This window comes from Sphaerisporangium fuscum, assembly GCF_018531465.1.
Lineage (GTDB): Bacteria > Actinomycetota > Actinomycetes > Streptosporangiales > Streptosporangiaceae > Sphaerisporangium > Sphaerisporangium fuscum.
In genome coordinates this window covers 115,343-172,180 of the sequence record NZ_JAHDTF010000014.1, presented here as the reverse complement: position 1 = coordinate 172,180, position 56,838 = coordinate 115,343, and the positions used below count along the sequence as shown (strand labels likewise).

At 71.7% G+C, this 56,838-nt stretch carries 53 protein-coding genes (2 of these 53 only partly in view); 18 read left to right on the top strand and 35 right to left on the bottom strand.

The window, feature by feature from the left end; genetic code table 11:
- The 6 genes from KIK05_RS18535 to KIK05_RS18505 form a co-directional block, all read right to left on the bottom strand.
- Positions 1–7,305, bottom strand: partial view of a WXG100-like domain-containing protein gene (locus tag KIK05_RS18535; protein ID WP_214411985.1) — the 5' portion only. Its footprint begins 3,456 nt before the window's first position; only the first 7,305 of its 10,761 coding nucleotides appear in the window; the start codon lies at positions 7,303–7,305; its stop codon lies beyond the left edge, outside the window.
- A 138-nt stretch (positions 7,306–7,443) separates the two neighbouring features.
- Positions 7,444–7,791, bottom strand: coding sequence for an aldo-keto reductase family protein (locus tag KIK05_RS18530; RefSeq protein ID WP_214411984.1), 348 nt, complete (start codon positions 7,789–7,791; stop codon positions 7,444–7,446).
- A gap of 4 nt (positions 7,792–7,795) precedes the next feature.
- A complete protein-coding gene (locus tag KIK05_RS18525; RefSeq protein WP_214411983.1) occupies positions 7,796–8,200 on the bottom strand; it encodes a YbaB/EbfC family nucleoid-associated protein in 405 nt (134 codons plus the stop codon).
- A 254-nt stretch (positions 8,201–8,454) separates the two neighbouring features.
- Positions 8,455–9,762 carry an SseB family protein gene (locus KIK05_RS18515; protein ID WP_250562998.1) on the bottom strand — a complete coding sequence of 436 codons (1,308 nt, stop codon included), beginning with the start codon at positions 9,760–9,762 and terminating at the stop codon, positions 8,455–8,457.
- 150 nt (positions 9,763–9,912) lie between these two features.
- The gene (locus tag KIK05_RS18510) at positions 9,913–12,378 is read right to left on the bottom strand and encodes a serine/threonine protein kinase (RefSeq protein WP_214411982.1); all 2,466 of its coding nucleotides are present in this window, start codon (positions 12,376–12,378) and stop codon (positions 9,913–9,915) included.
- 149 nt (positions 12,379–12,527) lie between these two features.
- Positions 12,528–13,715: a S8 family serine peptidase gene (locus KIK05_RS18505; RefSeq protein ID WP_214411981.1), complete on the bottom strand. Its 1,188-nt coding sequence runs from the start codon at positions 13,713–13,715 to the stop codon at positions 12,528–12,530.
- 167 nt (positions 13,716–13,882) lie between these two features.
- Here KIK05_RS18505 and KIK05_RS18500 point away from each other — a divergent pair, with 167 nt between their 5' ends.
- The 3 genes from KIK05_RS18500 (at position 13,883) to era (ending at position 15,983) form a co-directional block, all read left to right on the top strand.
- A complete protein-coding gene (locus tag KIK05_RS18500; RefSeq protein WP_214411980.1) occupies positions 13,883–14,536 on the top strand; it encodes a hypothetical protein in 654 nt (217 codons plus the stop codon).
- 10 nt (positions 14,537–14,546) lie between these two features.
- Complete coding sequence (locus KIK05_RS18495; RefSeq protein ID WP_214411979.1) at positions 14,547–14,885, top strand: cytidine deaminase-like protein; 339 nt, start codon at positions 14,547–14,549, stop codon at positions 14,883–14,885.
- A gap of 186 nt (positions 14,886–15,071) precedes the next feature.
- Complete coding sequence (gene era, locus KIK05_RS18490; RefSeq protein ID WP_308249986.1) at positions 15,072–15,983, top strand: GTPase Era; 912 nt, start codon at positions 15,072–15,074, stop codon at positions 15,981–15,983.
- On the opposite strand, the gene KIK05_RS18485 is transcribed toward era, so the two are convergent.
- A complete protein-coding gene (locus KIK05_RS18485; RefSeq protein WP_214411977.1) occupies positions 15,974–16,957 on the bottom strand; it encodes a DUF5937 family protein in 984 nt (327 codons plus the stop codon). The genes era and KIK05_RS18485 overlap by 10 nt on opposite strands.
- Before the next feature lie 79 nt (positions 16,958–17,036).
- On the opposite strand from KIK05_RS18485, the gene KIK05_RS18480 reads away from it, so the two are divergent.
- Positions 17,037–18,323, top strand: coding sequence for an MFS transporter (locus KIK05_RS18480; protein ID WP_214411976.1), 1,287 nt, complete (start codon positions 17,037–17,039; stop codon positions 18,321–18,323).
- Between the two features lie 21 nt (positions 18,324–18,344).
- Here KIK05_RS18480 and KIK05_RS18475 read toward each other — a convergent pair whose 3' ends face one another.
- The 8 genes from KIK05_RS18475 to KIK05_RS18440 all read right to left on the bottom strand — a co-directional run bounded on the left by KIK05_RS18475 (position 18,345) and on the right by KIK05_RS18440 (position 25,127).
- On the bottom strand, positions 18,345–19,106 hold the full coding sequence (locus KIK05_RS18475) for an urease accessory protein UreD (RefSeq protein ID WP_308249985.1): 762 nt from the start codon (positions 19,104–19,106) through the stop codon (positions 18,345–18,347).
- On the bottom strand, positions 19,103–19,801 hold the full coding sequence (ureG, locus tag KIK05_RS18470) for an urease accessory protein UreG (protein ID WP_214411975.1): 699 nt from the start codon (positions 19,799–19,801) through the stop codon (positions 19,103–19,105). The genes KIK05_RS18475 and ureG overlap by 4 nt, the downstream gene beginning before the upstream one ends.
- The gene (locus tag KIK05_RS18465) at positions 19,791–20,480 is read right to left on the bottom strand and encodes an urease accessory protein UreF (RefSeq protein WP_214411974.1); all 690 of its coding nucleotides are present in this window, start codon (positions 20,478–20,480) and stop codon (positions 19,791–19,793) included. Before KIK05_RS18465 ends, ureG begins: the two co-directional genes overlap by 11 nt.
- 2 nt (positions 20,481–20,482) lie before the next feature.
- The gene (locus KIK05_RS18460) at positions 20,483–22,207 is read right to left on the bottom strand and encodes an urease subunit alpha (protein ID WP_308249984.1); all 1,725 of its coding nucleotides are present in this window, start codon (positions 22,205–22,207) and stop codon (positions 20,483–20,485) included.
- Positions 22,204–22,596: an urease subunit beta gene (locus tag KIK05_RS18455; RefSeq protein ID WP_250562997.1), complete on the bottom strand. Its 393-nt coding sequence runs from the start codon at positions 22,594–22,596 to the stop codon at positions 22,204–22,206. The genes KIK05_RS18460 and KIK05_RS18455 overlap by 4 nt, the downstream gene beginning before the upstream one ends.
- The gene (locus tag KIK05_RS18450) at positions 22,593–22,895 is read right to left on the bottom strand and encodes an urease subunit gamma (RefSeq protein ID WP_214411973.1); all 303 of its coding nucleotides are present in this window, start codon (positions 22,893–22,895) and stop codon (positions 22,593–22,595) included. The genes KIK05_RS18455 and KIK05_RS18450 overlap by 4 nt, the downstream gene beginning before the upstream one ends.
- An 88-nt stretch (positions 22,896–22,983) precedes the next feature.
- A complete protein-coding gene (gene ctaD / locus KIK05_RS18445; RefSeq protein WP_372455599.1) occupies positions 22,984–24,594 on the bottom strand; it encodes an aa3-type cytochrome oxidase subunit I in 1,611 nt (536 codons plus the stop codon).
- A gap of 287 nt (positions 24,595–24,881) precedes the next feature.
- Positions 24,882–25,127: a DUF2630 family protein gene (locus KIK05_RS18440; protein ID WP_214411972.1), complete on the bottom strand. Its 246-nt coding sequence runs from the start codon at positions 25,125–25,127 to the stop codon at positions 24,882–24,884.
- A 336-nt stretch (positions 25,128–25,463) separates the two neighbouring features.
- On the opposite strand from KIK05_RS18440, the gene leuA reads away from it, so the two are divergent.
- On the top strand, positions 25,464–27,176 hold the full coding sequence (leuA, locus tag KIK05_RS18435; RefSeq protein ID WP_214411971.1) for a 2-isopropylmalate synthase: 1,713 nt from the start codon (positions 25,464–25,466) through the stop codon (positions 27,174–27,176).
- 164 nt (positions 27,177–27,340) lie between these two features.
- On the opposite strand, the gene bla is transcribed toward leuA, so the two are convergent.
- Entirely contained in the window at positions 27,341–28,321 is a 981-nt protein-coding gene (gene bla, locus KIK05_RS18430; protein WP_214411970.1) for a class A beta-lactamase, read from the bottom strand.
- A gap of 142 nt (positions 28,322–28,463) precedes the next feature.
- Complete coding sequence (locus KIK05_RS18425) at positions 28,464–29,183, bottom strand: TetR/AcrR family transcriptional regulator (RefSeq protein WP_214411969.1); 720 nt, start codon at positions 29,181–29,183, stop codon at positions 28,464–28,466.
- 257 nt (positions 29,184–29,440) lie between these two features.
- Between KIK05_RS18425 and KIK05_RS18420 the strand changes: the two genes are divergently transcribed.
- The 4 genes from KIK05_RS18420 to KIK05_RS18405 all read left to right on the top strand — a co-directional run bounded on the left by KIK05_RS18420 (position 29,441) and on the right by KIK05_RS18405 (position 32,513).
- A complete protein-coding gene (locus KIK05_RS18420; protein WP_308249983.1) occupies positions 29,441–29,791 on the top strand; it encodes a YrdB family protein in 351 nt (116 codons plus the stop codon).
- Between the two features lie 28 nt (positions 29,792–29,819).
- Positions 29,820–30,752, top strand: a complete 933-nt coding sequence (locus KIK05_RS18415) for an NAD-dependent epimerase/dehydratase family protein (protein ID WP_214411968.1) — start codon at positions 29,820–29,822, stop codon at positions 30,750–30,752.
- A 137-nt stretch (positions 30,753–30,889) separates the two neighbouring features.
- Positions 30,890–31,459 carry a permease gene (locus tag KIK05_RS18410; protein WP_214411967.1) on the top strand — a complete coding sequence of 190 codons (570 nt, stop codon included), beginning with the start codon at positions 30,890–30,892 and terminating at the stop codon, positions 31,457–31,459.
- Positions 31,460–31,586: 127 nt separating this feature from the next.
- On the top strand, positions 31,587–32,513 hold the full coding sequence (locus KIK05_RS18405; RefSeq protein WP_214411966.1) for a TolB family protein: 927 nt from the start codon (positions 31,587–31,589) through the stop codon (positions 32,511–32,513).
- A gap of 212 nt (positions 32,514–32,725) precedes the next feature.
- Here the strand turns inward: KIK05_RS18405 and KIK05_RS18400 are convergent, their stop codons facing one another.
- From KIK05_RS18400 to KIK05_RS18385, 4 genes are all read right to left on the bottom strand, one after another.
- Positions 32,726–33,550, bottom strand: coding sequence for a MerR family transcriptional regulator (locus KIK05_RS18400; protein WP_214411965.1), 825 nt, complete (start codon positions 33,548–33,550; stop codon positions 32,726–32,728).
- Between the two features lie 211 nt (positions 33,551–33,761).
- Entirely contained in the window at positions 33,762–34,772 is a 1,011-nt protein-coding gene (locus KIK05_RS18395) for an acetamidase/formamidase family protein (protein WP_214411964.1), read from the bottom strand.
- A complete protein-coding gene (locus KIK05_RS18390) occupies positions 34,769–36,196 on the bottom strand; it encodes an APC family permease (RefSeq protein ID WP_214411963.1) in 1,428 nt (475 codons plus the stop codon). Before KIK05_RS18390 ends, KIK05_RS18395 begins: the two co-directional genes overlap by 4 nt.
- Before the next feature lie 90 nt (positions 36,197–36,286).
- Positions 36,287–37,381, bottom strand: a complete 1,095-nt coding sequence (locus KIK05_RS18385) for a substrate-binding domain-containing protein (RefSeq protein WP_214411962.1) — start codon at positions 37,379–37,381, stop codon at positions 36,287–36,289.
- Between the two features lie 50 nt (positions 37,382–37,431).
- On the opposite strand from KIK05_RS18385, the gene KIK05_RS18380 reads away from it, so the two are divergent.
- Entirely contained in the window at positions 37,432–37,956 is a 525-nt protein-coding gene (locus KIK05_RS18380) for a MarR family winged helix-turn-helix transcriptional regulator (protein ID WP_308249982.1), read from the top strand.
- Between the two features lie 86 nt (positions 37,957–38,042).
- Positions 38,043–39,623 carry an alkaline phosphatase D family protein gene (locus KIK05_RS18375; protein WP_214411961.1) on the top strand — a complete coding sequence of 527 codons (1,581 nt, stop codon included), beginning with the start codon at positions 38,043–38,045 and terminating at the stop codon, positions 39,621–39,623.
- A gap of 30 nt (positions 39,624–39,653) precedes the next feature.
- Here the strand turns inward: KIK05_RS18375 and rocD are convergent, their stop codons facing one another.
- The 3 genes from rocD to KIK05_RS18360 all read right to left on the bottom strand — a co-directional run bounded on the left by rocD (position 39,654) and on the right by KIK05_RS18360 (position 42,335).
- Positions 39,654–40,871, bottom strand: a complete 1,218-nt coding sequence (gene rocD / locus KIK05_RS18370) for an ornithine--oxo-acid transaminase (RefSeq protein ID WP_214411960.1) — start codon at positions 40,869–40,871, stop codon at positions 39,654–39,656.
- Entirely contained in the window at positions 40,868–41,668 is an 801-nt protein-coding gene (ddaH, locus tag KIK05_RS18365) for a dimethylargininase (RefSeq protein WP_214411959.1), read from the bottom strand. Before ddaH ends, rocD begins: the two co-directional genes overlap by 4 nt.
- A 196-nt stretch (positions 41,669–41,864) precedes the next feature.
- Entirely contained in the window at positions 41,865–42,335 is a 471-nt protein-coding gene (locus tag KIK05_RS18360) for an Lrp/AsnC family transcriptional regulator (protein WP_214411958.1), read from the bottom strand.
- A 93-nt stretch (positions 42,336–42,428) separates the two neighbouring features.
- On the opposite strand from KIK05_RS18360, the gene KIK05_RS18355 reads away from it, so the two are divergent.
- Both KIK05_RS18355 and KIK05_RS18350 read left to right on the top strand, forming a co-directional pair.
- On the top strand, positions 42,429–43,187 hold the full coding sequence (locus KIK05_RS18355) for an ABC transporter ATP-binding protein (RefSeq protein ID WP_214411957.1): 759 nt from the start codon (positions 42,429–42,431) through the stop codon (positions 43,185–43,187).
- A gap of 73 nt (positions 43,188–43,260) precedes the next feature.
- Positions 43,261–43,986: an ABC transporter permease gene (locus tag KIK05_RS18350; RefSeq protein ID WP_308249981.1), complete on the top strand. Its 726-nt coding sequence runs from the start codon at positions 43,261–43,263 to the stop codon at positions 43,984–43,986.
- A gap of 67 nt (positions 43,987–44,053) precedes the next feature.
- Here the strand turns inward: KIK05_RS18350 and KIK05_RS18345 are convergent, their stop codons facing one another.
- Both KIK05_RS18345 and KIK05_RS18340 read right to left on the bottom strand, forming a co-directional pair.
- Positions 44,054–44,773 (bottom strand): DUF5941 domain-containing protein, encoded by a 720-nt coding sequence (locus KIK05_RS18345; protein ID WP_214411956.1) that lies wholly within the window; start codon positions 44,771–44,773, stop codon positions 44,054–44,056.
- Positions 44,770–46,338 carry a CDP-alcohol phosphatidyltransferase family protein gene (locus KIK05_RS18340; protein ID WP_214411955.1) on the bottom strand — a complete coding sequence of 523 codons (1,569 nt, stop codon included), beginning with the start codon at positions 46,336–46,338 and terminating at the stop codon, positions 44,770–44,772. Before KIK05_RS18340 ends, KIK05_RS18345 begins: the two co-directional genes overlap by 4 nt.
- 249 nt (positions 46,339–46,587) lie before the next feature.
- On the opposite strand from KIK05_RS18340, the gene recO reads away from it, so the two are divergent.
- Both recO and KIK05_RS18330 read left to right on the top strand, forming a co-directional pair.
- Entirely contained in the window at positions 46,588–47,316 is a 729-nt protein-coding gene (gene recO / locus KIK05_RS18335; RefSeq protein ID WP_214411954.1) for a DNA repair protein RecO, read from the top strand.
- A gap of 40 nt (positions 47,317–47,356) precedes the next feature.
- Positions 47,357–48,148 (top strand): isoprenyl transferase, encoded by a 792-nt coding sequence (locus tag KIK05_RS18330; protein ID WP_214411953.1) that lies wholly within the window; start codon positions 47,357–47,359, stop codon positions 48,146–48,148.
- Between the two features lie 20 nt (positions 48,149–48,168).
- Here KIK05_RS18330 and KIK05_RS18325 read toward each other — a convergent pair whose 3' ends face one another.
- On the bottom strand, positions 48,169–48,717 hold the full coding sequence (locus KIK05_RS18325) for a CGNR zinc finger domain-containing protein (protein ID WP_214411952.1): 549 nt from the start codon (positions 48,715–48,717) through the stop codon (positions 48,169–48,171).
- Positions 48,718–48,976: 259 nt separating this feature from the next.
- On the opposite strand from KIK05_RS18325, the gene KIK05_RS18320 reads away from it, so the two are divergent.
- On the top strand, positions 48,977–49,972 hold the full coding sequence (locus KIK05_RS18320; protein ID WP_214411951.1) for a TerC/Alx family metal homeostasis membrane protein: 996 nt from the start codon (positions 48,977–48,979) through the stop codon (positions 49,970–49,972).
- Positions 49,973–50,011: 39 nt separating this feature from the next.
- On the opposite strand, the gene KIK05_RS18315 is transcribed toward KIK05_RS18320, so the two are convergent.
- From KIK05_RS18315 to KIK05_RS18280, 8 genes are all read right to left on the bottom strand, one after another.
- Entirely contained in the window at positions 50,012–50,401 is a 390-nt protein-coding gene (locus KIK05_RS18315) for a Fur family transcriptional regulator (RefSeq protein ID WP_214411950.1), read from the bottom strand.
- Positions 50,402–50,435: 34 nt separating this feature from the next.
- Positions 50,436–51,269, bottom strand: a complete 834-nt coding sequence (locus KIK05_RS18310; protein WP_214411949.1) for a metal ABC transporter permease — start codon at positions 51,267–51,269, stop codon at positions 50,436–50,438.
- Complete coding sequence (locus KIK05_RS18305; protein ID WP_214411948.1) at positions 51,266–52,090, bottom strand: metal ABC transporter ATP-binding protein; 825 nt, start codon at positions 52,088–52,090, stop codon at positions 51,266–51,268. Before KIK05_RS18305 ends, KIK05_RS18310 begins: the two co-directional genes overlap by 4 nt.
- Positions 52,087–53,046, bottom strand: coding sequence for a metal ABC transporter substrate-binding protein (locus tag KIK05_RS18300; protein ID WP_214412086.1), 960 nt, complete (start codon positions 53,044–53,046; stop codon positions 52,087–52,089). Before KIK05_RS18300 ends, KIK05_RS18305 begins: the two co-directional genes overlap by 4 nt.
- Positions 53,047–53,169: 123 nt before the next feature.
- Entirely contained in the window at positions 53,170–53,778 is a 609-nt protein-coding gene (locus tag KIK05_RS18295) for a response regulator transcription factor (protein ID WP_214411947.1), read from the bottom strand.
- Positions 53,775–54,908, bottom strand: a complete 1,134-nt coding sequence (locus KIK05_RS18290) for a sensor histidine kinase (protein ID WP_214411946.1) — start codon at positions 54,906–54,908, stop codon at positions 53,775–53,777. Before KIK05_RS18290 ends, KIK05_RS18295 begins: the two co-directional genes overlap by 4 nt.
- Before the next feature lie 98 nt (positions 54,909–55,006).
- Positions 55,007–55,438 carry a hypothetical protein gene (locus KIK05_RS18285; protein WP_214411945.1) on the bottom strand — a complete coding sequence of 144 codons (432 nt, stop codon included), beginning with the start codon at positions 55,436–55,438 and terminating at the stop codon, positions 55,007–55,009.
- Positions 55,439–55,539: 101 nt separating this feature from the next.
- Positions 55,540–55,995, bottom strand: coding sequence for a DUF6703 family protein (locus KIK05_RS18280; protein ID WP_214411944.1), 456 nt, complete (start codon positions 55,993–55,995; stop codon positions 55,540–55,542).
- Between the two features lie 104 nt (positions 55,996–56,099).
- Between KIK05_RS18280 and KIK05_RS18275 the strand changes: the two genes are divergently transcribed.
- On the top strand, positions 56,100–56,381 hold the full coding sequence (locus KIK05_RS18275; protein WP_214411943.1) for an antibiotic biosynthesis monooxygenase family protein: 282 nt from the start codon (positions 56,100–56,102) through the stop codon (positions 56,379–56,381).
- 135 nt (positions 56,382–56,516) lie between these two features.
- Positions 56,517–56,838, top strand: partial view of a glycine--tRNA ligase gene (locus tag KIK05_RS18270; RefSeq protein WP_214411942.1) — the 5' end (the start) only. Its footprint extends 1,067 nt past the window's final position; the window shows 322 of its 1,389 coding nt (coding positions 1–322); it begins with the start codon at positions 56,517–56,519; its stop codon lies beyond the right edge, outside the window.

Below are 56,838 nucleotides of genomic sequence, written 5' to 3'. Positions count from 1 at the left end.
CGCCCGTTGCTGGACGTACCGCCGCACCACCCGCATGGCGAGGGTGGGTTCGAGCCGCAGGTGGCCGTTCAGGTACCGCTCCACGGCGTCGGCGGCCAGGTGCAGCGGCAGCGGGAACGCCCCATCCGCGTACCGCGTGAGGACGTTCAGTTCCGGCAGGGCGTAGAGGACGGTGCGGTCGGACACCACGTCCTGCCGTGAGTTCGAACGGCCGTGCTCGCCGGTCACCGTGTAGTTGACAGGGGCGGTGAAGATGTACGTTTTTCCGGTCTGCACGGTGATCGGCTCGCGGCCCACGATCGAGGCCTGGGAGGAGGAACGGCCCCCACTGCGGGACGCCGAGCCGTTCCACTTCGGGCCCCACCGGCCCCAGCCCCAGCCGACGTTGGCGCTCCCCTCGTTGCTGCGGGAGGCGTCCATGTTGGTCGAGTTGCTCAGCAGTGCCAGGGCGATGTCCGCGTTCACCAGATTGCCCACCCCGACCAGCGTCGACTCCCCGAGCGAGACGTCGACCCCGACCCGCGCGCTAGTGGGGTGCAGGCCCTGCGCACGGAGGATCACGTCGATGCGGTGCTGGGTGTACAGCCAGGCGGTGTCGGCCATGAAGGTACGGACGTTGCCGAACGCCCCCAGAACGTGATGGGCCTCGGAGTCGGCCCGCGCGTGGCGGGGCAGCACGTTGTAGAACGCGTCCTGCATGCCGGTCACGTTCATGCCCAGCAGCGTCATGTGGCGCAGGTCGTCCGTGCTCATGTTGACGGTGACCGGGGCGTGCGCCGGGGCGTTCGCGTCCGGGAGCAGGCTGGCGGGCATGAACAGCGTTCCCGACACCAGCTTCCCCATCACCTCTGGGGACAGGAGGGACTGTCTGGACCCGTCCCCGTGCACCTGGTGCATGGTGACCCTGTACTTCTGGCCGAACATGGCGGTCGGCGCACCCTCGGTGAGGGTCACCTCGTTCAGCGTGTAGCCCATGCCCCAGCCGGCGCTTCTGGACAGGCCGAAGTTGTAGCCGAATCCGAAGCCCGACCAGTGGAAGCCGAGCTTCTTGGCGATCCGCTCGAGACCCAGGTTGAAGGAGATCGCCACTTTTCTGGCGAAGTTCCTCACGCGCAAGGCGGTGTTGGACATGATGTTCAGCTCGACATGGCCTTCGGCCTCCGACAGACCCTGGTAGGCGGGTTCGCCGACCGGCTTGAGGCCGACGAGCACGGTGACGTGCTGAATGGGGCCGCCCGTGGTCACGCGCTTCAGGTGGAGGAGGATCCCGTCCTGCGCGCCCTGGCTGATCCGCGTCTGCAGCGCGTTGTCGCTCAGTTGCTTGCGCACCTCGGCCAGGTTGTCGAGCTGGGCCCGCGCCCGCTGCGGGTCCAGCGACGGCTTGGGCAGCCCGTTCTCGTCGACTTCGGGCAGATGCCCCTGCTCACGCAGCGTCGTCAACGCATGATCGCGCATCTCGGCGAGCTCGTCCGGGTTCAGGAAGAGGGTCGCGGGGCCGCCGCCCGGAATCTGGTTCATCCACGCCGGCGCCTCCGGCTTGCGGCCGGGCGGCGGTTTCTGGACGGGGTCGTCGCGGAAACGCACCGTCCCGTCGGGATTGCGGATCAGGGTGCCGTTCTTCGTCCTCCGCACGGCGGCCGCGTCCACCTCCCAGCCGGCGCGTCCGGCGTCCGGCTCGGGCGTCTGCAGGAACATCCGGCTGTTGGCGCTGCGGGTGACGGTGGACGGCCCGCGCCCGGGGAGGTGGTTGGTGACGTGGTTGCGCAGCTCGTTGGGGAAGTGGAGGGTGACGTCGTGCCGCAGTGTGGTGTCGTAGGTGTTGGTGCGCCCCATCCAGCGCCGCACCTGAGGGAAGATCCCGACGCGGGACGATATCGCGCCGTCCGACCGGGACGACCCGCGCGTCAAGGAGAGCGACAGCTTCCCCTTCAGCCCGAACCAGGCGGCCAGGATGTCCCTCACCTTGGCGAAGAAGCCCGTGGAGCCGTCGCTGGGCGCGCGTTCGCCGCCGATGGTCACACCGGAGGAGCGGCCGGCGGACGTGGCGGCGGTGGTGCCGGAGAAGCTGACGCCGAGCCACTCCTGGAACTGCTTCCAGCCCGGACGGGAGGCCATTTTCGCCGATACGACCGTGGTTCTCACCCGCAGGACGCCCCTGCGCCCCCCGGCGATGACGACCTCCTCGTACACGTCGTCGACGGATTCCTTGAGGTGGGCCGGGAGGTCCGTGGTCAGGATCTTGCGGATCTGCTCGCGCAGGTCGTCGTTCATCGGTTCGCCGGCTGTCAGGACCTCGTCGGCCAGTGCGTCCAGCCCTTCGACGTGCAGAGGAACGTACCTGGGGAAACGTCCCCTCGGCTCACCGTCCGGAAGCGTGAACTTCTGATCCGGCGCGTGGGTGGTGTGGGCGTGCGAGAGGTGGAGGCCGACTTCGGTCCTGTCGTTGCCCACGCCCTTGTCGACGGTCGCCACGCTCGTCCAGGCACCTGGCGCGCCACGCCTGTTCAGTACGCGGGAGTACATGCGGTAACTACCCTTGACGCTGACCTTCGTCGAGTCGCCTCGGTCGTCGGCCACCTGGCCGTCCAGCACGTACTCCGCGTGCGACGCGCTCACCGATTCCGAGTGGCCCACGTTGCCCTTGATGCCGAGAGCGACGGCCTTGGCGAAGCGCTTGAGTGCGCTCAGCAGGCCGCCGTCCTCCGGGATGGCGGCTATCAGAGGCGCCACGTTCGGCCCGAAGGCGAGGTTGAGCACCCGGGAGATCATGGCCTGGACCGACGAGCCGCCCTGGGGCAGTGAGCCGATCATCACCTCGGAGGCCTTCACACCCGGCTTCGTCACCTCGACCGGCTCGCCCAGATCCAGCACGATCCGCAGCTCGACGCGCTTCTTCCCGTGGCCGCGGCGCAGGATGACGCCGTCCTCCGAGATGAGCCGCTGGGTGTCGGCGCGCAGGTGCCCCAGCAGCTCTTCCGCCGTGTAGGGGTCGTTGACGTCCTTGTCGGCCAGCTCCTGGTTGACGGCGTTGGTGAGCGCGGTCAGGTACGGCAGACGGCCGGTCGACAGGCCGAGCGCCAGCAACTCCTGCGGCGGCCGCGAGTCGACCATCGCCTTATCGAACTCGGCGAACGCGGCGTCCGCCTCGCGCGCCAGCCGCGCGACCTCCGCCGCCAGGTCCGCCACGGGCGTCGGGTCCTGCCCGGAGGCGATGCGGTCGAGGGCCTCGGACAGCGCCTTGTAGGCCTTGGCAAGCTCCCGGGCCTGGGTGAGGGCTTTTTGATAGTTGTTGGCGATATGGCGGTAATGCTCGGCCGCGATGCGTTCGAGCCGCGCCTCCTGCAACTGGGCCCGCCGGCGCTCGCCTCCCCAGCTGTCCTTCTCCTTCTTCGCCTTGTCCGCCTTCTCCCGGGCCTCCTTCTCGCGCTTCTTGGCCTCCCTCACATGGTTCCGGTTCTCCGCTTCGCGTTCCTCCAGCCCGGCCTGCGTCCGCTCCAGGGACGCGCGTATCCGCTGGACGCGTTCGGCCAGATCGGCGACCGGCGCTGGAACGGCGTTCGGCGCCGGCGCGGCGTTCGCAGGCGTCGAGGACCCCGTGTTCGGCGCGGCGGCGGTGGAGGTGGCCGAGGACGGCGAGGTCGTGGCGTCGGGCGCGACCGTGTGGAGCTGCTGCGTCGACCACGGCGGCACCGGGGCGGGCTGACCGTGCGCGGTCAGATCGTCGATCACACGCCTGATCCCGGCCCGGTAGACGCGCCGCGGCTCGGGGCCGCCGTTCGTCCACAGCTCCACCAGGTGCCGGTACTCGGCGTACCGGGCCTCGACATAGGCGTTGAACGCGTTGGTCGCCCGGGTCAGCGGGTTCTGCGCCGCCTGGAGGGCTCCACGGATGACTCCCTGTGCCGGCCGAGCCGCCGGCGTGGTGTTCCGCGGCCCACCCGTTCCGGTGGTGTTCGGCGTCGTGGACGTCCCCCCGGCCTGCGGGCCCGCCGCGGTGTTCGGGGTGCCGGACGTGGTGGCGTTCGGACCGCTGGACGTGGCGGGGTTCGGGGTGCCGGACGTGGTGGCGTTCGGACCGCTGGACGTGGCGGTGTTCGTCCCGCTCGGCTGTCGGGCCAGGTCGGTGCCCAGGTTCTCGGCCTGATCGGAGATGGCCTTCCGCTGCTCCTCCAGCGGCCCCACGCGCATGGTGTCGTAGTCGAACGACGCGTCGGGGAGGGGACCGTTGGCGGCCTCCGCCACGCGGAGGCCGTCACGGGTGAGCCCGGCCTCCTTCACGCGCTCCCAGCGGTCGCCCACGACCTCGCGCGCCACGTCCGTGACGATGCGCGGAACGTCCTCGGTGTCGGCGACGATCCGGCCGAGCGCGTTCAGCGCGCCCTCCATCGGGGCCGTGTGAGCGGCCCTCGCCATGGCGAAGCCCAGCAGCGCCGCCGCCTCGACCCGTAGCCGCGGCCTCTGGGCGCCGTCCGCCATCCTGACCCGCAACCGGCGGTGGAGGCGGGCGACGGCGTCGGCCGGGATGATGAGCGGACGCCCGTCGGGGCCGGTCATCCTGATCGTGCCGTCGTCGAGAGGGAGCGCGTCGGGCGCCACCTGCGTCAGGATCCGGCTCAACAGGGTGTTGACCCTGCGGTGCACCCGTGGGTCGTCCGGACCGTTGTAGGGGGTACCGCTGGGAGTCGCACCGGACGCGGGCGCGGATCCGCCGGTGGTACCGCTCGTGTCCGGAGCCGCGGCCTGCCCGGCGGCCGGCTGCGCACCCGAGTTCGGCTGCGCCTGATTACCGGCGCCGGACTGCCCGCTCTGGCCGCTGGTGCCTTGCTGCGCGTTCGGGGTGCCGGGATTGGTCTGGCCGTTCGGGTTGCCGGTGTTCGGTTGGGTGTTGGATGTGCCGGTGCCTTGCTGCGCGTTCGGGGTGCCGGGATTGGTCTGGCCGTTCGGGTTACCCGTGTTCGGTTGGGTGTTGGGCGTGCCGGTGCCTTGCTGCGCGTTCGGGGTGTTCGGGTTGGTCTGCCCGTTCGGGTTGCCGGTGTTCTGCTGCGCGTTGGGCGTGCCGGCCGTCTGCGCGGTCTGGGTGTTCGTGCTCTGCGCGCCGGTGGGGGCGGCCTGTGCCGGTGCCGGGGTGGTGGAGGCGGCTACCACCTGGGGCATTCCGGGCATGAAGAGCGGCCCCGGGGGCGTAGGGGCGGCCTGGGGCGCGGGAGCGGCTCCGGTGGCGGGCGTCTGGGCCGTCGTGGAGTTGCCGGTCCCGGACTGCGGCCCGGTCGGGCCGGCGGGCTGCGTGGCCGTCGCCGCGTTCGGGGACGAAGGCGTGGCTTGCCCGGCAGCGGCGGTGGGGGTCGTCTGCGGAGCCGTCTGCCCCGAGGGACCGGCCTGCGGCGTGGTGCCGGCCTGCGGCGCGGGGCTGGACGCGGACGGCGCGGCCTGGCCGCCCGCCGGCGCTCCCGTGCTCGCCGGTCCGGTCTGCTGGTTGCCGGTCTGGCCCGGGTCGGGCTGCTGGCCGCCCGTCGGGCCGGCCTGCTGGCTGCCGCCTGTCTGGGAGGGGTCGGGCTGCTGTCCGGCCGCGGGTCCGGTCTGCTGGTTGCCGGTCTGGGCCGGGCCCGCCTGCTGGCCGCCTGTCTGGGTCGGGCCGGGCTGCTGTCCGGTCTGGGCGTTCGCGCCCTGGGGAGCGGCCTGCGAGGCAGGGGTGCTGCCGGTACCGGAGGCCGGAGCGCCGCTGCCCGAGGGGTTCGCGGGCGCGCCGGAAGAGGACTGCCCGCTGCCGCCGCCCTGAGCGGCCGCGCCGCCCGCCGGGTTGGCGGGGCCACCGGACGGGTTGGCGGGGCCGCCTGTCGACGGTGCGGGGCCGGCTGCTTGTCCGGCCGGGCCGCCTGCCGAGGGTGCGGGGCCGGCTGCTTGTGCGGCGGGGCCGGTCGACCGCGTGCCGACGGTGGCCGGGGGCGCGGAGGGGCCGGACGAAGGCGTGGCGGGACCCGACGGTGACCCGGAGGGGCCGGCCGCCGGACCCGAGGGGCCGGACGGGCCCGAGGGGTTGGAACCGCCACCGGCGGCGCCGGTCTGGCCGGCCATCCGGGCCGCGCGGGCGGCGTCGTTCCTCGCGGCCATGGTGTTGGCGACCTGGATGCTGTGCATCGGGCGCGCCAGCGCGAGCAGGACGTCGGGGTTGGTCGGGCTGATCGAGCGGGTGCGCCCCGCGCCGCCCGCGAACGCCCCCACCAGGGACTCCCCGGTGAACGCTCCTGCGACGTCCCACTGGCCGTAGACGACCCCGTTGGCCAGGATGCTGCCGAGCGGCGAGGCGGCCATGTTGTTGATGCCGGTGTGCGCCGCGTCGCGGCCGAAACCGGCGAGGGCGGCCGTGGCGCCGGATCCGTTCTCGGCCAGCTCGCTCAACCTGCGCACGATGGGGACCCGGTCCGCCAGCCACGTCATGGGCTTGTTCAGGGCGATGCCGCCGATGCCGCCGCCACCGCCGCCCAGGAGGGCGGCGTTGGTCTTCTTCCAGTCCCAGTCCTTCCGCGTCCCCATGTCTATCTGCGTCTTCTGGCTCTTGTAGTCGATGAGTCCTTCCTCGCCCGCCTCCTCGATCATCTCCTTGACCACGTGGCGGACCACGTGGTTGGCGAGGACGGTCCTCACCGGCGCGGGGAGGGCGGCGTGGAAGGCGGCCAGGCGGGTGGTCAGGGCGCTGCCGCCGGACCGCCGCGCGACCGCCGCGAGACGGGCGAAGATCGCGTCGAACTTCGTCCGGGTCCATAGCGCGTACCGCCCGATGAGCGGCGTCGTGGCGCCGGCGGTGAACCACCAGGCGATGGCGGCGATGGCGAAGGCGGTGATCCCGATCCAGAAGGCCACGTTGACCGAGATCTTGGAGTACTGGGTCTCGCGGGCGTAGTCGTCCACCTGCACGGCCTTGACCTGGTGCGCGTTGCCCAGCGTCACCAGGCCTCCGTCGCCCGCGAGCGTCTGGGTGACCCGCCCCATGTAGACCTCGGAGGCGGGCTCGTGCCATCCCGCCAGGACCGCCTTGCCGGCCGAGACACCCGGGTCCACCCCCTCGGCCAGGGCCGCGGAGTGCGCCTGATGCGCCTTGGCGAGCTCCCACAGCAGGCTCTCGCTCCCCTTCGGCCACATCTGACCGGAGGCGAGCAGGGCGATGAACATGTCCGCCCATGCCGGTAACGACTGGCCCCATGCGGGCTCGATGTCGGTGGACGAGGTACCGCCGATGGCGTGGGTGACAGGTCCAGCGGGAGTGGTCGGGTTGACGTTGGCGTTGGGGTTGGTGCTGGTGTGGGACACGTCACACCAATCTGGACGTCGAAGGAAGCCCTTCCGTGCTCACGACGAGCGCGGCGGGCAAGCGGAAAGAAGGGCGACCGGGCGGTGGTGCGGCGTCGGGCGACAGAGGGAGGTCCCGGTGCTCCCCGGGGCGCGGGGTCAAACGCTCAGCTGCTTCTCGACGCCGCCCGCCTTGCGGGCGCCCTCCTGGTCGGTTCCGCGGGTGTTCGACACGGCCGTGGCGACCGTCAGGCCGAGCGCTTCGAGGTTGTCGGCGACACGCCAGCCGAGCTGTTTCAGCACCTCGGGCCCGCAGTCGCCGGTGTACGTCGCCGCGAAGTCCTGTCCGGCGGAGTCGTCTCCCCAGGGGGCCATGGCCACGAGCTGGTCGATGCGGGAGCTGCCGTTCCTGCACGTGCGGACGATGTCTCCGGTGACCACGTTCCAGCGGGTCAGGCCGTTGTTCGCGGTGGGGGCATGGAGGTCGATGTTCGGTTCGTACGGCATCCGTTCACCGCTTTCCGAGAAGTTGCGCGGTCATCTGCTCAAGGACGCTCTCGACGTCGCCGTCGAGGTGCGCCTTCATCTGCTCAGCCGGGATCAGCGGCTCGAAAAGCTCGATGATCTTGGCTTGGGCCTTCTCGGCGGCCTTCTGCACCGTGGAGGTGATGGAGTCGGCCAGCTGCCGGGAGTCCGGATGGCGGTAGATGCGCGGGTCGATGTCGAGCCTGATCAGGTCGCCGCGCGGCCCGACGGTGGCGGAGATCAGGCCGTCCTTCGACGTCTCGGTGATCTGTACGGCTCGCGCCTTCTCGTGCAGCGCGGGCGCCTCGTTCTGCAGACGCATGAAGTTGGCACGCAGTTCTTCGGCGTACTCCTGCATGCCCGCCGCGTCCCCCGGCGCGAACGACTCCACGTAAACCTCCCCGAGCACCTGTCCACAACGGTTGAGGTGCTTAACGACACCGTAACCACGGTCTAACTTCAGGGAAACAGCTGCTTGATCGAACATTCTGGCATTACGGAATATCGTTCGACAAGCACCAACCGGTAACACGCCCCGATGCCGGGCAATGACCTGCTATTACGGCATTTCGGGCATGCCTAAACTCGGACATAGTCTGACAAATATGCCCGAAACTGGCGACTCAGGGGATCAGTCGCGCGCGGTCACAGCTCCAGCGGGACGACCTGCTCGCGCAGCCCCAGGACTTCCTCCCGGGGAACCCAGGCGCGGTACACGCCGCGCTCGACGCGCTCCATCCCCAGATCCCGGGCGACGGGCAGCAGCCCTCCGACGTACTCCACCAGCAGCTTGCCGTCCCGCGCGCCGTGCACCTGGCACGGGGCGCCACGCCATTCGCCGGCCATCGTGACGAACGCGACCTCCTCGCACTCCGCCGCTGGGAGGGTCCGTACGAAACGGCCGGGCTCCAGCTCCTCGAACCCGTCGGCGGGCTCGAAGGCCCGCAGCCGTACCCACAGCCCGTCCGTGCGGGGATCCGGGCTCGCCTGGTACTCGACCCCCGCCACCCGCGCCCGGTAGGAGTGCCACAGGGACGAACCTGTCGCGAGGCCGGCCGCGTCGGTCCCGTCCTCGTTCACCAGCAGCCAGCGTTCGAGGTCGCCGTCGTACACGGCGTGCCGCCGTTCGACCCCCGCGTCCGTCAGCTCCACGATCTCGGCGCCGTGCGGCAGCCCGACGCCGTCCACCTTGTACTCGCGGACCACGCGGTCGCGGTTCGGCGCCAGGCCCATCCCGACGAACGGCGGCTCCTCGATGATGTGGCCGTCCACCGCGGCCCTGCCCTCCTCGTCGAGGCCCCCGTACGGCGTGTGGTACAGGTTGAGCCCCACCGCCGCCCAACGCAGGAGGTTCACCGCCCCCTGGTCGGTGACCACTCCGGGCACCTCCGCGAGCCCGACCGCGTCGGCCAGCACGGCCGGAGTGGCGATGTGGGCCACGTCCTGCGCGTTGTGGCAGTACCCGGAGACCCGGGACTCGCCCTCGAGAAGGTAGGTGTAGAGGTCGTCGGGGGTGAGCGGCTTCTGCACCACCGGGAGGCCGGGTGCGCCGGAGATGACGCGCTCCTGCGCCATGGTCGGGACGGCGAGCCGTGCCACCGTCCCCGGCTCCAGGAAGAAGTGCACGGGAAGGCCGGGGTTGATCGCCAGGCCCCAGCGGAGGTCCGGCCAGCCCGCGGCGAGCTCCGGCATCGTGACGATGCGGTGGTAGGGCTCGGCGCCGCCGGTGCCGGCCTTCAGGGCCGCGGCCGAGGTGTAGGCCAGGACCCAGGTGCGCTCGCCGTCGTCGGCGGTGGGCCAGGCCGCCCGCTCCTCGCCGGCGGCGGCGGACGGGGTGATCGGCAGCGCGAACTCCGCCAGGCGCAGCATCGCGAGGCAGAGGGCCAGATCGCCCCCCGCGAAGGCCGTGCTGAGGCTCTCCTCGAACGGGCCGGACGGCCGCCATTCCCCCATGTCGATCACTTTAGTGGGACCGCGGCGGGGGGCGCCCCTCCGTGGACAGCGCCCAAGATCCCTGCGGCCCCGCGTATGGATGCCCGGCCCCTGCACGAGCGAGAGAGGCCCGGCGCGCAGGGCGCCGGGCCTCTCACTGACGGGTCGTGCCTAGCCGCAGTTCCCGAAGGGCGCGCTGGTGGAGCCCGACGAGGTGCTGCCGGCGAACCTCACGCACTTGCCCTTGGCCTCGGCGATCACCGGGCCCGCGTAGTACTTGAAGGAGCCGCTCTCGGTCCTCGGGCTGCTGCCCTGGACCTCCAGGGTCGCCGCCACCGTGGACGACTCGCCGATCTTGTCGGTCTTCATCGTGACCACGCAGTTCGTCCCGGACGAACTGCTGTACAGCAGGTAGGTCACACCGCCGTCGAACGAGCCCTGCCGCTGGACGTAGTACCCCGAGCCCTGGCCGGCGGAGTTGCAGACCTGCTGCGGGGTGTACGGGTTGCTCGCCGGTGCCGGGGGCTTCGACGAGGTCGTCGGCTTCGGCGAGCTCGTCGTCCTGGTCGCGGTCGGCTTCGGCGCCACGGTCTTGGTCGCCGTCACGGTCGGCTTGGGCGAGCTGGTCGTCCGGGTGGCGGTGGGCCTGGGCGAGCTCGTGGTGTGCGTCGGCTTCGGCGAGCTCGTCGTCCTGGTCGCGGTCGGCCGCGGCGCGACCGTCCGGGTGGCCGTCGGCTTGGGCGAGGAGTGGGTCGGCTTCGGGGACTCCGGCTGGGTGGGACTCGGCGTGACGGTCGGCCCCACGGGCTGCGGATCGGTCGACGACGGCGTGGGCGTCGGGGTCGGCGTGTCGCTGGCCGACGGGTCGGGCGTCGGGCTGCCCGTCCCGGACGGCGTCGGGGACGGCGACGGGTCCACCTCGGTCGGCGTCGGGGTCGGCTTCGGCGTGGCCTCGCCGGACGGGGTGACCGTCGGGGAGGCGGTCTTGGTGACCGTGACCGTGGGAGTCGGGGTGACCGGCTGCGTCGGCGACTGGGACGAGGTCGGCACGGACGTCGGGATCGGCGGCGGGGTGAACTGCGGCCCCGGCGTGAGCGACGGCACGGCGCCGAGCGACGGCGCGGGCGTGGTGAGCTCCATCGGGTACACGCCGGTCTGCTGGGGGTCGGGGGAGTTGGCCCACGGCACGGTGATCTCCGGCCGGGGGGCGCTCGTGCCGCCACCGCCGACCTTCACGTTCCCGAGCCCACCGGACGGCTCCGGGACGCTCGTCGGGTTGACCTGGCCCTCGGCGGCCACCCGGCCGATCTCCTGGCTGGCCGCGTAGTGGTTAGCGCCCCACAGGCCGAGACCCGAGAGGCCGATCACGATGCCGACGCCCGCGGCCAGTCCGACGGGGAAGCGCGGGCCGGTCTTCTCACGGGCCGGGGCGGCCGGCGCGGGCTGCTGCCGGTTGGACGGCGGCAGCGCCGGGACCTCGCGCTGCTCGCTCGGCAGCTCGGGCTCCTCCCACACCTGCGCGACCTGCGGCTCGGGGGAGACCGACCACACCGCGGGCTCGCCTTCCGGCAGGCGCGGGTCCATGGCCGGGTCGTACGGCGCGGCGTGCGCCTCCACCCAGGTCTGCCCGTCGGGGCCGCCCATCGGGAACGGGGCCGGCGCGGGCACCGGGGGCGCGGGCATGGCCGAGACCGGCGGGGCGGTCTTCTCCTCGCCGAGCAGCCACAGCATGGCGCCCTGGGCGGTGGGCCGCTGGGCGGGCATCTTGTTCAGGCAGGAGGCGACGACGTCCCGCAGCCCGGCGGGCAGGGCCGCGAGGTCCGGCTGGGCGGTGACGATCGCCTCGGGGTCGTCACCGAACGGCTCGGTGCCGGTGGCCGCGTAGGTGATCGTGCTCGCCCAGGCGAACAGGTCGGCGGCGGGGCCGGTGGGCTCGCCCCGCACCTGCTCGGGTGAGCGGTACGCCGTCTCGCCCAGGCCGAAGTCGCAGACGCGGGGGCCCTCGGCGGTGAGCAGGATGTTCTGGGGGGTGAGGCCGCGGTGGGCGATGCCGGCCAGGTGGACGGCGGTGAGCGCGGTCAGCGTGCCGACGGCGATCCGCTCCAGCGCGTCGCCGGTGATCGGCCCGTCGGCCGCCACCGCCTCGCGCAGCGTGCGGCCTTCGACGTGCTCGCGCACGACGTAGGCGCGGTCGCCGATCCAGCCGGCGTCCACGGCCCTGACCGCGTACGCGCTGGACACCCGCTGGGCCGCCGACAGGTCGTCCACGACGCGGGCGCGGGTGGCCGGGTCCGCCTCGGGCCAGAGGGGGAGCAGCTTGACGACGAACAGCCGCTCCGGCTCGCCGGGGGCCTCGGATGCCTCCGCGGCAGCCGGTGCGGCGGCCTCGGCGGGGGCGACCGGCTTGGTGGGGACGCTCGGCTCGCCGGCCTCGGAGGCCTCGAGCGGCGTCCGCTCGGCCTGCTCGGCGGCGGGCGTCTCCTCGCTCTGGGCGCCCTGCTCCGCCGGGGCCTGCGAAGTCTCTGCCTGCTGTGAAAGCCGGGCGAGGTAGACGATGCCGCGAGGACCCTGACCGAGGCGCCCGAGAAGGCTGTACTTGCCCACCTGCTTGGGGTCGTCCGGCAGCAATGACTGCATGTCCCTCATCGCCTTCCCCTGAGGATCAACTCTCGCAGATCATGACACCACATGATCGAGTCGCGCTAAGCGTAATTTGTCACGTGTGCATCACATGTTACGTTTTCGTTGATCTTGCGGGGCTATGTCCAAAGAAAAGTGGGTACGGTCTATCGCCCTGGTTCGCTGGGCACGGCCGTACGTCCCGGCTTCCACCTGCGCCGGCGGCCCAGCGGGATCACCAGCCCGGCGGCCGACACCAGGGCCGCGGCCAGCATGGCGATCATCGCCACCCCCACCGAGCGGTTGATCGTCTCGGTGTCCGGAGCCGGAGCCTTGCTCACGATTCCCGAGGGCAGGGCGGCGGGCTGGCGGGGTGCGATCGCGACGACCTCCGACGGCAGGATCTTCGTCACGGCCAGCAGGGGATTCACGATGCCCGGCGTCTTGCCCGACGCCCCGTCGGCGGTGATCTCGATGCGCCGCCGCACGCGCACGTTGTCCAGCTCCGGATGCCGGGCGCGCACCAGGGCCGCGACCCCGGCGACGTACGGCGCGGCGTAGCTCGTCCCGGAGAGGTCCTGCCGGTAGGCGGATCCCGTCCAGGTGCTCGTGATCTCCGTACCGGGGGCGAGCACCGAGACGGGGGCACTGCTGTTGGAGAAGTCGGTGACCTTGCCGTCGGGGCCCGTGGCGCCCACCGAGAGCACCCCCGGATAGGCGGCCGGATAGGCGGGGGCCGGCACCCCGTCCTCCTTGCGGATGTTGCCCGCCGCCGCCACGATGACCACGTCCTTGGCCAGCGCGTAGTCGACCGCGGCCTTCAGGTCGGGCTGATCGTGTGCCTGGATGGACACGTTGACGACCTGCGCGCCGAGGTCGGCGGCCTGGATGATGCCTTTGGCGAGCAGCCCGACGTCGCCCTTGTCCGTCTGGTTGGTCTGCTTGATCGAGATGAGCCGCGCCTTCGGGGCCACGCCGGCGAAGGGGATCTTGAGCTGCCTCATGTCCGCGCCGGCGATGATCCCCGCGACGGCCGTGCCGTGCCCGATGCAGTCGAACGGGTAGGTGTTGGTCAGGTCGATCTGCTTGGCGAGCTTCAGTTGCGGGTGCCGGGGGTCCACCCCCGTGTCCACGATCGCGACCGTGACGCCTTCGCCCTCGGTGATCGGCCAGACCGCGGTGAAGTTCAGCCGCCGTTGCCCCCACGGATCCCCGACCTTGGTGCCACCCCGTTCGGGCTCGCACTTCGGGGGATCGTCACGCAGGGCCGGGGCCGCCTCGGCGGCCGTGGCCGGCCCCAGAGCGAGCGTCAGCGCCAGCGCGCCGGACAGGATCCCCCGACGCCGACCGGTCATGGATCAGCTCCCTCTCTGCCTGGGCGGCCCGCCGGACCGCCACGGGGACACGAAGCCTAGCGATTCCGGAAATCCATCGCTTCCCGGGCACGAACCCATGAGATTGATCATTTTGCCGATCGGGCAGAACCCTCGCAAGGCGAGCGGGGACGTCGGGGGGAAGCGCGATGCGGATCAGTGGTGGGGTGCTCACGTGCGCTCTGGTGGCCGTCACGGCCGGCTGCGGGACGGGCGCCGGGCTCTTCGGCGGCGCGGGCGGCCGGGTGAACCTGGCGCGGGCACGCGAGGCGCTGGCGAAGATCGACGATCCGTCGGCCGGTCTGGCCGAGCACAGCGACGACCCCTGGGAGCCGCCGTTCCGCCCGGCGAGTCCCGACTGCGCACGCCTGTTCGACCTCGCCGGGACGGGCAGGGCGGAGGCCGGGGGGACGGCCACCGTCGCCGCGTCCTACCGGGGCGGACGGCTGGGGGAGACCGCCGCCGTGGTGCTCGCCGCCTACCCGGGCGGGGACGCCCGGCACGCCGTCCGCACCGCCGCCGGGCTCATGCGGCACTGCTCGGTGGCCTCCGGGAAGGCGCCCGGCGGCGGTGATCGCCTGGTGGCCTCCGAGCTGCCCATGAAGGCCCTCGGTGAGGAGGTGGAGGCGCGGCGGTTCAAGGGCAGGGTCGGCGGCTATCCGTACGAGATGCACGTGGTCGTCATGCGCTCGGGCGACACGCTCATCGCCCTTGTGCACACGTGCCTGGCGCGGCTCGCCCCCGAGCGCACCCAGCAGCTCGCCGACGTCCTCGCCGCGAAGGTGCGCGAGGCCGCCGAGTAGCCTGGTGCGCGTGACTGAGACGACCCTCGGCCCCGAGGACAGCAAGATCATCACGCTCGCCCGCTCCGCCCGCGCCCGCAACGCGGCCGCCGAGGGCGCCGCCGTGCGTGACGAGACGGGGCGCACCTACACCGCCACCAACGTCGAACTGCCCTCGCTCAAGCTGTCCGCCATGCAGGTCGCGGTGGCCATGGCCGTGTCCAGCGGAGCCTCGTCCCTGGAGGCCGCCGCTCTCGTCACCGAGCAGGACGAGCCCGGCGCGCCGGACATCGCGGTCGTCGAAGACCTCGGCAACGCCGTCCTGTTCCTCGCCGCCCCCGACGGCACCGTGAAGGGCCGCTACATCTAGGCCCGTTTCCGCACGAGCCCGAATCTCCCTGGTCAGCCGCCATATGCGGGCCGGCGCTGCGAGTCATCGGCACGGGTCGACGAGGGCGATGTGCGGAAAACGGGTCCAGGCCCGCTTTCGCGGGAGCCCGGCCCGGGTGACGGAGGCGTGGGGAGGGCAATGCGTCTGATCGGCGAGAATGGGGGCGTGAGTTCCTCAGCCGCTGAGTTCCGTGCCGGGTTCGCCTGCTTCGTCGGCAGGCCCAATGTCGGCAAGTCGACGCTGATGAATGCCCTGGTCGGCGCGAAGGTGGCGATCACCTCCTCCAAGCCCCAGACGACCCGCCGCGCCATCCGCGGCATCGTCAACCGGCCGGAGGCCCAGCTGGTCATCGTCGACACCCCCGGCCTGCACCGCCCGCGCACCCTGCTCGGCGAGCGCCTCGACAGCCTGGTGCTGTCCACCCTGACCGAGGTCGACGTCATCGGCTTCTGTGTCCCGGCCAACGAGCCGATCGGCAAGGGCGACCGCTTCATCGCCGAGAAGCTCGCGGCCGTCAAGAAGACCCCCGTGATCGCGGTCGTCACCAAGTGCGACCTGGCCGGCCGTGAGCAGATCGCGAACCAGCTCCTCGCCGTGTCACAGCTAGCCGATTTCGCCGAGATCGTCCCGGTCTCGGCGGAGTCGGGCGAGCAGCTCGACGTCCTCGGCGACCAGTTGATCGCCCGTCTCCCCGAGTCCCCGCCGCTGTACGCCGGGGGCGAGCTGACCGACGAGCCCGAGCAGGTGCTGGTGGGCGAGCTGATCCGGGAGGCCGCCCTCGAGGGCGTGCGCGACGAGCTGCCGCACTCGATCGCGGTGGTCGTCGAGGAGATGGTGCCGAGGGAGGGGCGCGACGACCTGCTCGACGTGTACGCCCAGATGTTCGTCGAGCGTCCGTCCCAGAAGGCCATCGTGATCGGCCCGAAGGGCGCCCGGCTCAAGGACGTCGGCACCCGGGCGCGCAAGCAGATCGAGGCCCTGCTCGGCACCCACGTCTACCTCGACCTCCGCATCAAGGTCGCGAAAGACTGGCAACGCGACCCCAAGCAGCTCCGCCGCCTCGGCTTCTACGACTGACCGGCCCCGGGGCGCAGGAGCGCGTCGCCGAGAGAGGTGCGGGCGTACAGCACGACCGCTCCGGCGCGATGGGAGGTCACCAGCCCGGCGGCGCGCAGACGGGACAGATGCGCGGACACCCCACCCGCCGCCAGTCCGGTACGCCGGGCCAGCTCCGTCGTCGAGGCCGGGGCGTCCAGCTCGGCCAGCAGCCGGGCACGGGACCGGCCGACCACCCGCGACAGACCGTCCGGCGCGGCCCGCGGCGCCGCCCACAGCTCCGCCATACCGCGAGCCGGGTACCGCACCACCGGGACCCACGGCGGTGCCGCCTTGACGAACACCCGGGGCCAGGTGAAGGCCGACGGCACCAGCACGAGCCCTCGTTCCCCCAGGTCATGGTCGGCGGAGGCGACGGTACCGCTGATCGTCACCCTGTCGTCGTGCCAGCCGATCGACGGGTCGAGATCGGCGAACAGGCCCGCCACCCCACCCTGGACGAGCCGCCGGCCGCGGTACATGATGTCGCCTTCGAGCAGTGCGCGGATCTTCGGCCAGTCGGGAGCGAGCACGACGTCGTGATACGTGCGCACCTGCGCGACGAGGGTACGCAGAGCCGCGCCGGGGGCGTGGTCGAACTCCGCCGGCGGCCCGTCCAGGCCGCCGAACACCCGGCGCAGATCGTCCCGGCACAGTTCGGGGTCGGTCCCCGCCAGGGCCGCCAGCTCGGCGTCGAAGGACGGCAGCGGCGTGAGCGGCGTGGGGGCGAGGAAGCCGGGAAGCACGTGCGGCGGAGCGGGCACGAGGGCGCGCAGCAGCGGCACCTCGGCGCCGCACTCCTTGAGCCGAGCACGGGCGGAGCGGACCCACGGCAGGTGCAGCGCGTGGGCCGCCGGGTCGTTCAGGACGCGCACGCCGGCGACGATCTCCCACAGGGGCGAGAACGCGAACCTCAGCCCGGCCACATCGGCCAGTGACAGCCTCAGCCGCAGCACCGCGACCTCCCGCCCCGGAGTGATTCATTCCAGAGTGAATCCTTACCGTACTCCGGCGCCGTCCGCCCACAGTGACGGCATGTCATCCCACACCACCGCCCGGCCCGCTCCGGACGACCCGCCCGGCGGCGCCGAGGCCGCGCGGCGCGCGGACTTCCGCCGGTTCTTCGCCGCGGCGGCCATGAGCAAGATGTGCGCGCCCGTCGGCCAGCTGGCGATTCCGCTGGTGGCCGTGATCACCCTCGACGCCTCACCCGGACAGGTCGCCCTGCTCGGCGTGCTGCGAACGGCGGCGTTCCTGCTGGTCGGCCTGCCCGCCGGCGCCTGGGTGGACCGGATGCGGCGCCGCCCCGTGATGGTCACCGCGGACGTCGCCAGAGCGCTGCTCCTGGCCTCGGTGCCGCTGGCCTGGCTGTCGGGGGCGCTCACGCTGGCCCAGCTGTACGCGGTGGTGCTGCTGGCCGGGGCCGGGAGCGTCTTCTTCGACATCGCGGCCCAGAGCTACCTGCCGCACGTGGCCGGCAAGGACCGGCTGGTCGCCGCCAACTCCCGGCTGGCCACGGCCGACTTCACCGGTGAGACGGCAGGTCCCGCCGTGGCGGGATGGCTGGTCCAGCTGCTCGGGGCGCCGGTCGTCGTCGCGGTCGACGCGGCGGGCTACCTGTGGTCGGCGCTCTGGCTCGCCACCGTGCGGCGCCGCGAGCCCGCCGTCCCGGCCCCGGTCACCGGCCGCCGTCTCGCCGCCGAGATACGACAGGGACTGTCGATGGTGTGCGGGCACCCGGTGCTGCGGGTGGTCACGGCGGCCGGAGCGCTGACGAACCTGGCGATATCGATGAACTCGGTCATGATCCCGATCGTCCTGGTCCGCGAACTCGGCTGGTCCGAGGCCGTCCTCGGCGCCTACCTGGCGGCCGGCGGTGTCGGCGGCGTCATCGGCGCGCTGGCCGTCCGTCCGCTGTCCCGGCTGCTGGGCGAGGGCCGTTCGCTGTGGATGCTCGGCCTGGCGCTCGCCCCGGCCGCCCTGCTCACGCCGCAGGCCGGCGGGGCGGTCCCGGTGTGGGCGGCGGCGGCCGGGTGGGCCGTGGTCTGCGCGAAGGTCGGCTTCGACAACGTGCTGCTCATCTCGTTCCGGCAGCACCTCACCCCGGACGCCCTGCTCGGCCGGGTCAACGCCACGATCCGGGTCCTGCTGATCGGCGCGGTCACGATCGGCTCGGCGATCGCGGGAGCGGTCGCGGAGGTCGCCACGCCTCGAACCGTGCTGTGGGTGGCCGCGGGAGTGTTCGCGGTGGTCTGGGTTCCGGTGTTCTGCTCTCCGCTGCGCCGTGCGCGCGCTCTCGGCGGCGAGCCGGTGCGGGCGTAGCGGGGTCCGCCGCGCCGCAGGTCACCGGCTGTCAGCGGCCGTCTGTGACGCGGCGAGTTGCTCCTCTCCCCACGTCAGGCGGGCGCGCAGGGCGGGCGCGTCGGGGGCGAGGGCGGTTATCAGGGTACCCGGACCGGACAGGGGCAGTATGGCGCAGCCGTCCCCGAGCGAGGGCGCGGGCACGGCGGGCGGGCCCGCGACCAGGACACTGCCGACACACCGGGCGTCCCCGTACACCGCCGGGCTGCCGTCGACGGCGGGGGCGCCGACGACGAACTCCTGGCGGAGCAGGGGTGCGGCCCCCACCGTGGCGTCGAAGCGGGCGTGGCAGGTGCCCGGCCGCTCGCCGTACCGGCCGAAGACGATCTCCTCTCGCCACGACGCCCAGGCGCCCTCCTCCAGCGTCAGACGGACGATCATGCGGTGCGTGCAGCCGGCGGCCAGGACGGTGGGCTCGGGCGCGTACCGCAGCCGCGCCCCCGCCCCGACCCGGGCCTCCACGACCGTCAGCGACTCGCCGGGGCCGGGGAGCACGAGCGTGCCGGCCACCGAGGCGATCTCCAGGGCGGTCCCCGGAGCCACGTCGACGCGCAGTTCCAGGCGGTCGCCGCCGAGAGGGCCGGCCGCGGTGGACACCAGGTGCACCGTCGCGGGGCCGGTCTGCCGGAGAGTCAGCGGCGGGTCCGACCGTAGGGTGCCGAGGATCGTACGACCCGCGGCACGCTCCGTGGTGATCACCGCCCGCGCGTCCAGCGACCTCCTGTCCGCGCGTGAGGCCGTCACGGGTTGGTCGTCGGCACGGCCGGGGAGCCGGTGTGTTCGTGGCCGTGGGTCCAGGTCTGGACGATCCCGTGCACCCACTCGGCGACCGCGTACACCTCGGGTACCTCCCGGACGGAGGTGAACACGACCGGCCTGCCGTCGCGCACGGCCGCCGCGTCCCGGGACATGACCGTCAGGTCGGCGCCCACCTGCGGCGCCAGATCGGTCTTGTTGATCACCAGGAGGTCGGCGGTGGTGACGCCGGGACCGCCCTTGCGCGGTACCTTGTCACCCCCCGACACGTCGAGCACGAAGATCTGCCGGTCGGCGAGCCCCTGGCTGAAGGTCGCGGTCAGGTTGTCGCCGCCGCTCTCGACGATCACGAGGTCGAGCGGCCCGAAGCGTTCCTCCAGGCTCTCGACGGCGTCCAGGTTGGCGGCGATGTCGTCCCGGATGGCCGTGTGCGGGCAGCAGCCCGTCTGGACGGCCACGATGCGCTCGGGAGCGAGCACCCCGGCCCTGCGCAGGAAGTCGGCGTCCTCGGTGGTGTAGATGTCGTTGGTGACGACGCCCAGGCGGAGCACCGGGCCGAGCGTGCGGCACAGGGCCGCGACCAGCGCGGTCTTGCCGCTGCCGACCGGGCCGCCGATGCCGAGGCGCAGCGCCCTGCCGTTGGCGGCGGGGGAGTCGTGACGGTCGTCGTGGTCAGCTGACAAAGAGCCGTACCTCCGTGCGTAGGTGCTGTTCGGCCAGCAGATCGAGTGCGGGAGCGGCGTGCGCGGGAAGGTCCTCCCACGCGGTGCGGGCGGTGGCGGCACGCGCCACGCCTTCGAGGGCCGCCACGAGGCCGGCGAGCACGCGGTGCACGTCGACCGGGTCGAGCCCGAGCAGCCGGACGGCCGCGGTGGCCGGTCCGGTGATCGCGGTGTAGGCGGTGGCCAGCGCCGCGTCGTACGGGGAGCAGCGCGCGGCGGCGGCCACGGCGCCGAGGACGACGGGGTGGTGCGGCCCCTCGGGCACCGCTCGGGCGAGGGTGTCCAGCGCGGGGGAGGGCCAGATCCGGCGCGCGCCGCGCAGCAGCAGCCTGCCCTGGGTGCGGGCGGCGGAGCGCTGCGCCGGCGAGGCCGTGCGCGCGTCCGCCTCGCCGTCCAGCCTCCGCCACATGTCCTCGCCCGGCTTCGGCTCGGATGCCTCGGCCAGTTCGCAGGCGGCCGCCGCGAGTGCGGCGGTGACCAGGCCGGTGGTGGCGAGCCGGCCCCGGAGGAATCCCCTCAGGTCCTCCGTCCCGGTGACGGCCCCGGTCCGGACCGCCTGTTCCACACCCCCGGAGTGCCCGTGCCCGCCCGCCGGCAGCCGAGAGTCGGCCAGGAGCAGCAGCGCCGCGTTCGGTGGCATGGTCAGAAGAGGAAGTAGCGCTGGGTGAGGGGGAGCCGGTCGGCCGGGGCGGGTTCGATCCGTTCGCCGTTCACGTGGACGGTGAAGGTGTCGGGGTCCACGTCGATGGCGGGGAGGGCGTCGTTGAGCGGCATCGACTCCTTCCCTCGGCCGCGGACGTCCTCGACGGGGACGAGGCGGCGGTCGACGCGCAGGCGGTCCGCCAGGCCGTCCTCGATCGCGAGGGGCGCGACGAAGTGCAGTGACGTCGCGGCGGCGGTGACCGGGGTGGCGCCGAACATCGGGCGGGGCATCACGGGCTGCGGCGTCGGGATGGAGGCGTTGGCGTCGCCCATCTGGGCGTGGGCGATGACCCCGCCCTTGACCACGACCTGCGGCTTGACCCCGAAGAACGCCGGTTCCCACAGGACGAGGTCGGCGAGCTTGCCGACCTCCACGGAGCCGACGTGCGCGTCCAGCCCGTGCGCGACGGCCGGGCAGATCGTATATTTCGCGACATAACGGCGTGCGCGGAGATTGTCGGCCCGCCCGTCGCCCGGGAGGGACCCCCTGCGCCGCTTCATGACGTGCGCCGTCTGCCAGGTGCGGATCACGGTCTCACCCACCCGGCCCATCGCCTGCGAGTCGGAACCGATCATCGAGATCGCGCCGATGTCGTGCAGCACGTCCTCGGCGGCCATCGTCGCCGGCCGGATGCGCGACTCGGCGAAGGCCAGGTCCTCCGGCACGGACGGATTGAGGTGATGGCACACCATGAGCATGTCGAGGTGCTCGGCGAGGGTGTTCACCGTGTGCGGCCGGGTCGGGTTGGTCGAGGACGGCAGCACGTTGCGGTGGGCCGCGACACGGATGATGTCGGGGGCGTGCCCGCCGCCCGCGCCCTCGGTGTGGTACGCGTGGATGCCCCGGCCGCCGATCGCCGCCAGCGTCGACTCCACGAACCCGGCCTCGTTCAGCGTGTCGGTGTGGATCGCGACCTGCACCCCCGCGGCGTCCGCGACCCGCAGGCAGGCGTCGATGGCCGACGGTGTCGTGCCCCAGTCCTCGTGGAGCTTGAAGCCCGACGCGCCGGCGCGGAGCTGCTCCAGCAGCCCTTCACGGCTGACGGTGTTGCCCTTGCCGAGCAGCGCGACGTTGACCGGCATGCCGTCCATCGACTCCAGCATGCGGGCGAGGTACCACGTGCCGGTCACCGTGGTGGCCTTGGTGCCCTCGGCCGGGCCGGTGCCGCCGCCGATCAGCGTGGTCACGCCCGCCGCGAGAGCCTCCTCGACGATCTGCGGGCAGATCAGGTGGACGTGGGAGTCGACGGCCCCCGCCGTGACGATCTTCCCGTTCCCGGAGAGGATCTCGGTGGACGGGCCGATGACGAGGCCGGGGTGGACGCCGTCCATCGTGTCGGGGTTGCCGGCCTTGCCGATCGCCGAGACGCGCCCGTCGCGGACGCCGATGTCGGCCTTCACCACACCCCAGTGGTCGAGGATGACGGCGCCGGTGACGACCAGGTCGGGAGCGCCCTCGGCCCGGGTGGCGCGCGCCTGCCCCATCGACTCGCGGACGACCTTCCCGCCGCCGAAGACCACCTCGTCGCCGGCGCCGTCCGGGCCCTGGCTGAGGTCGTCGGTCACCTCGATGAACAGGTCGGTGTCCGCGAGCCGCACCCGGTCGCCGGTCGTCGGCCCGTACAGGGCGGCGTAACGGGCGCGGTCGATGGCGGGCCCGGTCACGCCCGCCCCCCGTCGTCCGGCCCGCCCTCGGCCGCGCCCCGGCGGTCCGCCGCCGGGCCGCGCCCGTCGAGGGGGCCGGCCCACTCGGGGCGCAGGCCGGGGACGACGCGCCGTCCGCCGATGGGGACCAGCGCCACGTCCCGCTCCACGCCGGGCTCGAACCTGAGGGCCGTCCCGGCGGGCACGTCGAGCCGCCGGCCCCAGGCGGCGTCCCTGTCGAAGGCCAGCCCCGGGTTGGCGGCGGCGAAGTGGTAGTGCGAGCCCACCTGGATCGGCCGGTCGGCGGTGTTGACGACACGGAGGGTGACGCGCTCCCGGCCGGGGTTGAGCGGGACCGGCCCGTCGCCGTGGACGATCTCCCCGGGGACCATCGGGCCGGGGGCGCTCATGAGATCGGCCGGTGGACGGTGACGAGCTTGGTGCCGTCGGGGAAGGTCGCCTCGATCTGCACCGATTCGAGCATCTCGGGGATCCCGTCCATGACGTCCTCGCGGCGCAGCACCTTGCGTCCCTCGTCCATGAGGTCGGCGACGCTACGGCCGTCGCGGGCGCCCTCCAGGAGGAACGACGCGATGATCGCGGTGGCCTCGGGGTGGTTGAGCCGCAGCCCGCGGGCGCGGCGGTCCCGCGCGACACCGGCCGCGACGTGGATCAGCAGGCGTTCCTGTTCGTGTGGGGTGAGCCGCATGGCGGGACAGTAGGCAACCGTCGTTTCCGGAGCGTGACGACGCCGTTACCGATGTGTGTCGGTCCTTGGCGCCCGGTCTCACCCGGCGTCACTCGGGCGGCTCGTCTCCCCGGACCCTCGTGACGGGCAGAAGGGCGTAGTGGTAGTCGAACGCCGGCCTCTCGGAACGGATCGGCGGGATGGAGAGGAAGTTGTGCCGGGGCGGAGGGCAGGAGGTCGCCCACTCCAGGGAGTTGCCGAAGCCCCAGGGGTCGTCGACGGTCACCTTCTCGCCGTACCTCCAGGTGTGCCAGACGTTGTAGAGGAACGGCAGCGTCGAGGCGCCGAGGATGAAGGCGCCGATCGACGAGATCAGGTTGCCCGTGGTGAACCCGTCGGTGGCCGCGTAGTCGGCGTAGCGGCGCGGCATGCCCTGCGCGCCGAGCCAGTGCTGGATCAGGAAGGTGGTGTGGAAGCCGACGAACAGCATCCAGAAGTGCACTTTGCCGAGGGCGTCGTTGAGCATCTTGCCGGTGAACTTCGGCCACCAGAAGTAGAACCCGGAGAACATCGCGAACACCACGGTGCCGAACAGCACGTAGTGGAAGTGGGCCACCACGAAGTAGGAGTCGGTCACGTGGAAGTCGAGCGGCGGCGAGGCGAGGATGATCCCGGTGAGGCCGCCGAACAGGAACGTCGCCAGGAAGCCGACCGAGAACAGCATCGGCGTGTTGAGGTGGATCTGCCCGCGCCACATCGTGCCGACCCAGTTGAAGAACTTCACCCCCGTCGGCACGGCGATCAGGAACGTCATGAACGAGAAGAACGGCAGCAGCACGACACCGGTCGCGAACATGTGGTGCGCCCAGACCGTCACCGACAGCCCGGCGATGGCGATCGTGGCGCCGACCAGCCCGATGTACCCGAAGATCGGCTTGCGGCTGAAGACGGGGATCACCTCGGTGACGATGCCGAAGAACGGCAGCGCGACGATGTAGACCTCCGGATGGCCGAAGAACCAGAACAGGTGCTGCCAGAGGACGGCGCCCCAGTTGGCCGGGTCGTAGACGTGCGCGCCGAGCTTGCGGTCGGCCTCCAGCGCCAGCAGGGCCGCGGCCAGCACCGGGAACGCGATGAGCACCAGGAGGCTGGTGAGCAGGACGTTCCAGGTGAAGATCGGCATGCGGAACATCGTCATGCCCGGGGCCCGCATCGCGATGATCGTCGTGATGAAGTTGACGGCGCCGAGGATCGTCCCGAGACCCGACATGACCAGGCCCATGGCCCACAGGTCGCCCCCCAGGCCGGGGGTGAACGTCTGGTCCGACAGCGGGGCGTAGGCCGTCCAGCCGAAGTCGGCCGGGCCGTCGGACACGAGGTAGCCCGACAGGACGATGAGGCCGCCGAACAGGAACAGCCAGTAGCTGAACATGTTGAGACGGGGGAAGGCCACGTCGGGGGAGCCGATCTGCAGCGGCATGATCGCGTTGGCGAACCCGGCGAACAGCGGCGTGGCGAACAGCAGCAGCATGAGCGTGCCGTGCATGGTGAACAGCTCGTTGTACTGCTTGTTCGACACGAACTGCAGGCCCGGCTCCATCAGCTCGGCCCTGATGACCATGGCCATCAGGCCGGCGATGACGAAGAACACGAAGGACGTGACGAGGTACAGGTTGCCGATCTTCTTGTGATCGGTGGTCGTCAGCCAGTCGATGAGCACCCGCCCCCAGCGCCCGGCCGGAGGGGTGACCGGAGCGGCCGCCTCGCGTGTGTAGATCACGGTGCCGCGCCGACCGTGCGAAGCCGGGCCGCGCGGCACCCGTCCGTGACGTGCTCACGGACGTCGCCGGTGTGCTGGGCAGCGTGTATGGCCACGCCCCACCCCCCGCCGTGCCGCTGTTGGTGGCCGTAGGTCCGATTACAGCCGACAAAAGCGACAAAGGGGAGAAAGGCGCAGCAAAGAGATGGACGCCGAGCGCTACGTTTCCTTGACGCGCGCCCCGGCCGCTACCCCTGGTAGTTCTCCACCTCGCTCACCGGGCGGGGGGTGGCGAAGTCGGGGTCCTCGCCGAACTCCCTGCGCGCCTTACGCTGCCGCAGCAGGTCCCAGCACTGGTCGAGGGCCTCCTCCAGCTCGCGCACGCGAGCCCGCTCCTCCTCCGAGGACATCTCTCCGCTGCCGACCCGCTCGCGCAGAAGGTGCTCCTCCGAGATGAGGTCCTTGATCTTCGCGAGGATCTCGCCGTCCTGCATGGTCCTGCCTCCCGTCTCTCCAAGGGAGAGCCTATGGGGTAGAAAGGGGAGCGGGCCGCGAAGGGGGCACCCCTGAGCACACCCCTCGGCTTCGGCCATCGCGTACCGACGACTCCCCGGCATCTGCTACGGTCATCAATATGCTGCGCGGGCTGCTTCTTAGCTGCCGCGGCGAGGGCCTGTAAAAGGCCGGCTCCCTCGCCGCGGAGCGAGCCATGCGCGTCGGCCGCTTGAGGGCTAACCCCGGTGGCGACCTTTCCAGATGAAATCAGACCAGTTCAGGCATGCCGTCCTGACGGGTGTCGCCCCGGATTCCGACACCGACAGGAGCACGTGATGTATCCCCAGCAGCAGCCCAGCCAGATGCCGTACCAGCGCTACCAGCCGTTCGCGCCCGTACGCCTGACCGACCGCACCTGGCCCGACAAGGTGATCGACCGGGCCCCGCAGTGGTGCGCGGTCGACCTGCGCGACGGCAACCAGGCGCTCATCGACCCCATGGACGCCGACCGCAAGCTGCGGATGTTCGACCTGCTGGTACGCATGGGGTTCAAGGAGATCGAGGTGGGCTTCCCCGCCGCCTCCCAGACCGACTACGACTTCGTGCGGCAGATCATCGACGAGGGGCGCATCCCCGACGACGTGGTGATCCAGGTCCTGACCCAGGCCCGGCCCGAGCTCATCGAGCGCACCTTCGAGTCGCTGCGCGGGGCCAAGCAGGCCATCGTCCACCTGTACAACTCCACCTCCACCCTGCAGCGGCGCGTGGTGTTCGGCCAGGACAAGGAAGGCATCACGGCCATCGCGGTCGAGGGCGCCAAGCTCTGCAAGAAGCTCGCCGAGCAGATGGGCGACACCGAGATCTTTTTCCAGTACTCCCCGGAGTCGTTCACCGGCACCGAGCTGGAGTACGCCGTGCAGGTCTGCGACGCCGTGAACGACGTATGGCAGCCCACCCCCGACCGCAAGGTCATCATCAACCTGCCGGCCACCGTCGAGATGGCCACGCCCAACGTCTACGCCGACCAGATCGAGTGGATGCACCGCAACCTCGCCTACCGCGACTCGATCGTGCTGTCGCTACACCCCCACAACGACCGGGGCACGGCCGTCGCCGCCGCCGAGCTCGGCTACCAGGCGGGCGCCGACCGCATCGAGGGCTGCCTGTTCGGCAACGGCGAGCGCACCGGCAACGTCTGCCTGGTCACCCTCGGCATGAACCTCTTCTCCCAGGGCATCGACCCCCGTATCGACTTCGGCGACATCGACGAGATCCGCCGCGTGGTCGAGTACTGCAACCAGCTGCCCGTCCACCCGCGCCACCCCTACGGCGGCGAGCTCGTCTACACCGCCTTCTCCGGTTCCCACCAGGACGCCATCAAGAAGGGCCTGGAGGCCCTGGAGCGCGACGCGCAGGCCGCCGGCGTCCCCGTCGACGAGTTCGCCTGGGCCGTGCCGTACCTCCCGATCGACCCCAAGGACGTCGGCCGCACCTACGAGGCCGTCATCCGGGTCAACAGCCAGTCGGGCAAGGGCGGCGTCGCCTACATCATGAAGGCCGAGCACGGCTTCGACCTGCCGCGCCGCCTGCAGATCGAGTTCTCCGGCGTCATCCAGGCCCGCACCGACAGCGAGGGCGGCGAGGTCACCCCGGCCGAGATGTGGGAGATCTTCAACGACGAGTTCCTCCCCAACCCGGCCAGGCCGTGGGGGCGCGTCGGCCTCATGGCCCACCGCAACGTCTCCCACGTCGACGAGAAGGACGCCATCAGCGCCGACATCCGGATCGACGGCGAGATCCGCGAGATCGAGGGTGTCGGCAACGGCCCCATCTCCGCCTTCGTCGACGCCCTCGCCGGGGTCGGGTTCGAGGTCCGCGTCCTCGACTACACCGAGCACGCCATGAGCGCCGGCAGCGACGCCCGCGCCGCCGCGTACGTCGAGTGCCAGGTGGGCGACCGCGTGCTGTGGGGTGTGGGCGTCGACGGCAACACCGTGACCGCCTCCCTCAAGGCGATCCTCTCGGCCGTCAACCGCGCGTCCCGCTGACCCACGCCGCCCGTCCCGTACGGAGCCCGACCGGCTCCGTACGGCCACCGGCGCGCGCCCGCACGACCTGCCGCGCGCGCCGACAGCCGCCCACAAGGCCACTGTCCTCACTCGACCGCGCCCGCTGTGACCCCACGGCCGGCGCGGTCGAGCCGTTCACCGGGTCAGAGCTTGCCGAGGCCCTGCGCCAGGATCGTCGCGGTCTTCTCGACGACCTTGTTGTCCCTCTGGCCGTCGATCGTGTCGCGGTTGGTGTAGATCGCCATGATGATCGGCGCCGCCGTCGCGGACGTGCGGATCACCGCGATGTCGTCGGCGGTGCCGTAGGCGTCGCCGGTGCCGGTCTTGTCGCCGATGATCCATTCCTTCGGCAGGCCGGCGCGGATGCGCGTGCCGCCGGTCGTGTTCGCCTTCAGCCAGGCGTTCAGCTGCTCCCGGTCCTCGGGGGCCAGGGCGTCGTCCACGGCGACCTTGCGCAGGTCACGGGCGATCCAGGCGGGAGTGGTGGTGTCTCGCTTCTCCTTGGGGCTCCAGTTGTTGAGCTCGGTCTCCCACCGGTCGAGCCGGGAGATCGGGTCCTTGAGCGAGCGGAAGTACTTCGTCAGTCCGGCCGGTCCGCCGATCTGCTTGAGCACCATGTTGCCGGCCGTGTTGTCGCTGTAGGTGATCGCCGCGTCGCACAGCTCGGCGACGGTCATACCCTCCTCTCCACGCTTGTCGGTCTTCGGCGACGCCGACACGACCTCGTCCTGCGTCCAGTGGATCACCTTGTTCATCAGCCCCGGCTCGGACGTGCGCGCCTTCTTCAGCACGGCGGCGCATTCCATGGCCTTGAAGGTGGAATTGATCGCGAAGATCTCGTTCGCGCGGTGGCCGACGGTCTTGCCGGTGGCCGTGTCCAGGGCGTACGCGCCGATGCGTCCCTTGTAGGACGCCTCCAGCCGCCGTATCTGCTTGCGGACCTCGGCCTCGCTGATCGGCGTGGTGCGCACCGCCTGGCCGTCGCGGACGGCGGCCGCGGAGGCCGTCCGCGACGTGTCGGCCGAGGCGGTGGCCGCGCCGTACGCGGTGCCGCCGATCACAAGGCTGAACGTCAGGGCGGCCTTGGCGGCCGGGGAAAGGCCACGGGTCTGCGAGTCTCGCATGCTGTTCCTCACGGTTGACCATCGAAGTGAGCGCGAGCAAACCAGACCTGACACGTGCGTGTCCAATATCGATATAGATCAATCAGTGATACTGGTGTCGATATAACCACAGCTCAGAGGCATCAGCCGATCGCTGTGTCCCTCAGGACGCGGAGGCGTCCGGGTCGAGCCCGAGGAGCCGGGCCTGGGTCAGCGCCAGATGGTCGAACGTCGGCCCGCCGTCGTCGATGACGTTGTTGTACATGCCGAACAGCTCGAAGCTGACCGCTCCGTACAGGGCCGTCCAGGCCATCACCGCCAGCAGGATCAGGTCGTCGGGAAGGTCGGTGAAGACGGTCGCCCGCAGCCGTTCGGCGTCGGCGAGGAACGACGGCGGGACGGCGGGCGTCCAGGGCGGTGGCGGGGCGAGCCTGCCCGCCTCGTGGGCGTCCTGCAGGATCCGCGCGAACACGATGCCGTCGCGCGCGGCCGGCACGACGGTGTCCTGCGGGGCGACGTAACCCGGAACCGGTGAGCCGTGGATCAGCGCGTACTCGTGCGGGTGGGCCAGCGACCACGTGCGCACGGCCCGCGCGGCGGCCATCCACCGGTCGAGGTGACGCTCGCGCGGACACGCGGCGTCGGCCTGCTCCACGGTCTCGCCGATGGAGTTGAAGGCCTCGATGATGAGCGCGGTGAGCAGGTCGTCGCGGCTGGGGAAATACCGGTAGATCGCCGACGACACCATGCCGAGTTCCCGGGCGACGGCTCGCAGAGAGAGCCCACCTGCCCCGTCGACTCCCAGCTGCCGCCGGGCCACCTCCTTGATCTCCCTGATCAACTCGGCGCGGACGCGTTCGCGGGCTGTGCGACTGGCGTTCATCTCACCGACCATACCAGAGCAGCCCATCAATACGAGAGCACTGCTCTTGCTCTTTGTTCCACAGTGGCCGCCCGGTCCTCTCCCCTAAGGGACCGGCCGTCGATCCAGCCGACGATGATGAGAGGACGATCCGCTTTCTCGGCGAGCCCCGATTGGAGCGTCGGACGCAAACGAGAGCAGTGCTCTTGACGATGACCGTTCTCTTGCGAGAGCATTGCTCTCGAAGCGGAGCGGATGTAATCGTAATGGAGTCGAAAGTGACCGTGCTGACCCTCGCCAAGGGCGCGAACGCCGCCCTGATGTTCTTCCTGGAACTCGCGGTCTACCTCTCGGTGGGCTACTGGGGCTTCACCGTCAGCCCGAACTGGCTGCTCAAGATCCTTCTCGGTGTCGGAGGGCCGGTCCTGTTCGGGGTGGTCTGGGGGATCTTCGGGTCGCCGAAGGCGAGCATTCCGCTTCACGGCGTGGGCCGTGTCGTGCTAGAGGTCCTGTGGTTCGGCGGAGGCATCGCCGCTGCCGCCGCCGCGGGGCTCGTCACCACGTCGGTGGTCTTCGCCGTCCTCTTCATCGTCAACGCGGTCCTGCGTCTCGCCTGGAACGTGGGCTGAGACGCCCTCTTACGGAAAGGAGCCGGCCATGGGCAGGCATGTCGTCGTCGGAGCCGGACAGGTCGGCTCGGGGCTCGCCGAGTCGCTGGCGGGTGCGGGGCACGAGGTGGTGGTCGTCACCCGGTCGGGGGCGGGCCCGCAGGTCCCCGGGGTGACCCGCGTGGCGGCCGACGCCGCCGACGCCGATCGGCTCGGCGCCGTCGCCAAGGGAGCCGACGCCCTCTACAACTGCGCCAACCCCCAGTACCACCGCTGGGCGCAGGACTGGCCACCGGTGGCCGGCGCGATGCTGACGGCGGCGGAACGAAGCGGAGCCGTGCTGGTCACCCTCGGCAACCTCTACGGGTACGGCCCGGTCGACGGTCCCATCACCGAGGACCTGCCCCTGGCCGCGACCGGCACCAAGGGGCGGGTCAGGGCCACGATGTGGACCGACGCCCTCGCCGCCCACCAGGCGGGACGCGTCCGGGTGACCGAGGTGCGCGGGTCCGACTTCTTCGGTCCCGGCATGAGCGACCAGTCAATCTTCGGTGACCGGTTCATCGGGCCGATCCTCTCGGGCAAACCGGTGCGGGTGCCCGGCGCCCTCGACCAGCCGCACAGCATGACGTACCTGCCGGACGTCGCCCGGGCGCTGGCGACCGCCGCCGTCGACGAGCGGGCCTGGGGCCGGGCCTGGCACATCCCCACCGCCCCCGCGCTGACGGTGCGGCAGATGGCCGAGCGCCTCGCGGCGCTGGCCGGTGCCCCCGCGCCGCGCCTGTCCACCGTGCCGCACTGGATGTTGCGGGCGGCGGGCCTGGTGGTGCCGCTCCTGCGGGAGCTCGAGGAGACGCGGTACCAGTTCGTCAGGCCGTTCGTCGTCGACTCCTCCGCCTTCGAGACCACCTTCGGTGTCGCGCCGACCCCGTCCGACGAGGTCTTCAAGGAGACCATCGCCTGGTGGCGCGCCACCAGGTGACGTTTGATCACCATCCCTCGCACATCCCCCTGGAGCCGAATCGTGGCCTTCTTCGTCGGCACGATCCTGTTCGCCGCGCTCGTCGGCGTGCTGGACGCCCGTTTGCCCTGGCCCTCCCCCCGATCGGAAGACAAGAAATGATCACTGGACACTTCGGGCTCGCCGCTGCGGTGAAGTCCGGCCAGCGGCAGGTGCCGCTCTGGGCGCTGATGCTGGCGACCGTGTGGCTCGACGTGGTGTTCGCCCCGCTCTACATGGCCAAGATCGAGTACATCGTCCCGGTGCCCGGCACCAAGGGCGGCTACGGCGAGGGGATCATTTACGCCGACTACACCCACTCCCTGCTCGGCGCCCTGCTCATCGCCGCCGTCACCGGCGCGCTGGCCGCCTGGCGGTGGAACCGGCGGTCCGGTGTCGTCATCGGGGCCGTGGTGTTCTCCCACTGGATCCTCGACCTGCTCGTCCACCGGGCCGACCTGCCGCTCCTGCCGGGGAACCTGGGCGGCCTGCCGCGCCTCGGCCTGGGCCTGTGGCAGTACCCCTGGCTGACGGCCGCCATCGAAGGCGCGCTCATGCTCGTGGGGGCCCTGCTGTACTGGCGCGCGGCCACCGGGCTCAAGGGTGGCAGGACGTCGGCCGCGGTGAACACGGGCCTGCTCGTGCTGATCGGCGCCGCGACGCTGGCCCTCGACGTCGCGGGTATCTGACCGGCCTTATTTGGCCGTTTTGGTCCGTCGATATCTGTCAACCGGGCGAGGCTCCGGCGCGTCGAACATTTCGATCCGCGGCGGCATCCAAGAGAGTGTCTGCTGACGAGCCAAACGGGGAGAAATGATGAAGCAGCGAGTACTTGCCGGCGCCGCCCTCGCCGCCGCGCTCACCGCGTCGTACGCGGTCTCGACGGGCGTGCCCGCGAGCGCGGCGTCCACCCCGGAGAGGGTGACGGCGGCACGGCAGCCCCTCACCGGCGAGGCGGTGTACTTCGACTTCTCGCACAACAGGTTCACCGTCGACCACTACGTGCCGGGCAAGGGCTTCGCTCGGCTCGCCCAGCCGTCGGACAACTTCCAGTTCTCCGCGTCGCCCGACGGGAAGAAGGTCGCCTGGATCACCGCCGCCGGGAAGGTGCTGGTGAAGGACGGGGCGAAGGTGACGACGGTGTCCAAGGGGGCGCAGGGCGGGGCGCCCTGCCTCACGCCGACCTGGTCGCCCGACTCCAAGCGTGTGGCGTTCGGCGTCGCCGGCGACGACGTCATGGTGGTGAACGCCGACGGCACCGGCGCGCACAAGGCCGGCCGGACCGCCGGAGTGTGCCACCTCGCCTGGTCGGGCGACGGCCGCTACCTGGCGGGATACACCGGGGAGGCCGACGCGATCTACAAACTCGACCTGACCACCGGCAAGGCCGCCAAGGTCCGCGGCGTCAAGGACTACGTGGTGCACGTCCAGAGCCTGTCGCCCGACGGGCGCAAGGTGATCGCCGAGACCATGCCCAGGAGTTCGACCGAGCTGGGTGACGGCGGATGGCCCTCGTGGTTCACCCCGGCCGTCATCGACACGGCGACCGGCAGGAAGACGCCGATCCCGGTGACCGGAAAGCTGATCGGCGCCTTCTACCAGGCCGACGGACGGCTGGTGGTGCGGGTCGCGGGCAGCGGGCACAACACCCTTGTCGTGCTCGACGAGGCCGGCAAGGAACTGCAGCGCCTCGACGAGCCCGCCAGGGCGAAGAAGCAGGCCCTGCTGCGCGTCGTCGCCTGACCCGCCGTACGCCGGCGCCGGCTTCGCCGTACGGGCGTCCCGCCGACCCGGCGCCGATGGGGAGCACCTCGGCGAGCGGGGGGCGGGGTGTTCGCCCGGCCATCCGGCCGAGGTCCCGGGTTCAGCCGGATGTCAGCGAGCGGGAGGGGCTGTGTTCGCAGGCCGTCCGGCCGAGGGGCCGGGTTCGGAGCCTCGCTGTACGGTGGCGGGGGTCAGGTGGGGTTCACGGGTTCCTGGAGTTCGGTGACCCACTGGGCCGGGTCGTCGGGGACTTCGAGGTAGACCTCGCGGCTGTAGCCGAGGGATCGGTAGCCGTGGGCCTCGATCCAGCGGGCCAGGGTCTGGCTCGTCGGGACCACGTCGTCCATCGACCCCCGGTGCACGATCGTGGCCGCCTCGGGGATCTCCGGCAGGTCGACCACGTCGAAGTCGTACCCGCCGCTGAGCTCGGCCGACACCGGCATCGCGGCGTGGACGACGACGGCACCCTCGCCCTCAGGGGCCGCCTCGTAGTAGGCGATGGCCGGGCCCGTGCAGGTGACCCCCGCCCTGTCGATCCTGGCGCACAGGTCGTCGTACAGCGGCTGGATCACCGGGCTGATGGCGTGGGGCTCGAAGCCGGCGGCCCTGGCCGACAGCTCGGCGACCCGCACCGCCGGGACGCGCTTGATCACGATGTCGTCTGAAGGCATCTGTCCTTCGCTTTCGATCATTCGGAGCCTCGCCTCGACCCGGCCGAGGCGCGCGAGGTCCGCCGCGATCCGTTCCTCGAGCTCGGCGCGCCGCAGCCGGAGCATCCCGCGCAGTTCCTCCCCGCTGACCTGCTCGCCGAGGATCGCGCTCACCTGCTGGAGCGTGAAGCCGAGGTCCTTCAGGGCGATGATGCGGTTGAGCCGGGCCAACTGCCCCGCGTGGTAGAGGCGGTAGCCGTTGGCCGGGTCGACGTGCGCGGGTCGCAGCAGGCCGATCGCGTCGTAGTGCCGCAGCATCCGGACCGAGACGCGGCCGTGCCGGGCGAAGTCTCCGATGGTGAACATGATGCTCCAGGTCTAGGCCCTGACACGGTGTCACCGTCAAGGCGCCGACCGCGGCAGGGGACGCGCCCGTACCCCGGTTCGGCGCGGTCCTCGCGCCGCTGCGTGAATTCCGCCATGACGAACGGGCGTCTGCGACCGGCACGCCCCCGGCCCGTCCAACCTGAGCGGCCTGCACCGTCACGTGTCCAGCATCAGCACCCATCCCCGGGGGTCAGCGGGAGGAGAGGTACTCCGCGCCGAGGGCGCGCAGGCGGGTGTGCGCGGAGTCGTACACTTCCGGGCCGCCGAGGTAGGCCTTGGGGAGCTTGGCCACCATCGTGTAGTTGGTGTCGCAGACGTTGCCCACCGGGGCCTCGCCGCCCTGGCTGACCAGCTGGTAGGCGTCCAGCTCGTCGAGCCCGGTGAGGGACGCCGCCCAGGTGACCAGGTCGTGCTGGCTGATCCGGTAGGCGTCCTCCAGCGGGCGTGCCGACCCGGTGGACATCAGGTGGCCGTCGTCCTCCAGTCGCGGCCAGGGCGTGGCGACGCCCTTGACCAGCTCGACGGCGACGACGGTGTTCATCGCGGCCTCGACCGCCGTGCCGCACACCTCGCCGTGTCCCTGCCGGCAGTGGCCGTCGCCGATCGAGAACAGCCCGCCCTCGACGTTGACCCCCAGGTAGACCGTGACGCCGGCCCGAAGTTCGGGGGTGTCCATGTTGCCGCCGTGCGCGTCGGGGGTGATGGTCATCCGGGCCTCGTGCGCGGCGGGCGCCACGCCGACGGTGCCGTGCATCGGGTCCAGCGGCATCTCCACGGTGAAGTCGCCGCGCCGGGCCCGGTACCGTACGACCCGCTTCTCGGCGTCGACCTCGTACATCCACACGACCTCCTCCAGGGGAGGCTGCAGCGTCGCGGTGGTGTGCGTGCCGGTCAGCGCGCCGAAGTGGGGGAAGGTCGTGGAGACCGCCCAGTCGCGGGCCGGTTCGATGGAGACGAAGTGCAGGGCGAGGGTGTCGCCCGGCTCGGCCCCTTCGACGTGGAAGGGGCCGGTGACCGGGTTGAGGTAGGGGAACTCGCAGACCCGGGAGGGGAGGTCGTCCACGCCGCGTACCCGCCCCGCGAAGCAGTCCTCGGTGTAGAGCTCCATCACCGTGCCCGGCTTCACCGTGCCGACGGCCGGACGCCCGCCGAAGGTGTAGGACAGCTCCTCGAGGGCGGGCCGGTAGGAGACGACGTTCACTCGGAGACCTCCGTGTTGATCGCGGACAGGGCGGGGCGCCGGCCCATGAGGATGGAGCCGACGAGGATGACGACACCGATCGCCAGCCAGACGAAGCCGAGCACCTGGGCGGCGATGCTGGCGTTGATGACGACGTAGAGCAGGATCAGGAAGCCGATCGCCGGGGCGACCAGGTGCCGCAGCCAGTCGCGGCTGCGCCGCCTGATCACGTAGTGCACGACGACGGACACGTGCAGGGCGAGGAAGGCCGTCATCGCCCCGAAGTTCGCCAGGGTGCTGAGCAGCGTGATGCCGTCGTCGCGCGAGCTCATGTACAGCCCGAGCGCCAGCGACACCCCGGCGACCAGGAAGGTGGCGTTGACGGGCACCTTGTGCTTGGGGTGCACCTTGCCGAGGAACTTCGGCAGCTGCCGGTCGCGGGCCATGGCGAACAGCAGGCGGGAGGTGGCCGCCTGGGCGACCAGTGAGTTGGCGAAGCCCCAGGCCACGGCGGTGGCGACGGCGGTGAGCACGCTCAGCCAGTGGCCGCCCGCGTACTCGGCGGTGTCGTAGAAGGCGGTGCCCGCCGGGTCGCCCTTGGCCAGCAGGCCGGGGCGGTCGGGCGCCAGGAGGGCGGCCACCCAGGTCTGGACGACGAACAGCACGCCCGCCAGCGCCAGCGCGTACACCATGGAACGGCCGAGCTTGCGGGTGTCCTCGCGGCTCTCCTCGGCCAGCATCGAGATGCCGTCGAAGCCGAGGAAGGACAGCACCGCGACCGACACCGCCCCGAACACCAGCGGCCAGGAGAAGGTCGAGGAGTCGAACAGCGGGCTGAGCGCGTCGCCGTGCCCCTTGCCCTGCGCGAGGGCGATCACGCCGACGACCAGGAAGACCGCCAGCACGGCCAGCTCCGCCACCAGCATGATCTTGTTCATCCGGGCGGTCATCTCGATGCCGAGGTAGTTGACCACCGTGTTGAGCACGATGAACGCCACCAGCCATCCCCACATCGGCACGGCCGGCACGAACGACGCCATGGCGGCACTGGCGACCAGGTACAGCAGGGCGGGCACCAGGACGTAGTCGAGCAGGATCACCCATCCGGCGAGGAAGCCGACCGGTGCGGCGATCCCGCGCCCGGTGTAGGTGTAGACCGACCCGGCCATCGGGAAGGCCTGGGCCATCTGCGCGTACGACAGCGCGGTGAACGCCATGGCGACCATGCCGATGATGTACGCCAGCGCGACCATCCCGCCGGAGGCCTGGAACACGCTGCCGAAGATGCCGAACGGCGCGATCGGCACCATGAAGATCAGGCCGTAGATCAGCAGGTCCGAGAAGCCCAGCGACCGCTGCAGCTCCTGCTTGTAGCCGAAGCGCTCGACGCCGGCGGCCGTCGGGGCGTCGGACGGGGACGGCGACGTCCCGGAGGGGGAGGACATGAACGGCTCCTTCACATGCGGGGGCAGAGCCGTACGATAGGACTAATCCTTGAAAACGAAAAGGTTTCTAGCAGAAGATTTACACGAGGGTCATGAGGAGGTGACGACATCGAAGTCGAGCCCGTCGGCGCGCCCCACGTAGACGCGTTTGCGCACGTGACCGCCGTCCAGGGTGACCAGCCCCCGTCCGCTGGTGACCGAGGTGCCGTCCGCCGCCGCCTCGATCGCGGGGACCGCCGTGCCGCCGGCTCGCCGGATCAGCGCCGCCAGCATCAGCACGCCCTCGTAGCAGCCGTGCCCGTGCCCGTTGAGCAGCGGCGCGGCGGGCCCGAAGCGCCGCGTGTAGCGTTCGCCCAGGCTGAGGTTGGCGTCGGTGGCGATGCCGCCGAAGTAGCCCATGGCGGCGTACAGCTCGCCGGTGCTGTCGCCGCCCACGGCCAGCAGGCCGTGCTCCTCCAGCGCCCCGCACAACCGCGCGCAGCCGAGGCCGCTCGCCGCGAAGGCGCGGTTGAACGCCACCAGGTCGCTGCCGATCAGGTTCAGCAGCACCGCGTCGGGGCGCGCGGCGGCCAGCTCCTCGACCAGCGGAGCCACGGCCGCCGTGCCGGAGGGGACGAGCCGCTCGCCGACGACCACCGCGGACCGGGCCCGAAGGTGCCGGCGGGCCGAGGCGTGCACCAGGCGCGGCCAGACGTAGTCGTTGCCCAGCAGGAACCACCGCCGCGCCCGCCGGTGGTCGATCAGCCAGTCGAGCCCCGGGACGATCTGGTCGGAGGCGGGCTCGCCGAGGAAGTAGACCCCGGGGGAGCGGGCGCCGCCCTCGTAGGGCGGGGTGTACACGAAGGGTGCGGCGCCGCGCAGGGAGTGCTCGATCGCGACGCGGACGTGGCTGGCGTGCGTGCCGACGAGCCCCTGGACGGCTCCCGCGCGCACCAGGCCCGCCACCTCGCCGGCCACCTGGGCCGGAGGCCTGCCGCCGTCGACCAGCACCAGCTCGATCGGCCTGCCGAGCACCCCGCCCGCGGTGTTGACCTCGGCCGCCGCCAGCATCGCGCAGTTGATCGCGCACGGGCCGAGCAGCCCGAGCACGCCCGAGACGGGCACCACCAGGCCGACGCGCAGCGTGTCGGCTCGCAGCAGGTGAGCTTCGAGGGGGTCGATGACCACCGTGACGGGTTCGGCCACGTGCAAGAGTATCCTCCAGGCGCGCTGGCGGACGAAGGGAGCTTCGAGTGGTGACGGCGGGAACCGGCTCGGCGGCCGGCGAGCGTACCCGGCCCGGGAAGGCGGGGACGGTCATGCCGGCCGATGACCGCACCGAGGCCGGACCGGCGGCGAGCGGCCTCGGGTCGTCCCTCGCCTACCTGCTGAGCCGTGCCGAGCGCAGCGTCAACCGGGGGCTGTCCGCCGCGCTCTCCGCCGAGGACGTCACCGTCGAGCAGTGGCGCATCCTCCAGGCGCTCGCCGACGGGCGGGGCCATTCGATGGGCGACCTCGCCGAGGCCGCGCTCATGCCCCACCCGACGCTGACCAAGGCCGTCGACCGCCTGGTGGAGCGTGCCGTCGTCTACCGGGGCCACGACCCCGCCGACCGCCGCAAGGTGGCGGTCTTCCTCGCCGACCGGGGCAGCGACCTGCTCGGCCGGCTGGAGGCGGGCATCGCCGAGCACCAGCGGGCCATCCTGGCCACCTACGGCGCCGACCGCGCCGAGCGCCTGATGCGCGACCTCGACCTCCTGGTGCGCTCCCTCGACGACTGACCAACACCGCCGCGAGCCGCCGAGCGGAGCGAGGCCATATAGCAGGGCATAGGGTACGTAAGGCTGACGCAAAGGGGAGGTCAAGCGTGCCCGATCTACTGGTGGGGCCCCTGCTGCGGTACGTCGATGAGACGATCGCCTCTGTCTGGGTGGAGACCGGCGAGCCGTGCGAGGTCACGGTGGCGGCGGGCGGCACCAGGGCCACCGAGCGCACCTTCACCGTCCACGGCCATCACTACGCGATCGTCGACGTCGAGGGCACCGGCGCGTACACCGTCGAGCTGGACGGGCGGCGCGTGTGGCCGCTGGAGGGGTTCCCCGAGAGCCGGATCCGCCCGGTCGAGGAGCTCAACCGGGTCGTCTTCGGGTCCTGCCGCACCAGCGTCCCCCACGACGAGGAGCACGTCGCCACGCACGGCGTCGACGTGCTCCGCGAATACGGGCTGCGCCTGATGGCGGGGGATGATCTTCCCGACCTGATGCTCTTCCTCGGCGACCAGGTGTACGCCGACGAGCCGTCGCAGGAGATGCTCGACTTCATCCACCGGCGCCGGGACGACGGCCCGGACGAGATCGTCGACTTCGAGGAGTACGCCGAGCTCTACCGCCAGGCGTGGACCGATCCCGTGGTCCGGTGGGTCCTGTCCACCGTGCCGACCGCGATGATCTTCGACGACCACGACGTGCGGGACGACTGGAACACCTCGATCGCCTGGCGGCGCACCATGGCCGAGGTGCCCTGGTGGCCCACGCGGGTCATCTCGGCGCTCGGCGCCTACTGGGTGTACCAGCACATCGGCAACCTCTCGCCGTCCGAACGCAAGGCCGACCCGATGTTCGCCGAGATCCGCCGCATCGACGGCGACGCCGGGGCGGAGCTGGACGCCTTCGCCAAGAGGGCCGACGAGGACCCCTCCTCGACCCGGTGGAGCTACACCCGCGACATCGGCAGGACCCGCCTGATCATGGTGGACACCCGGTGCGCCAGGCAGCTGGACCCCTCCCGCCGCCGGATGCTCGACGACGCCGAGTGGCAGTGGCTCGACGACCTCGTCACCGGGGATCTCGACCATCTGCTGATCGGGTCGTCGGTCCCGGTGTTCCTCCCGAGCGGCATCTTCGACGTCGAGAGCTGGAACGAGGCCGTCGCGGGCGGGGCCTGGGGGCGGCGGGCCGCCGTGGTGGGCGAGAAGATCCGCCAGGCGCTCGACCTCGAACACTGGGGCGCGTTCCGCCAGTCGTTCGAGGAGCTCGGACGGCTGCTGGTGGACGTCGCCTCGGGACGCCGGGGGCGGGCCCCCGCCACGATCGTCCTGCTCTCCGGGGACGTGCACTACTCGTACCTCGCGGCCGCCGGCCCGCGCAGCGCCGACCTCGGCAGAGCGAGGATCTACCAGGCGGTGTGCTCGCCGATCCGCAACCCGCTGAGCCGCACGCTGCGCCTGGCCAACGTGGTGGGGTCGTTCGGCGTGGCGAGCCTGCTCGGCGGCATCCTCGTCCGCATGGTCCGGCTGCCCCGGCGCGCCCTCCGCTGGAAGATCACCAACGGGCCGTGGTTCCCGAACGCGCTCGCCGCGCTCGATCTCGACGGCCGGTCGGCGGTACTGCGCTGGCACACCGCGCGGCCGTCGTTCGAGGAGATGACGAACGTGCGGCTGACGCCCTGAGGCGCCGGCCGCACGTTCCCGGGAAACGCCTCAGTCCTCCGACAGCTCCGCCAGGGCGGCGGCGAGCTGGTCGACGGCCCAGTTCAGGTCCTCCTCCGAGACCACCAGCGGCGGGGCGAGGCGGATCGTGGAGCCGTGGGTGTCCTTGGCCAGCACACCGCGGCGCATGAGCGCCTCGCACACCTGACGGCCGGTGCCGATCGACGGGTCGATGTCCACACCGGCCCACAGGCCGCGCCCGCGCACCGCGACGACGCCGCCCGTGCCGATCAGGCCGGTCAGCCGCTCGTGCAGCAGCGCGCCGAGCTCCTTGGCCCTGGCCTGGTACTCGCCGGTGCGCAGCAGGCGGATGACGGCGTTGCCGACCGCGCAGGCCAGCGGGTTGCCGCCGAACGTCGAGCCGTGCTGGCCGGGCTTGATCACCCCGAGCACGTCGGCGTCCGCCACCACCGCCGACACCGGGACGACGCCGCCGCCGAGCGCCTTGCCCAGGACGTACATGTCCGGCACCACGCCCTCGTGGTCGCAGGCGAAGGTGTCACCGGTGCGGCCGAGACCCGACTGGATCTCGTCGGCGATGAACAGCACGTTGTTCTCGGTGCAGATCTCCCTGACCTGCTGGAGGTATCCGGCCGGGGGCACGAGCACGCCCGCCTCGCCCTGGATCGGCTCCAGCAGCACCGCCACGGTGTTGGCGTCGATCGCCTCACGGATCGCCTCGGCCGAGCCGTACTTCACGATCGTGAAGCCCGGCGTGGCGGGGCCGAAACCGTCGCGGGCGTCGGGGTCGGTGGAGAAGCTCACGATGGTGGTGGTGCGGCCGTGGAAGTTGTCCTCCATGACCACGATGTTGGCCTGGTCGGGCGCGACGCCCTTGACCTCGTAGCCCCACTTGCGGGCCACCTTGATCGCGGTCTCGACGGCCTCGGCGCCGGTGTTCATCGGCAGGATCATGTCCTTGCCGCACAGGTCGGCGAGCCCCTCGCAGAACTCGGCGAACTGGTCGTGGAAGAACGCCCGGCTGGTGAGCGTCAGCCGCTGAAGCTGCTCCTGGGCGGCCTGGACGATCGCGGGGTTGCCGTGGCCGAAGTTCAGCGAGGAGTAGCCGGCCAGGCAGTCGAGGTAGCGGGTGCCCTCGACGTCGGTGACCCAGGCGCCCCGCGCCTCGTGGACCACGACGGGCAGCGGGTGGTAGTTGTGCGCGCTGCGCCGCTCGCTCAGCTCGATGAGTTCCCGGGTCTTGCTCATGCGCGGATCTCCAGTGTGCAGCACTTGGGACCGCCGCCGGCCTTGCGCAGCTCGCTCAGGTCGACGGGGATGACGTTCAGGCCCCGGCGCTTGAGCTCCAGGGCGAGGTCGCCGGCCTCGACGTTGATCACGACGTTGTGACCGTCGCTGACGGCGTTGAGCCCGAGCACGGCCGCGTCCTCCGCGGAGGCGATGACGGCGTCGGGGAACATCCTCCGCAGCACCTCCTGGCTGCCCGGGGAGAAGGCGCCCGGGTAGTACGCGACGTTGCGCCCGTCGATCGGGAACAGCGCCGTGTCCAGGTGGTAGTAACGGGGGTCGACCAGCTGGAGGGTCACCACGGGACGGCCGAGGAACTCCTGGGCCTCCTTGTGGGCGGTGATCGCGGTACGGAATCCGGTGCCGGCCAGCACCACCTCGTCCAGGGTGAGGAAGTCTCCCTCGCCCTCGTTGGTCTCGGTGGGCTCCATGACCTTCTCGAAGCCGTTCTCGACGAACCAGCGCAGGTAGGCCGGTCCCTCGGCGGCCCGCTCGGCGTTGGCGAACCGGGCGCCGTACACCCGGCCGCCGACGACCAGGGCGCCGTTGGCGGCGAACACCATGTCCGGGAGACCCTCGATCGGGTCGATCAGACTGACCTTGTGCCCGAGCTCCTCGTAGGCGCCCTTCAACCGTTCCCACTGGCTGACCGCGGTGGCGGCGTCGGCCCCTGCCGAGGGGTCCATCCAGGGGTTGATCGCGTACTCGACCGTGAAGTGGTCGGGACGGCACATGAGGTAATGCCGGGTGGGCGCCATGTATCACTCCGTCGGATAACGGCTGGTCAGGGGATGGCTTCAGCGTAGGTACGGCGACGGGTGCGGGCCAGGCGCGGCCATTGCGCGCTTGTGTGGATCGGTTGCGCGCTCACGCCTCTTCGCGGCGATTTATTGCGCGTACCGGCGATGTGGTTTAGGTCGCCCGAAGAGCGCCCCTCCCCAGGTGGAGGGGCGCTCAGTCCTCGGAGGCCGGCCCGCTGCGGACCTGCGGCGGATCGTCGATGAGCCGTGACAGCACGATCGCGCTCTTGGTGCGGACGACGAACGGCTCCGCGGCGACGCGCTCGATCACCTGCTCGACGTGCCGCACGTCCTTGGCCCTGATGTGCAGCAGCGCGTCGGCCTCACCGGTGATCGTGCAGGCGGAGATCACCTCGGGGTGGCGCGTGACGGCCGTGCCGATCTCGGCGGGGGAGGTCTTGCCGCGGCAGAACAGCTCGACGTACGCCTCGGTCGTCCAGCCCAGCGCCGACGGTTCGACGCGGGCGGTGAAGCCGGTGATGGCGCCGTTGCTCAGCAGGCGGTCGACGCGTCGTTTGACCGCGGGGGCGGACAACCCGATCTGGTGGCCGATCTCGGCGTACGTCGATCGAGCGTCCTCGACCAGGGCTCCGACAATCGCACGATCAAGCGCATCCAACTCCACGGTGACCTGTATACAGCCGCGTCGGGCCTCGCACACAGTTAGGGGTCGATTTAAAATTTAAGTGACTCCAAATTTGGTGCTACTGTGCCCAACATGATTCACGCCAGAGGTCTGGCCCGGACCTTCACCACCAAGACGGGTGCCGTCGAAGCCGTCCGGGGCGTGGACCTCGACGTCTCGCCAGGCGAGATCGTCGGGTTCCTCGGCCCCAACGGAGCGGGCAAGACCACCACCCTCCGCATGCTCACCACGCTGCTCCGCCCGACCGGGGGGACGGCCACCGTCGCCGGTCACGACCTGCTCTCCGAGCCGGTCGAGGTACGGCGGCGCATCGGTTACGTCTCCCAGGGCGGCACCGTCGGCCCGCTGGCGCTGATCGGCGAGGAACTCGAGCTCCAGGCCCGCCTGTACGGCCTGCGCCGCACCGAGGCCCGCGCCCGCGTCGCCGAGCTGACGGCGGGCTTCGGCCTGTCCGGCATGGAGGCCCGCCCGGCCGTCACCCTCTCCGGCGGCCAGCGCCGCCGCGTCGACCTCGCCATGGGACTGATCCACCGGCCGCGGCTGCTGTTCCTGGACGAGCCGACCACAGGGCTCGACCCGCAGAGCAGGGCCGACCTGTGGGACCAGATCAGACGGCTGCGCGAGGACGACGGCCTGACCGTCTTCCTCTCCACCCACTACCTCGACGAGGCGGACGCCCTGTGCGACCGCGTGCTGATCATCGACGCCGGGCGCATCGTCAGGCAGGGCGCCCCGGAGGCGCTCAAGGCCGAGATCGGTCCCGGCGCCACGCTCGACGACGTCTTCCTCGCCGTCACCGGCCGCGCCCTGCGTGAGGAGTCCGCCGCATGAATCCCGCCCACCGCCGCCGAGGAAGCCGCGTGATCACCCGGCCCCTGCCCTGCCCCCCGGAGGAGTCCGCCGCGTGAACGCCCTGATCCTGGCCCGTCACGAGATCCGCCTCATCATGCGCAGCAAGCTCGGGATCGTCATGGGGGTCCTGCAGCCCGTGCTGTACCTCGTCCTGTTCGGCCCGCTCTTCGCGCGCAGCGGCGTCGGATCGTGGGACGTCCTCGTCCCGGGGCTGCTGGTGCAGCTCGGACTGCTCAGCGCGGGCATGAGCGGGTTCGGCATCGTCTTCGACAAGCGCTCCGGCGTGCTCGAACGCCTGCGCGTCACCCCGGCGAGCCGTATGTCGCTGCTGCTCGGCCGCGTGACCAAGGACGTCCTCGTCCTGCTCATCCAGGCCGCCGGGCTGGTCGTCCTCGGCTACGCCTTCGGCCTGCGGGCCCCGCTGGCCGGCGTGCTGCTCGGCCTGACGGTCGTGCTGCTGTTCGCGGTGAGCCTGGCCTCGCTGTCGTACGCCGCCGCGCTGACCCTCAACCCCGACCTGTTCGCCCCGATCATGAGCACGGTCCTGGTGCCGCTCATCCTGCTGTCGGGCGCGCTGCTGCCCATGTCGCTCGCCCCGGCCTGGCTGGACGTGCTGTCGCGGCTCACCCCGTTCCGCTACATCGTCGAGGCCCTGCGGGCGTTCTTCGCCGGCTCCTACACCTCGACCGCCGCGCTGCTGGGTGTCGGCGTCACCGCGGTGTTCGCGGTCGTCGCCGTCGCCGTCGGCACGCACCGCTTCCAGCGCGAGAACGCCTGACCGTTCCCCGGGACGCGAGAAGGCCGGTGCGGAGGGTTCTCCGCACAGGCCTTCTCGCGCCGGTCCGTCAGGCCTTCTCGGCCTCGCCGGTGGCCTGCTCCAGGGCGTCCTCGGGGGAGGCCTCCAGGTCGTCGGAGGCCTGGGCCAGGGCGCTCTGCTTGTCGAGCCCCACCCAGCTGGTGATGCTCTCGACGGCGAACAGCACGCCGAGGTAGACGCACATCACGGCGACCACCCAGGTCATCAGGCCGAGCGCCGCGCCGACGCCGAGCAGCAGCAGGCGGACCTCCCAGCCGAGCCCGGCCTGGAACACCCAGGGGGCCGGCCAGATGCTCTGCCGGGTGCGGTACACCGTGTCGTAGGTGTGGTAGCCGACGACGTAGATCAGCACGTACAGCAGCCACTTCGGGCTGCCGGCGGCCAGGCCCAGCACCAGGATCGTCAGGAACTCCGCGCCCCTGATCAGCGGCGGGACCAGCCAGTCGAACCGGCCGAGGTGGTCGCGCGCCGCGCTCGGGACGACCAGGACCACCATCACGAGCACGGGAAGCAGCATGATCGGCCCGGTGCCGGCGTCGAGCAGCCCGGCGACGCCGATCGCCGCCACGGCCAGCAGCGCGACCAGCGCGGCAGGCACCGGAGGCAGGCCGGGCCCCATCTTGCCGCGGAGGAGCGCCACCAGAGGGCCGTCGTCGCGGTAGGCGAGCAGGCGGGCCGTCTGGACGCGCCGGCGCTCCTCGTCGGGGTCGGGGACGGCGGTGGCGGGGGCCTGCGGGTGGGTGATCATGCGAGCGACCTCATGAGACGTCCGGTGAGGGTGTAGGTGGCCGCGACGCAACCCCAGATCACGAGGGTGAGGAACGTGACCCGGGGCTCGAAGAGAGCCGCGGTGATCGCGATGGCGGCGAACCGCTCACCGATGGGGAAGACGATCATCTTGCGGGCCCAGTGGACGGCCCGGAACCGGCCGGCCTTCGTCCACAGCTTGAGCAGCCCCCGCACGCCGGTGCTGCGGGAGACACGGCGCTTCTCCAGCGCGTCGCGCAGCGGACGGTCGTCGGCGACGCTCAGCGCCAGGGTGGGCAGCGGGTTCGGCGGCTTGCGCCGGTTGGCGGCGCCGAAGGAGAAGTCGAGCAGGTGCCGCACGGACTGGACCGACAGCGCGACCAGAGCCAGCGTCCACACGTCGCCCTGGCCGGCGACGACCGAGCCGATGGCGAGACCGGCGAAGACGACGTACTCCTTGGCCCGGTCGAACGTGGCGTCGAGCCAGGCGCCGAGGACGCCGAACTTGCGGGCGTACCGGGCGAGCTGACCGTCGACGCAGTCGAAGACGAACGCGAAGTAGATCAGCAGGCCGCCCGCCACCCAGCCCGCGCGCGTGCCCGTCGCGAAGGCCACCGCCGACAGCACGCCGAGCGCGATCGAGATCAGGGTGACCTGGTTGGGGGTGAGCCCGCGGCGCGCCGCCCAGCGGGCGATGAACCGGGAGTAGGTGCTGACGAAGTAGGTGGTGAAGAAGCCGTCGGCGCCCTTGACCGCGTTGTTCAGGCGCGCGCGGTCCTCGTCGAACTCCGACATGGCGGCCACGGCGGCGTCCGCCTCGGCCTGGGTGCCGACGCGGCTGTAGAAGAGGTCTCTGCGGCCGCGGATGCCGACGGAGACGCCCCGGCGGACCAGGCCGAGCACGAGCAGCTGGACGATGTCGTCCTCGGGGCCGAACAGGTGGGCCATGTCGGCCAGCTCGCGGGCGGCCTCGGCCAGGGTGGCCGCGTGGCGCTGGTGCAGGTGGAGGGGGCCGAGCAGCACGGCGTTCGGGCGGGTCACCGCGTGGTAGGCCGACCCGACCGACACCACGCGGGAGCGGCCGGCGCGTACCCGCACCGGCAGCCCTTCGAGGAAGCGGTCGCCGATCTCGGGCTCGGCCTCCTCGATCGGGATGTCGGGCTGGACCCGCTCGCCGTTCTCGTCCTCCTCGCGCGGCTCCTTGACGATGAGCGCCAGCGCGGCCCGCTTGGCCTTGGTGATCTGGTAGATCAGCTCGTCGTGGACGACGGCGCCGGTGGGCATGAGGAACAGGTTGTCCGTGGCTTCCTCGGCGGCGTCGGCGAGGGCGCGGAGGTCGCTCGCCAGGTCGGGTGACTCCACCACCTGTGCCGGGAACCGCCGGTGGTCGCCGGCCTCGCCCGGGCGCACGATGGCGAGGGGCTCGGGGTCCATCGAGGTGACCTGGCCGTACAGCCGGTCGAGGACCGTGGGCGAGCCGGGGAGCGACGTCAGCGCCAGGTGACCGGGCGGGACGTTCTGTTCGGGAGAGCCGGGCGAGGCGCCCAGCAGGACCACGCGGGTCATGTCACCCTTTCAGGCAGCGTGCAGGGGGCGAAGGCGATCGAAGAGGGGGTGTCGCCAGGGGGCAAAGTTTAGTGACTGTTCTCCCAAAGGATGCCATCCAGGGGCGACCCGAGATCGATTCGTCGCTTAAAGGGCTTCTCTTCCGGTTCCGGCGCCCCCTCCAGCCACATTTCTGGACATGTCCGGCGGGAACGCTCGCCCGGTGGCCGATTCGTCCGCCGAGGGGCGCCGCTTCCCTAGACTGGGCGGGTGAACCTCTACCGCGACGAGGGCATCGTGCTGCGCACCCAGAAGCTGGGAGAGGCCGACCGGATCGTCACGGTCCTGACCAAGCGCACGGGCAAGGTGCGGGGTGTCGCCCGCGGCGTGCGCCGCACCAAATCCAGGTTCGGGGCCCGGCTGGAGCCCTTCAGCCACATCGACCTGCAACTGCACACCGGGCGCTCGCTCGACGTGATCACGCAGGTCGAGACGATCCGGCCGTACGGCGAGGCGCTGGTGTCCGACTACCCGCGCTACACCGCGGGCGTCGCCATGCTGGAGACCGCCGACCGGCTCACCGTGGGGGAGAAGGAGCCCGCGCTCCGGCAGTTCCTGCTGCTGGTCGGCGGGCTGCGCACCCTGGTCGAGGGGGGCCACGAGGCGCGGCTCGTCCTCGACGCCTACTTCCTGCGCTCGCTCGCCGTCGCCGGGTACGCCCCGGCGCTCGACTCCTGCGCCCGCTGCTCGACCCCCGCCATCAGGGCCTTCGCCATCGCCGCCGGCGGCGTGGTGTGCGGCGGCTGCCGCCCGCCGGGCGCGGCCGTGCCCGCCGCCGAGACGATCGGCCTCATGATCGCCCTGACCCGGGGCGACTGGGACTCGGCCGACGCCTCCGAGCCGAGACACCGCACAGAGTGCAGCGGCCTGGTGGCCGCTTACCTCCAATGGCACCTCGAACACGGAATACGCTCGCTACGACACGTCGAGCGCGTCTGACGACGTCCTTCCCAGACTTCACCCACAGGAGACAACACCCGTGAACGTCCGCCCGCCCAGACCGCACCCCTCCGGGGCCGTCCCGCCGGCGATCCCGAGGGACCTCGTCCCCCGGCACGTCGCCATCGTGATGGACGGCAACGGGCGCTGGGCCAAGGCGCGGGGCCTGCCCCGGACCGAGGGGCACAAGGCCGGCGAGGCGTCGCTGTTCGACGTGATCGAGGGCGCCATCGAGCTCGGCATCCCCAACCTGTCGGCGTACGCCTTCTCCACCGAGAACTGGCGGCGCTCCCCGGACGAGGTCCGCTTCCTCATGGGGTTCAACCGCGACGTGATCAGGCGCCGCCGCGACGAGCTGCACGCCATGGGCGTGCGGGTGCGGTGGGCCGGGCGTCCCGGGCGGCTGTGGAAGAGCGTCATCAAGGAGCTGCAGGACGCCGAGGAGATGACGAAGGACAACCGGGTCCTCACGCTCCAGTTCTGCGTGAACTACGGCGGCCGGGCCGAGATCGTCGACGCGGCCGTGCGCCTCGCCCAGGACATCGCCGCCGGTCGGGTCAACCCCGCCAAGGTCTCCGAGCGCGCCTTCGCCCGCTACCTCGACGAGCCGGAGATCCCCGACGTCGACCTGTTCGTGCGCTCCTCCGGCGAGCAGCGCACCTCCAACTTCCTGCTGTGGCAGTCGGCGTACGCCGAGATGGTGTTCCTCAACCAGCTCTGGCCCGACTTCGACCGCCGCGACCTGTGGCAGGCCTGCGAGATGTACGCCAAGCGCGACCGCAGGTACGGCGGGGCCGTGCCCAACCCGGTCGCCGCGCCCGGCCAGGCCTGAGCCGCCCCGCCGGGCCCGCGTCAGGCGCGGCGGCGGGCCCGGTAGGCGGCGACGTGCATGCGGTTGCCGCAGGTGCGGCTGTCGCAGTAGACCCGCGAGCGGTTGCGCGACTCGTCCACGAAGACCTTCTCGCAGTCGGGGGCGGCGCAGGTGCGCATCCGCTCCCACTCGCCCTCCACCAGCAGGTGGGCCAGGGCCACGCCGCAGTCGGCGGCCAGCCGCTCGGCCACCGAGGCGCTCGGGGCGAAGTAGTGCACGTGCAGGGGCCAGCCGTCGTGCTCGGTGAGGTGCGCGGTGATCGGGGTGCGTTCGAGCAGCACGTTCAGCCGCGCGACGGCCGCGGCCGGATCGGGGGCGGCGAAGACGTCGCGGAACGTCTCGCGCAGGGCCCGCACCTGCTCGAGGTCGGCCGGGCTCACGCCGTCGACGCCGCTCAGCTTGTGCCTCTTGACGTAGGCCCCGAGCTCGGCGATGTCGCTCAGGGCGTCGGCGCCGCCGATCTCGGGCGCGCTGTTGACGAGGTCGGCCACGGCGGCGAGCGAGCACACCATGTCATGGGTGAATGGCATGTGGTCTCCTGCTCGGCGGGGCGCGGGCATGGCGGTGAACGATTCCTACGACCAGTATGGCGTGTCCGCCGGGGACCGGCGCCCGGACGCGAGGTGGAGCCGCGGGCCCGGCTTCGGCTAGCCTGGGACGTGCCGAGGGGAGTACTTCGCAAGCGCCGCCCCGGTCAGTACGGACGTCCCAGGGGCGTCCCCGGGCGGCCGCCCCACCACGCGGGTGAAGGAGACCTCGAACGACGACGTGTGCGTTCGAGGAGGTTCCATGCCCGTCCGGGCAGATCTGTCGGCGGCCCCGATCCAGAGCATCGCCTCGCCGAGCCTGTGGGCGATCACGGCGGGGGCGCTGGTGCTGCTGCTGGCGCTCGACTTCGTGCTCACCCGGCGCCCGCACGAGGAGCGGATGCGCGAGGCGGTGGGCTGGTCGGTCTTCTACCTGCTGCTGCCCGTCGGCTTCGGCGCCTACCTGTGGGGCGCCTTCGGCTCCACGCCCGCAGTCGAGTTCTTCACCGGGTACGTCGTGGAGAAGTCGCTGTCGGTGGACAACCTGTTCGTGTTCATGCTGCTGCTGACGGCCTTCGCGGTGCCGAGCGCGCTGGCCCGCAGGGTGCTGCTGTACGGCATCGCGGGCGCGCTGGTGCTACGTGTGATCTTCATCGCGCTCGGCGCCGCCGTGCTGCAGAGCGGCACCTGGGCGTTCCTGCTGTTCGGGGCGATCCTGGTCGCCACCGCCGGGAAGATCCTCAAGGACGCGATGGGCGGGCACGAGCAGGAGGTCGACATCTCCTCCATGCGCATGGTGCGCCTGCTGCGCCGTTTCATGCCCGTCACCGACGACTACCGCGGCACCCGCCTGGTCGTCCGCGAGGGTGGCCGGCGGGCCCTGACCCCGCTGGCGCTGGCCGCGGCGGCCGTGTTCGCCACCGACATCGTCTTCGCCGTCGACTCGGTGCCCGCGGTGTACGGCGTCACCGAGGACCCGTTCATCGTCTTCGCCACCAACGCCTTCGCCCTGCTGGGCCTGCGGGCGCTCTACTTCGTGCTCCAGGGGGTGCTGACGAAGCTGCGGCACCTGAACTACGGGCTGGCCGTCATCCTGGCCTTCATCGGCATCAAGCTGGTACTGCACTGGGCGCACGGCATCTGGACCTGGCTGCCGCAGATCCCCACGCTCGTCTCGCTGGGCGTCATCGTCGGCGTGCTGGCCATCGTCACGGCCACCAGCCTCCACGCCACCCGCCGCGCCCCCGCCCCGGAGTGAGCCGCCGAGCGGAGCGAGGCAGTCAAGCACGAGCACAGCTCAGCCGGCGGATGCCACAGCCCTGCAAGAAGGGCAGGTGCCGAAGACCTCGACGGTGTGGGTGATGGCGGTGAACCCGTGCTCGGCGCCCACCGCCTCGGCCCAGCGCTCCACGGCCGGCCCCGCCACCTCGACGGTGCGGCCGCAGCGGCGGCACACCAGATGGTGGTGGTGGCCGCCGGTGAGGCAGGCCCGGTAGACCGACTCGCCGTCGTCGGTGCGCAGCACGTCCACCTGCCCGGCGCCGGCGAGCGACTGCAGGGCCCGGTACACGGTGGTCAGCCCGATCTTGGCGCCGTCGGCACGCATCTCGGCGTAGATGTCCTGCGCGCTGCGGAAGCCCTCGCTGCGCGCGAGGATCTCCCGCACCGCTTCGCGGCGGCTCGTCATGGAGTGCGCTCCTGTGTGCGAGGTGGCCAGGGGGTCACGGGCCGGCCTGCCGTGCGCGGCCCCGCCTGGTGAATCTACCCACGCCGAGGGCGATCACGAAGCCGAGCAGCGCGAGCAGGACGATGGCCGCGCCGGGCGCCACACTGGCGTAGAACGCGCCGGTGAGCCCGCCGACCGTCGACACCACGCCGATCCCCATCGCCAGGAACATGGTGGCGGTGAAGCCCTTGGTGACCTGCTGGCTGGTGGCGACCGGGACGACCATCAGCGCGCTGACCAGCAGCAGCCCGACCACGCGCATCGCGATCACGACGGTCAGGGCGGCGGTCACCGCGATGAGCAGGCTCAGGAAGCGCACCGGCAGGCCGTTGACCTTGGCGACCTCCTCGTCCTGGCAGAGCACGAACAGCTCGCGCCCGAAGACCGCGACCACGCCCAGCACGAACGCCGCCAGCACCGCGATGACCCACACGTCCTCGGTGGTGACGCTGCTGATCGAACCGAACAGATAGGACGTCAGCGTCGAATTGCTGCCCCCCGGGGCGAGCCCGATCAGCATCACGCCGCCTGCGATGCCGCCGTAGAAGAGCAGGGCGAGGGCGACGTCGCCGGTCGTACGGCCCCGGGCGCGCACCAGTTCGATCGTGATCGCGCCGAGGATCGACACCGCGACGGCGGTGAGCACCGGTGCCGTACCGGTCAGGAAGCCGAGCGCCACGCCGGTCAGCGCCACGTGGCCGATGCCGTCGCCCAGCAGGGCGAGGCGCCGCTGGACGATGAAGGTGCCGACGGCCGGGGCCGCCAGGCCGACGAGCAGCGCCGCGACCAGCGCCCGCGTCATGAAGTCGTAGGCGAAGATCTCGATCACTGCGCGGCTCCGGAGCTCATCGGGCCGCCGGACACGTCGTAGGCATGGACGCGGTCGTGCTCGTGGCCGGGGTGGGGGTGGCAGCCGGGCTCGTCGGGCGGCGCGCCGTCGAAGGCGATACGGCCGTCGCGCAGGACGACCGACCGCGTGATCAGCGGCTCCATCGGCCCGAGCTCGTGCGCCACCAGCAGCACCGTCTTGCCCTGTTTCACGAGGGTTGTGAGGGTGCCGGCGAGCTGCCGCTGGTTCTCGGCGTCGACGCCGGCGGTCGGCTCGTCCATCACGAAGGCGTCGGGCTCGCCCGCCAGCGCGCGGGCGATCAGCACCCGCTGCTGCTGGCCGCCGGAGAGCCGCCCGACGGGGTCGCCGGCCCGGTCGGTGAGGCCGACGGCGTCGAGGGCCCGGGCGACCGCGGAGCGGTCGTCGGCGCTGGTGCGGCGCAGGCGGCGCTGCCGGGCGACGCGGCCGGAGGCCACCACCTCGCGCACGGTGGCCGGGACACCGCCGCCGACCGACAGCCGCTGCGGCACGTACCCGATGCGCCACCAGTCGCGGAACCGGGCGGGCGGCTCGCCGTACAGCTCGGCGGAGCCGGCCGACAGCGGGGTGAGGCCGAGCAGCGCGCGGATCAGGGTGGACTTGCCGGAGCCGTTGGCGCCGAGCACGGCGACCACCTCGCCGGGCGCGATGCGAAGGTCGATGCCGCGCAGGACCGGCCGCCCGTCGAGGCTGACATGGCCGGCGGCCATGGCGAAGGCGGGCGGTGTGACCGCCGGGGACTGTTGCGGCGTCACGCCTGTCGCCTGGACTGAGGGCGTCATGAACATCCAAGTGCGGTGCGAAGGGTGGCGAGGTTCGCGCGCGCGGCGGACAGGTAGTCCCCCGTCTTGGGACGGCTCTCCAGAGGATTGAGAACCGCCGTCTTGGCGCCGACCTCCTTGGCGAGGACTTCGGCGACCTTGGGGCTGACGAGTTCCTCGGTGAAGATGGTAGTCACCTGTTCCCGCTTGGCGACCCCGGCCACTTCGGCGAGCCGCGCGGGGGAGGGGTCGCTCTCGGGGTCGATGCCGCTGATGCCGACCTGCTTGAGCTTGTAGCGGTCGGCCAGGTACCCGAATGCGGCGTGGCCGGTCACGATCGTGTGGCTGCGGCAGGTGGTCAGGCCCTGCTGGAATTCCTTGTCGAGGGCGCCGAGGTCGCCGGCCGCCGCCTGGGCGCGGGAGGTGTACGCGGCGGCGTGGGCGCCGTCGACCTGCCCGAGCTTCTTGCCGAGCTCGGTGACGGCCGTGGCGAGCCTCGCGGGGTCGAGCCAGATGTGCGGGTCGTAGCCGACCTGCTCGTGGGCGTCCTGGTGTTCCGGCTCGCCGGTGGCGGGAAGGGTGGTGACGGTGGAGGCGGCGTCGAAGGCCTTGTCCTGGGCGTGTTCCTGGACGGCCTCGTCGACCGCGGGCTGGACGCCCTTGATGTAGACGATCAGATCGGCCTGCTCGATGTCGGCGATCTGCCGGGGCGTGAGCTCCAGGTCGTGCGGTTCGACGCCCGGCTGGGTGAGGCCGGTGACCGAGACGTCCGTCCCGCCGACCCGGGTCGAGATCCATTCGAGGGGGTAGAAGGCGGCCAGGATCTTCGGCTTGCCCGAGCCCTGCGCCGAGGCGGAGCCGCCCTGCGAGCAGGCGGTCGCGGTGAGCAGCGCGGCGCCGCACAGGAGCGCGGCCAGGGTCTTCGGGCTCAGGTAGCCGGACGGCTTGCGCCGCGTGTACCTGGACGAATAGGGCATCACGCCCTTGAGTATGCGCCAGAATGAAAACCGTTGTCAAAATCGTCCCGGCGCCGGAACCCTCAGAAGGAGAGAGGTGCCGAACGGAGAGAACCCGGCAGAGCCGAATCTTGTTCCAGGTGGCTACAGCCAGCCGCGCTCGTCCGCGACACGCACCGCCTCCATCCGGTTGTGCGCCGAGGTCTTGGCGATGGCCGCCGACAGGTAGTTCCGCACGGTTCCCTCCGACAGGTAGAGCTTGGCGGCGATCTCGGCCACGGTGGCGCCCGAGCGTGCCACGTTCAGCACGTCGCGCTCCCGCGCGGTGAGGGGGGACTCGCCGGCGGCGAGCGTCGCCGCCGCCAGCGCCGGATCGACGACGCGCTCTCCCGCCGTCACCCGGCGGATCGCGTCCGCCAGCGCCTCCGCCGGGGCGTCCTTCACGACGAACCCGACGGCGCCCGCCTCCATCGCCCGGCGCAGGTAGCCCGCCCGGCCGAACGTCGTGAGGATCACGACCCGGCAGCCGGGCACCTGGGCGGTGAGCACCGCCGCCGCGGCCAGCCCGTCGAGCCCGGGCATCTCGATGTCGAGCAACGCCACGTCCGGCCGGTACGCGCGGGCCGCGGCGAGGACCTCGTCCCCCCGGCCCACCGAGGCCACGACCTCGAAGTCCTCCTCAAGCTCCAGCAGGGCCGACAACGCGGTGCGGATCAGCTCCTGGTCGTCGGCCAGCAGCAACCGGATCGTCATGCGCGGCTCCCGTCCGCAGGTTCCAGTGACACTCTCAGCCGCCACCCCCGCGGGGCCGCCGGCCCCGCCTCCACGCTGCCGCCGGCCGCCGCGACCCGTTCCCGCAGCCCGGCGAGGCCGTTCCCGTGGGACGCCGGGCGTCCCACGCCGTCGTCCCGGATCTCCACGTGAGTGGCCGACAGCGTGACGGCGCACCTGGTGGCGCGGGCGTGGCGGACGACGTTGGTCAGGCCCTCGCGCACGACCCAGCCGAACAGCTCCTCGTGGGCGAGGTCGACCACCTCGGCGGCCGTGGGCAGGTCGGCGACGACGCCGGCCGCGCTCAGCAGCTCCCTGCCGCGGGCCAGCTCGCCGGCCAGGGACACCTCCCGGTAGCCCGACACCGCCGCCCGGACCTCGGTCAGCGCCTGGCGCGACAGGCTCTCGACCTCCGCGATCTCGTCGGCCGAACGCGGTGAGCCGCTGGCGGCGAGCCGGCGGGCCAGACCACTCTTGATCGTGATGACGGTGAGCGAATGGCCCAGCAGATCGTGCAGGTCACGGGCGATCCGGGCCCGCTCGGCCTCCGACGCCAGCCGGGCGACCTCGGCCCGCGCCTCCCGCAGCGCGAGGTTGGCGCGGGCGATCTCGGCGAACGCGTAAACGGTCAGGGTGGTGAAGATCATCATGAGCGCCTCCAGCCAGCCGGGCCCGGTGTGCCAGGGGCGCACGGCCCATGGGACGAGAACACAGACCAGCGCGCCGGCCGTCACGATCGCCACTATGTACCGCCGCACGACGACGGCCGTGAACGAGGCGACCACAGCGAACAGATACAGGGCGGAGTTCCGGGCGAAGGGCAGCGCGGCGGCCGACAAAACGGCCATGGCCCCGAGCGACGACCAGAGCCGCGGCAGGTGGCGCCGTACGAACGCGGCACCGGCGAGCACGTAGCACCCGCAGAAGGCCACGACGATCGCGTACCCGGCGACCGCGCCCGCGCCCGCGGAGTTCTGCGCCACGCCGACCGCCGTCACGACCGGGTAGACGAACATCCCGGCCGCCAGCACCATGCGGCGCCATCCCCGGACCCACCGCAGCGGGTCCCCGCCCGCCGCCGGGTCGGCTGGCCCTGTCACGGCCTCGTCCATGACGGGCACGCTAACACCGTCCCGCCCCCGGCGGCCGGACAGCGGGACGACACCGGTGGACCGCGCAGGACCGAGGCCCTTCACGGCCCCGCCCGCGTTCACTTGGCGAACAGCGACCGCAGGTGCCCGCCGTTGACGATCACGGCGACACCCGCCAGGAGCAGGCCGCAGACGCCCTGCTCGATCCTCATCCACAGCGGGAGCAGGCCGGGCAGCGCGATGATGACCGCGATGGCCACCACCATCACCGCCGAGATGATGCGCAGCCGCAGGTACGCCTTACGGGAGCCGCGGGCCGCGCGGAGGGTGAAGGCGAACGTCAGCAGGGCGCTGAGGACGACGATCGTTCCCCGCACCCAGGCCGCGTCGTTCACCGCCGCCCCGTCGTCGCGGAGCAGGGCGATGGTCACCAGGGTGATCACGCTCAGGCCGAGGTAGCCGCCGGCGAGGAGCTTGAGGTTGCGGAACGCCCGCAGAGCGCGCGGATGGTCCAGACCCGTCGCGAGGGGGTCTCTGTCAGAAGCTTTCATGCAGGCAATGCTGGCCGCCGGCCACCCGGCCGGGGCAGTGAGATCGCCCATCACTCGTCCATGACATTCGTCATGATCCACCGCCTGATGGACGCCGGCCCTCAGAACAGGCCGAAGCGCTCGGCCGCCAGGGCGACGAGGAAGGTCGCCAGCGCGACGCGCAGGATGCGCGCCCAGGGGCCGAGGGACGGCCACGACATGTAGGCCAGCCAGCCGACGAAGGCGAGCACCGGCAGCACCGCGATCCCGCCCCGCCAGTCGGGCACGACGAAGCCGACCAGCAGCAGCACCACGAGCGCGACGGGCGGCATCCAGCGCGGCAGCCCGTACAGGAAGACCAGCGGGGTGGCGCTCTTCTCCTCGACCGCCCGCCGCAGCCCGGTCGCGCCCGGCGTCATGAAGTGCTCTCCCCCCGGCAGCGGCCGGCCCGCCCGGGCCCTCCCGGACCCCGGGCCGTTCGAGGCGCCCCGCCCCTGGTCACGGGCCAGCGGGTGGGCGGGCACGGCCCGCTTGCGCGAGGAGGGCGAGGAGTCGCGGGGATCGTGCTTGTCGGCCACGGATCGAGCCTAACGTCGCGAGCCCCCGCCGCGGCACCCCGGCGCGCACGGCGACGCCGGGGCGGTGGCGCAGGAGCCCCGCGCCTGCTGGCATCCTGAACGGCATGCTCGCCGTCATCAGGTACACCGTCCCGGCCGCACGCGCCGAGGAGTTCGCCGAACAGGCCCGGGTCATCCTCGGCACGCTGGCCGCCCAGGCCGGGTACCTCGGCGGGCGCATCGGCAGATCGGTCGACGAGCCCGATCTGTGGGCGCTGGTCAGCGAGTGGGAGGGCGCCGGGTTCTACCGCCGCGCGCTCTCGGCGGCACGCATGGAGATGTACCCGCTCATGACATTGATGATCAACGAGCCGAGCGCCTTCGAGATCCTCGGGACCAATCCCTGAGCATCTCTGCTCGTCCGGCGCTGATTGTGGGCGGGTCGCGTCGTCGGTTCCCCTAAGCTTGAGGGAGATCGGGCAGGTGACGCGCCCTCTGATCGACAGACCCAACCCCGACCGCCAGCCGGATGGAGCATCTTGATGGCCCGCCGTACCGACATCATGGACACGATCGTCAGCCTCGCCAAGCGCCGCGGGCTCGTCTACCCGTCGAGCGAGATCTACGGCGGCCTGCGCGCGTCCTGGGACTACGGTCCTCTCGGTGTCGAGCTCAAGAACAACGTCAAGCGCGAGTGGTGGAAGTCCATGGTGCAGGGCCGCGACGACGTCGTCGGCCTCGACTCCTCGGTGATCCTCGCCCGCGAGGTCTGGGAGGCCAGCGGTCACGTCAAGGAGTTCGTCGACCCGCTGACCGAGTGCCAGTCCTGCCACAAGCGCTTCCGCGCCGACCACCTCGAGGAGG

Coding starts and splice junctions, on each gene's coding strand:
- KIK05_RS18320 (WP_214411951.1), top strand. CDS start 48,977: ATGCCCGTCCGGGCAGATCTGTCGGCGGCCCCGATCCAGAGCATCGCC.
- rocD (WP_214411960.1), bottom strand. CDS start 40,871: ATGAGCAAGACCCGGGAACTCATCGAGCTGAGCGAGCGGCGCAGCGCG.
- KIK05_RS18325 (WP_214411952.1), bottom strand. CDS start 48,717: ATGCCATTCACCCATGACATGGTGTGCTCGCTCGCCGCCGTGGCCGAC.
- KIK05_RS18455 (WP_250562997.1), bottom strand. CDS start 22,596: ATGAGCGCCCCCGGCCCGATGGTCCCCGGGGAGATCGTCCACGGCGAC.
- KIK05_RS18425 (WP_214411969.1), bottom strand. CDS start 29,183: ATGAACGCCAGTCGCACAGCCCGCGAACGCGTCCGCGCCGAGTTGATC.
- KIK05_RS18415 (WP_214411968.1), top strand. CDS start 29,820: ATGGGCAGGCATGTCGTCGTCGGAGCCGGACAGGTCGGCTCGGGGCTC.
- KIK05_RS18440 (WP_214411972.1), bottom strand. CDS start 25,127: ATGCAGGACGGCGAGATCCTCGCGAAGATCAAGGACCTCATCTCGGAG.
- bla (WP_214411970.1), bottom strand. CDS start 28,321: ATGCGAGACTCGCAGACCCGTGGCCTTTCCCCGGCCGCCAAGGCCGCC.
- KIK05_RS18500 (WP_214411980.1), top strand. CDS start 13,883: ATGCGGATCAGTGGTGGGGTGCTCACGTGCGCTCTGGTGGCCGTCACG.
- KIK05_RS18340 (WP_214411955.1), bottom strand. CDS start 46,338: ATGACCCGCGTGGTCCTGCTGGGCGCCTCGCCCGGCTCTCCCGAACAG.
- KIK05_RS18400 (WP_214411965.1), bottom strand. CDS start 33,550: ATGTTCACCATCGGAGACTTCGCCCGGCACGGCCGCGTCTCGGTCCGG.
- KIK05_RS18305 (WP_214411948.1), bottom strand. CDS start 52,090: ATGACGCCCTCAGTCCAGGCGACAGGCGTGACGCCGCAACAGTCCCCG.
- ddaH (WP_214411959.1), bottom strand. CDS start 41,668: ATGGCGCCCACCCGGCATTACCTCATGTGCCGTCCCGACCACTTCACG.
- KIK05_RS18405 (WP_214411966.1), top strand. CDS start 31,587: ATGAAGCAGCGAGTACTTGCCGGCGCCGCCCTCGCCGCCGCGCTCACC.
- KIK05_RS18465 (WP_214411974.1), bottom strand. CDS start 20,480: ATGCCACCGAACGCGGCGCTGCTGCTCCTGGCCGACTCTCGGCTGCCG.
- KIK05_RS18275 (WP_214411943.1), top strand. CDS start 56,100: ATGCTCGCCGTCATCAGGTACACCGTCCCGGCCGCACGCGCCGAGGAG.
- KIK05_RS18315 (WP_214411950.1), bottom strand. CDS start 50,401: ATGACGAGCCGCCGCGAAGCGGTGCGGGAGATCCTCGCGCGCAGCGAG.
- KIK05_RS18480 (WP_214411976.1), top strand. CDS start 17,037: ATGTCATCCCACACCACCGCCCGGCCCGCTCCGGACGACCCGCCCGGC.
- KIK05_RS18450 (WP_214411973.1), bottom strand. CDS start 22,895: ATGCGGCTCACCCCACACGAACAGGAACGCCTGCTGATCCACGTCGCG.
- KIK05_RS18530 (WP_214411984.1), bottom strand. CDS start 7,791: ATGCCGTACGAACCGAACATCGACCTCCATGCCCCCACCGCGAACAAC.
- KIK05_RS18295 (WP_214411947.1), bottom strand. CDS start 53,778: ATGACGATCCGGTTGCTGCTGGCCGACGACCAGGAGCTGATCCGCACC.
- KIK05_RS18285 (WP_214411945.1), bottom strand. CDS start 55,438: ATGAAAGCTTCTGACAGAGACCCCCTCGCGACGGGTCTGGACCATCCG.
- KIK05_RS18515 (WP_250562998.1), bottom strand. CDS start 9,762: ATGGGGGAATGGCGGCCGTCCGGCCCGTTCGAGGAGAGCCTCAGCACG.
- KIK05_RS18505 (WP_214411981.1), bottom strand. CDS start 13,715: ATGACCGGTCGGCGTCGGGGGATCCTGTCCGGCGCGCTGGCGCTGACG.
- KIK05_RS18390 (WP_214411963.1), bottom strand. CDS start 36,196: ATGTCCTCCCCCTCCGGGACGTCGCCGTCCCCGTCCGACGCCCCGACG.
- KIK05_RS18410 (WP_214411967.1), top strand. CDS start 30,890: ATGATCACTGGACACTTCGGGCTCGCCGCTGCGGTGAAGTCCGGCCAG.
- leuA (WP_214411971.1), top strand. CDS start 25,464: ATGTATCCCCAGCAGCAGCCCAGCCAGATGCCGTACCAGCGCTACCAG.
- KIK05_RS18290 (WP_214411946.1), bottom strand. CDS start 54,908: ATGGACGAGGCCGTGACAGGGCCAGCCGACCCGGCGGCGGGCGGGGAC.
- KIK05_RS18300 (WP_214412086.1), bottom strand. CDS start 53,046: ATGCCCTATTCGTCCAGGTACACGCGGCGCAAGCCGTCCGGCTACCTG.
- KIK05_RS18345 (WP_214411956.1), bottom strand. CDS start 44,773: ATGATCACCCACCCGCAGGCCCCCGCCACCGCCGTCCCCGACCCCGAC.
- KIK05_RS18510 (WP_214411982.1), bottom strand. CDS start 12,378: ATGCAGTCATTGCTGCCGGACGACCCCAAGCAGGTGGGCAAGTACAGC.
- KIK05_RS18355 (WP_214411957.1), top strand. CDS start 42,429: ATGATTCACGCCAGAGGTCTGGCCCGGACCTTCACCACCAAGACGGGT.